At 42.4% G+C, this 57,671-nt stretch carries 35 protein-coding genes (2 of these 35 cut by a window edge); 11 read left to right on the plus strand and 24 right to left on the minus strand.

Going from position 1 to position 57,671, the window contains the following annotated elements; translation table 11 throughout:
• Both OQ279_RS09860 and OQ279_RS09865 read right to left on the minus strand, forming a co-directional pair.
• Positions 1-17, minus strand: partial view of a hypothetical protein gene (locus OQ279_RS09860; RefSeq protein WP_266069694.1) — the 5' portion only. 181 nt of this gene lie to the left of the window's left edge; only the first 17 of its 198 coding nucleotides appear in the window; its start codon is at positions 15-17; its stop codon lies off the left edge, out of view.
• Positions 14-589, minus strand: coding sequence for a MarC family protein (locus tag OQ279_RS09865; RefSeq protein ID WP_266069695.1), 576 nt, complete (start codon positions 587-589; stop codon positions 14-16). The genes OQ279_RS09860 and OQ279_RS09865 overlap by 4 nt, the downstream gene beginning before the upstream one ends.
• A 114-nt stretch (positions 590-703) precedes the next feature.
• On the opposite strand from OQ279_RS09865, the gene OQ279_RS09870 reads away from it, so the two are divergent.
• From OQ279_RS09870 to OQ279_RS09900, 7 genes are all read left to right on the plus strand, one after another.
• Positions 704-1,300 carry a DUF3109 family protein gene (locus OQ279_RS09870; RefSeq protein ID WP_266069696.1) on the plus strand — a complete coding sequence of 199 codons (597 nt, stop codon included), beginning with the start codon at positions 704-706 and terminating at the stop codon, positions 1,298-1,300.
• Positions 1,301-1,593: 293 nt separating this feature from the next.
• Complete coding sequence (locus OQ279_RS09875) at positions 1,594-2,427, plus strand: DUF4412 domain-containing protein (RefSeq protein ID WP_266069697.1); 834 nt, start codon at positions 1,594-1,596, stop codon at positions 2,425-2,427.
• Between the two features lie 210 nt (positions 2,428-2,637).
• Positions 2,638-3,717 (plus strand): Gfo/Idh/MocA family protein, encoded by a 1,080-nt coding sequence (locus OQ279_RS09880; RefSeq protein WP_266069698.1) that lies wholly within the window; start codon positions 2,638-2,640, stop codon positions 3,715-3,717.
• Positions 3,718-3,975: 258 nt separating this feature from the next.
• Positions 3,976-4,953, plus strand: coding sequence for a ribonucleotide-diphosphate reductase subunit beta (locus OQ279_RS09885; protein ID WP_266069699.1), 978 nt, complete (start codon positions 3,976-3,978; stop codon positions 4,951-4,953).
• A gap of 124 nt (positions 4,954-5,077) precedes the next feature.
• Positions 5,078-7,525 carry a ribonucleoside-diphosphate reductase subunit alpha gene (locus OQ279_RS09890; protein ID WP_266069700.1) on the plus strand — a complete coding sequence of 816 codons (2,448 nt, stop codon included), beginning with the start codon at positions 5,078-5,080 and terminating at the stop codon, positions 7,523-7,525.
• 217 nt (positions 7,526-7,742) lie between these two features.
• Entirely contained in the window at positions 7,743-9,083 is a 1,341-nt protein-coding gene (locus OQ279_RS09895) for a deoxyguanosinetriphosphate triphosphohydrolase (RefSeq protein ID WP_266069736.1), read from the plus strand.
• Positions 9,084-9,138: 55 nt separating this feature from the next.
• Positions 9,139-11,976, plus strand: a complete 2,838-nt coding sequence (locus tag OQ279_RS09900) for a T9SS type A sorting domain-containing protein (RefSeq protein ID WP_266069701.1) — start codon at positions 9,139-9,141, stop codon at positions 11,974-11,976.
• Here OQ279_RS09900 and OQ279_RS09905 read toward each other — a convergent pair.
• Entirely contained in the window at positions 11,973-12,941 is a 969-nt protein-coding gene (locus OQ279_RS09905) for a DUF3078 domain-containing protein (protein ID WP_266069702.1), read from the minus strand. The two genes, OQ279_RS09900 and OQ279_RS09905, sit on opposite strands and share 4 nt — an antisense overlap.
• Positions 12,941-14,728, minus strand: a complete 1,788-nt coding sequence (gene dxs / locus OQ279_RS09910) for a 1-deoxy-D-xylulose-5-phosphate synthase (RefSeq protein WP_266069703.1) — start codon at positions 14,726-14,728, stop codon at positions 12,941-12,943. Before dxs ends, OQ279_RS09905 begins: the two co-directional genes overlap by 1 nt.
• A gap of 38 nt (positions 14,729-14,766) precedes the next feature.
• On the opposite strand from dxs, the gene OQ279_RS09915 reads away from it, so the two are divergent.
• Together OQ279_RS09915 and OQ279_RS09920 are read left to right on the plus strand one after the other, a co-directional pair.
• Positions 14,767-15,216: a nucleoside deaminase gene (locus OQ279_RS09915; protein WP_266069704.1), complete on the plus strand. Its 450-nt coding sequence runs from the start codon at positions 14,767-14,769 to the stop codon at positions 15,214-15,216.
• 305 nt (positions 15,217-15,521) lie between these two features.
• A complete protein-coding gene (locus tag OQ279_RS09920; protein WP_266069705.1) occupies positions 15,522-15,788 on the plus strand; it encodes a hypothetical protein in 267 nt (88 codons plus the stop codon).
• Positions 15,789-16,009: 221 nt separating this feature from the next.
• Here the strand turns inward: OQ279_RS09920 and OQ279_RS09925 are convergent, their stop codons facing one another.
• From OQ279_RS09925 to OQ279_RS09955, 7 genes are all read right to left on the minus strand, one after another.
• Positions 16,010-16,885, minus strand: a complete 876-nt coding sequence (locus OQ279_RS09925) for a glycoside hydrolase family 16 protein (RefSeq protein WP_266069706.1) — start codon at positions 16,883-16,885, stop codon at positions 16,010-16,012.
• A gap of 59 nt (positions 16,886-16,944) precedes the next feature.
• Positions 16,945-19,218, minus strand: coding sequence for a beta-glucosidase BglX (gene bglX, locus OQ279_RS09930; protein WP_266069707.1), 2,274 nt, complete (start codon positions 19,216-19,218; stop codon positions 16,945-16,947).
• 85 nt (positions 19,219-19,303) lie between these two features.
• A complete protein-coding gene (locus tag OQ279_RS09935) occupies positions 19,304-20,416 on the minus strand; it encodes a glycoside hydrolase family 16 protein (protein ID WP_266069708.1) in 1,113 nt (370 codons plus the stop codon).
• Between the two features lie 154 nt (positions 20,417-20,570).
• Entirely contained in the window at positions 20,571-21,410 is an 840-nt protein-coding gene (locus OQ279_RS09940) for a hypothetical protein (protein ID WP_266069709.1), read from the minus strand.
• A 30-nt stretch (positions 21,411-21,440) separates the two neighbouring features.
• Positions 21,441-23,150 carry a RagB/SusD family nutrient uptake outer membrane protein gene (locus OQ279_RS09945; protein ID WP_266069710.1) on the minus strand — a complete coding sequence of 570 codons (1,710 nt, stop codon included), beginning with the start codon at positions 23,148-23,150 and terminating at the stop codon, positions 21,441-21,443.
• A gap of 18 nt (positions 23,151-23,168) precedes the next feature.
• Entirely contained in the window at positions 23,169-26,378 is a 3,210-nt protein-coding gene (locus tag OQ279_RS09950) for a SusC/RagA family TonB-linked outer membrane protein (RefSeq protein ID WP_266069711.1), read from the minus strand.
• A 371-nt stretch (positions 26,379-26,749) separates the two neighbouring features.
• Positions 26,750-29,482, minus strand: a complete 2,733-nt coding sequence (locus OQ279_RS09955; RefSeq protein ID WP_266069712.1) for a triple tyrosine motif-containing protein — start codon at positions 29,480-29,482, stop codon at positions 26,750-26,752.
• 461 nt (positions 29,483-29,943) lie between these two features.
• Here OQ279_RS09955 and OQ279_RS09960 point away from each other — a divergent pair, with 461 nt between their 5' ends.
• Both OQ279_RS09960 and OQ279_RS09965 read left to right on the plus strand, forming a co-directional pair.
• Positions 29,944-33,495 (plus strand): ShlB/FhaC/HecB family hemolysin secretion/activation protein, encoded by a 3,552-nt coding sequence (locus tag OQ279_RS09960; RefSeq protein ID WP_266069713.1) that lies wholly within the window; start codon positions 29,944-29,946, stop codon positions 33,493-33,495.
• A gap of 107 nt (positions 33,496-33,602) precedes the next feature.
• Positions 33,603-34,379: an SDR family NAD(P)-dependent oxidoreductase gene (locus tag OQ279_RS09965; protein ID WP_266069714.1), complete on the plus strand. Its 777-nt coding sequence runs from the start codon at positions 33,603-33,605 to the stop codon at positions 34,377-34,379.
• A gap of 187 nt (positions 34,380-34,566) precedes the next feature.
• Here OQ279_RS09965 and OQ279_RS09970 read toward each other — a convergent pair whose 3' ends face one another.
• The 13 genes from OQ279_RS09970 to OQ279_RS10030 form a co-directional block, all read right to left on the minus strand.
• Positions 34,567-35,136, minus strand: a complete 570-nt coding sequence (locus tag OQ279_RS09970) for a lipid-binding SYLF domain-containing protein (protein ID WP_266069715.1) — start codon at positions 35,134-35,136, stop codon at positions 34,567-34,569.
• Positions 35,137-35,298: 162 nt separating this feature from the next.
• A complete protein-coding gene (locus OQ279_RS09975) occupies positions 35,299-36,600 on the minus strand; it encodes a serine hydrolase domain-containing protein (protein ID WP_266069716.1) in 1,302 nt (433 codons plus the stop codon).
• Between the two features lie 87 nt (positions 36,601-36,687).
• Entirely contained in the window at positions 36,688-38,133 is a 1,446-nt protein-coding gene (locus OQ279_RS09980) for a cellulase family glycosylhydrolase (protein ID WP_266069717.1), read from the minus strand.
• 18 nt (positions 38,134-38,151) lie between these two features.
• Positions 38,152-39,663: an alpha-L-fucosidase gene (locus OQ279_RS09985; RefSeq protein ID WP_266069718.1), complete on the minus strand. Its 1,512-nt coding sequence runs from the start codon at positions 39,661-39,663 to the stop codon at positions 38,152-38,154.
• 92 nt (positions 39,664-39,755) lie between these two features.
• Positions 39,756-42,008 carry a glycoside hydrolase family 3 C-terminal domain-containing protein gene (locus tag OQ279_RS09990; RefSeq protein WP_266069719.1) on the minus strand — a complete coding sequence of 751 codons (2,253 nt, stop codon included), beginning with the start codon at positions 42,006-42,008 and terminating at the stop codon, positions 39,756-39,758.
• A 7-nt stretch (positions 42,009-42,015) separates the two neighbouring features.
• Positions 42,016-44,184: a glycoside hydrolase family 3 C-terminal domain-containing protein gene (locus OQ279_RS09995; RefSeq protein ID WP_266069720.1), complete on the minus strand. Its 2,169-nt coding sequence runs from the start codon at positions 44,182-44,184 to the stop codon at positions 42,016-42,018.
• 26 nt (positions 44,185-44,210) lie between these two features.
• Positions 44,211-46,211, minus strand: a complete 2,001-nt coding sequence (locus tag OQ279_RS10000; protein WP_266069721.1) for a glycoside hydrolase family 97 protein — start codon at positions 46,209-46,211, stop codon at positions 44,211-44,213.
• 71 nt (positions 46,212-46,282) lie between these two features.
• Positions 46,283-48,682: a glycoside hydrolase family 31 protein gene (locus OQ279_RS10005; RefSeq protein ID WP_266069722.1), complete on the minus strand. Its 2,400-nt coding sequence runs from the start codon at positions 48,680-48,682 to the stop codon at positions 46,283-46,285.
• A gap of 33 nt (positions 48,683-48,715) precedes the next feature.
• Positions 48,716-51,184, minus strand: coding sequence for a beta-galactosidase GalB (galB, locus tag OQ279_RS10010; protein WP_266069723.1), 2,469 nt, complete (start codon positions 51,182-51,184; stop codon positions 48,716-48,718).
• Positions 51,185-51,392: 208 nt separating this feature from the next.
• Positions 51,393-52,808 carry a hypothetical protein gene (locus OQ279_RS10015; protein ID WP_266069724.1) on the minus strand — a complete coding sequence of 472 codons (1,416 nt, stop codon included), beginning with the start codon at positions 52,806-52,808 and terminating at the stop codon, positions 51,393-51,395.
• Positions 52,809-52,825: 17 nt separating this feature from the next.
• Complete coding sequence (locus OQ279_RS10020) at positions 52,826-54,412, minus strand: RagB/SusD family nutrient uptake outer membrane protein (protein WP_266069725.1); 1,587 nt, start codon at positions 54,410-54,412, stop codon at positions 52,826-52,828.
• 11 nt (positions 54,413-54,423) lie between these two features.
• The gene (locus OQ279_RS10025) at positions 54,424-57,540 is read right to left on the minus strand and encodes a SusC/RagA family TonB-linked outer membrane protein (RefSeq protein ID WP_266069726.1); all 3,117 of its coding nucleotides are present in this window, start codon (positions 57,538-57,540) and stop codon (positions 54,424-54,426) included.
• Positions 57,503-57,671: the 3' portion of a hypothetical protein gene (locus OQ279_RS10030; protein ID WP_266069728.1), read on the minus strand. 86 nt of this gene lie beyond the right edge of the window; the window shows 169 of its 255 coding nt (coding positions 87-255); its start codon lies beyond the right edge, outside the window; its stop codon occupies positions 57,503-57,505. The genes OQ279_RS10025 and OQ279_RS10030 overlap by 38 nt, the downstream gene beginning before the upstream one ends.

A 57,671-nucleotide genomic window follows, 5' to 3' on the forward strand; every position in this document is an offset into this window, starting at 1 on the left:
TAGATGAGGACTTTCATAGGAAAAGGCTCTTAATATTTGTAGCGAAAAGTTTTACGGCTATTGCCAGTAGAATGACCCCAAAGATCTTCCGGATCACGCTTATACCTTGTTTTCCAAGGAAATTTTCAATTTTCCCGGAAGACTTCAGCACTATGTATACAAAAATAGTATTTATAACTATGGCGGCAATAATATTAACAGTAGCGTACTCTGCCCGCAACGATAAAATAGAGGTCATGGTACCGGCACCGGCAATAAGCGGAAATGCAAGAGGCACAACTGCCGAAGTTTCGGGCGCATCATCTTTGTACAGTTGAATTCCCAGGATCATTTCGAGGGCCAGGAAAAACAGAATAAACGCCCCTGCCACTGCAAAGGAATTCACATCTATACCAATGAGGTTCAGGATCTCCTTACCTAGAAAAAGAAAAGCGATCATAAGAACCGCTGCAACTATAGTAGCTTTTTCACTTTGTATATGCCCCGCTTTCTTCCTAAGATCAATTATTATGGGAATACTCCCAATAATATCAATAACAGCAAAGAGGATCATAGTGGCGCTGGCTATTTCCCTGAAGTTTAATTCCATATCCCAAAACTAGCTTGCAAAAGTACTTTGAATTGATAGAATACAAATTATACTTAGAAAATTTTAACAGAATTACAGCTGAAGTTAAGTGCCTGAAAAAATTATCTTTGCAGCATGTTTCAGCTTGGAAAAACTATAGTATCTGAAGAAATCCTTAAAAAGGATTTTGTGTGTAACCTTTCAGCCTGTAAAGGAGCCTGTTGTATTGCCGGAGATGCCGGCGCACCCCTTGAAGAGGTCGAAACCCACATTCTCGAAGATATCTACCCGTTGGTAAAGCCTTATCTCCGCAAAGAAGGAATTGAAGCCATCGAAAGACAGGGCACCTCAATTATTGGTGAAGACGGTGAATATGAGACCCCGTTAATAGATGGTGCCGATTGTGCTTATGTTACTTTTGACCGTAAGGGTACTGCCCTCTGCGGAATTGAGGAAGCCTATAACCAGGGAGATATAAAATGGAAAAAACCAGTTTCCTGCCACCTCTACCCGGTACGCACCCAGGATTACTCCGAGTTTTCTGCTGTTAATTATCACCACTGGTACATTTGCGACGATGCATGTACGCTGGGAAAAGAACTTCAGGTGCCTGTATATAAGTTCGTAAAAGAAGCCCTTATTAGAAAATACGGCGAAGACTGGTATGCCGAACTGGAAAAGATTGCCGAGAAACTAAAGCAAGAAGAAGCTGAAGGTTCTTCGGGTAAATAAACCTACTCCTTTTAACAGAGCTGTAAAGTCGATCTATGTGGGCATTGTCTCCCGCCAGTTTTACTTTTTACTGTCGTGAACATTCATTTATTTCCCGGGTGAAATCTTTCAACCTATCTGAGTATTGGGTTTAATTAGCTGAAAATAAACAGGTTGTATTTTGACGGTCCGGGTATTTTAATTATCTTTAGAGATCATTCTGCACTTTTTCTTCCCCTTAAGCAGGAGATTCCCCTTTTTAAATATTTGACATGCCTCTTCAAAGAGGCCTTAATTATCTAAATACTGGAACTATGAAAAAGATCTTTTATTTAGTTCTTGCCATTTTCTTTATGGCAGGGACTAGCACCGCAGAAGCTCAATTTTTTAAAAAGCTCAAAGAAAAAGTTGAAAAGAAAGTTGAAGATGCAGCAATCAAGAATGTATCTGACAAAGCCGCAAAAGAAACAGACAAATCCCTGAACAACTTATGGGCAAAACAGCTTGAGAATTCCAGTTTTTCTATGGGAATGGATATGGTTGACCCTTCAGAAATCCCCGCAGGCTATGATTTTGACTGGGAATACACCCTCAAGATGAACACTGCTCAAGGCGAAATGGATATGGTCTATCACATTAAAGAGAACGCACCATATGTAGGAATGAAAATTCCGCAGGCAGAGAATATGTTTACCGTCCTCGATAACAAGAGAAATATGACGGTGCTATACATGAATTCTGAAGGCAATAAAATGGTGATGGCCACCCGTTTCGATATTTCTGAAGAAGATATGGAAACCGACAATTCTTATGAAGAAATGAAGTTTAAAGAGATTGGAAAAAAGACCATTTTAGGCTATGAATGCCAGGGCTACCGCTCCGAAAATGCCGAAAATGTCTTTACCTTTTATGTGACAGATGAGGCAGGCGTAAGCTTCAGAAACCTTTATCAGGAAAACCAAAAGAATATTCCTGAAGGGCTTAATGCCGATTGGATCAGGGATGGAACAGGATTAATAATGGAAATGCAGATGAAGGACAAGAAAAATGCTGAAAAAAATGTTACGATGACCTGCACAGGGATCGAAAAAAAGCCATTTTCAGTCGACACTTCAGAATATCAAAGTATGAATATGGGTCAAAGATAAGGTCGCAGACATAATATTTTCACAGCTTTTAGAGCAACCCTGACTCCAGAATTTTTGCTTTCTTCAAAATTTTGGCTCAGGGTTCTTTTTTGAAACAAATAATCCCGGAATGGCCTTCCCGGCTGCTACGCAAACATTTAGCTCAATTTTTAAACAGAAGAAGCAGTTGAGTTTTCTGAAGATTTTTTATCTTCAGGAAAATTACACCGCATGGAACACAGACGAACTTTCATTAAAAAGTCGGGGCTTTTTTTGGCAGCAGGCTTTCTACCATTTCCTAACTTTTTAGGGTTTTCAAAAAAGGATAAACTGGGAGTTGCCCTCGTAGGTCTTGGCGGCTACAGCACCCATCAACTGGCTCCTGCCCTGCAGGAAACCGAATACTGCGAGCTTCGCGGAATAGTGACCGGCAGCCCCGAGAAAATCCCTCAATGGCAGGAAAAATATGGCATTCCAGATGCCAATGTGTACAATTACGAGAACATCCACCAAATTGCCAATAACAATGATATTGATGTGATTTACATTGTGCTGCCCAATTCCATGCACGCTGAATATACCATAAAAGCAGCCAATGCCGGAAAGCACGTTTGGTGTGAAAAACCTATGGCAATGAATGCTGAAGAGTGCCGCCAAATGATAGAAGCCTGCGAAAAAAACAGAGTCAAACTGGCAATAGGATATCGTCTTCAGCATGAAAAGAATAACCGCATCATGATGAAGTGGGCCGAAACAACCCCTTACGGGCCAATACAGGAAGTGAAAGCCGCCGCCGGTTTTTATAGTAACAATCCCGGCTGGCGTGCAGTAGAAAAAATGGGTGGTGGTGCCATGTACGATATGGGCGTGTACCCGCTTAACACTTCCCGATATACTGTAGGCCGCGAACCCATTGCTGTTTCGGCAAAATCTTCAACCAGCCGGCCAGATGTTTTTGGGGAAGTAGATGAAACTATGGATTTTACCCTCGAATTTCCCGAAGGAGTAGTAGCTAATTGCCGCACCAGCTTTGGCGAAGGTATGAACAACCTCGAAGTGACCTGCAGTGACGGCTCATATTATCTCCAGCCTTTCCAGACTTACAGCGGAGTAAAAGGAGGAACCAGCGACGGTAAAATTCTCGAACCTTTCGGAAAAAACCAGCAAGCCGTACAAATGGATGACGACGCCCTGTCAATTCTCAACAATAAGCCTATGATGGTTCCGGGAGAAGAAGGTTTGAAAGATATTATTGTACTCGAAAAGATCTATGAATCTGCTGCAAAAAATGGGCAAAAGCTAAAAATATAGACTTCTAAAAATGCCTTTTTTGACACCTGTTTCTGAAAAACTTCAGAAGAAAATTAAATGCTTCTTCAGGAAATTTTGCAGTTATAACAAACTAGCTCACAAACACATATACCTAAACCTTTTTCAGGCTTCAGAAACAATTTTATTGTGTTTTGTTGAAAACTTTGTTGAAAAGGTTTTTTCCCATGTAGGAAAAAACCTTACATAAATTACAATCTTTGAAAGAACCGTTTCCAACCAACTAAAACTCAATATCCTATGACCCAGTTAGAACCCATTTTACAGGAGAACAAGGACAGATTTGTGATTTTCCCCATTAAACATCACGATATCTGGGATTGGTACAAGAAAATGGAAGCAAGTTTCTGGACTGCCGAAGAGATTGACCTGCATCAGGATTTGAGTGACTGGAACAATAAATTAAATGCAGATGAAAGATATTTCATCAAGCACATTCTTGCCTTTTTTGCCGCTTCAGACGGAATTGTGAATGAAAATTTAGCCGAAAACTTCGTCAACGAAGTGCAATATTCTGAAGCTAAATTCTTTTACGGGTTCCAGATCATGATGGAGAACATCCATTCAGAAACCTACTCCCTGCTCATCGACACCTATGTTAAGGATGAAAAGGAAAAGAACAAACTTTTTAAAGCCATAGAGGTATTTCCTGCTATTCAGAAGAAAGCGCAGTGGGCCCTAAAATGGATAGAATCTGATTCTTTTGCTGAAAGGCTCATCGCTTTTGCAGCTGTAGAAGGAATTTTCTTTTCGGGCGCTTTTTGCTCTATCTTCTGGCTGAAGAAGCGCGGATTAATGCCCGGCCTCACTTTCTCTAATGAACTTATTTCAAGAGATGAAGGAGTACACTGCGACTTTGCTGTTCATCTGCACAACAACCACCTTGTGAACAAGGTGCCAAAAGAGCGAATTAGAGAGATCATTGTTGATGCACTTAATATTGAAAGAGAGTTTATTACTGAATCCCTTCCGGTAAGCCTTATCGGGATGAATTCTAACCTGATGACCCAATATCTTGAATTTGTTGCCGACCGACTGCTGGTTGAACTAGAATGTGAAAAGGAATATGGCACTGCGAATCCATTCGACTTTATGGATATGATCAACCTGCAGGGGAAAACCAACTTCTTTGAAAAGAGAGTTGGCGAATACCAGAAAGCAGGAGTGATGAACAAAGACAAAGACGCCGATAAGATTAGTTTCGACGCTGATTTTTAGGCCCCCTTGCCCCCGAAGGGGGAACTAATTCTCCTGCTTCACAAATGTGAAGCATACTTCAAAATAACCGCCTACACCTCCTCCCATCTTGTGAGGCTGAGAGAGGCATTTAAAATCTAAACTTATGTTCGTAGAAAAAAGAGGCGGCCGCAGAGAACCTATTATGTTTGACAAGATCACAGCCAGGATTAGAAAACTGTGCTATGGCTTAAATGAACTCGTTGACCCTGTAAAGGTGGCGATGCGGGTGATTGAAGGGCTTTATGACGGAGTTACCACCAGTGAACTTGACAATCTCGCAGCCGAAATTGCCGCTACAATGACCACTTCCCATCCCGATTATGCGAAACTGGCGGCAAGAATTTCAGTCTCTAACCTACACAAGAATACAAAAAAGACATTTTCGGAAGTGATGACCGATCTTTACGAGTACGTAAATCCGCGTACCAATCAAAAGTCGCCACTTATTGCCGATGATGTGTACGAGGTCATTCAGAAGAATAAAGAACTGCTTGATTCCACGATTATTTACAACAGGGATTTTCAGTATGATTACTTCGGATTTAAAACCCTGGAGCGCTCGTATCTTCTGAAGATAAACGGAAAAATTGCCGAAAGGCCTCAGCACATGCTTATGCGTGTTTCCGTAGGAATTCATCCCGATGACATGGAAGCTGCGATCGAGACCTATGAGCTCATGTCGAAGAAATATTTCACGCACGCCACTCCTACTCTTTTCAACGCCGGAACTCCGAAGCCACAGATGTCTTCCTGTTTCCTGCTCACCATGAAAGACGATAGCATTGACGGGATCTACGACACGCTGAAGCAGACTGCGAAGATCTCACAATCGGCCGGCGGAATTGGTTTGTCTATCCACAACGTAAGAGCTACGGGTTCCTATATTTCAGGCACCAATGGTACTTCCAACGGGATCGTGCCTATGCTGCGGGTTTTTAATGACACTGCACGATATGTCGACCAGGGTGGCGGAAAACGAAAGGGGTCTTTTGCCATTTATGTAGAACCCTGGCACGCTGATATTTTTGACTTCCTCGACCTGAAAAAGAACCACGGAAAAGAGGAAATGCGGGCCCGTGACCTCTTCTACGCGATGTGGGTCCCCGATCTTTTCATGAAACGTGTAGAAGAAAATGAAAGCTGGACGCTGATGTGTCCGCACGAATGCCCGGGACTTTACGACATTCACGGCGAAGAGTTCGAAGAACTTTATTTGAAATACGAAGCCGAAGGCAAAGGCCGAAAAAGCATTAAAGCCCGTGACCTGTGGGAAAAGATTTTGGAATCACAGATCGAAACCGGAACTCCGTACATGCTGTACAAAGATTCGGCTAACCGGAAATCGAATCAGCAAAACCTGGGAACGATTCGTTCTTCAAATCTTTGTACCGAGATCCTGGAATACACCAGCGAAGATGAAGTAGCCGTTTGTAACCTTGCTTCTATTGCATTGCCAATGTTTATTAAGGGTAATGAATTTGATCATAAGGAACTCTTCAGGATCACTAAGAGAGTTACGAGGAATTTAAATAAAGTGATCGACAGGAATTATTATCCGGTAAAGGAAGCCGAAAATTCTAATTTCAGGCACCGGCCTGTGGGGCTGGGAGTTCAGGGATTGGCAGATACTTTTATAAAACTCAGGCTACCTTTTACTAGCGATGAAGCTAAAAAACTAAACCAGGAGATCTTTGAAACCCTTTATTTTGCTGCCGTGACCGCCTCTATGGAAATGGCTAAGGAAGCAGGCACCTATTCTACCTATGAAGGTTCACCTATGAGCAAAGGCCAATTCCAGTTTAACCTTTGGGGGATCAATGATGAAGACCTTAGCGGCAGATGGGATTGGGCAAAGCTTAGAAAACAGGTGCTCAAAAATGGCGTTCGCAACTCACTTTTAGTTGCGCCAATGCCTACTGCTTCCACTTCCCAGATCCTTGGAAACAATGAAGCTTTTGAACCATACACTTCCAATATCTACACCCGCCGTGTGCTTTCGGGGGAATTTATCGTTGTCAATAAACACCTCCTGGAAGACCTGGTGGAAAGGAATCTGTGGACAGAAGATGTCAAAAATGCCATTTTACGATCCAATGGTTCTGTACAAAATATAGATGTCATTCCTGAAGATCTTAAGGAACTGTATAAGACAGTTTGGGAGCTCAGCATGAAGGATATTATCGATATGTCCCGTCACCGCGGTTATTTTATTGATCAGTCGCAGTCGCTCAACCTCTTCATGGAGAACGCGAACTATTCCAAGCTCACCTCCATGCATTTCTATGCCTGGAAAAGCGGCCTTAAAACAGGAATGTATTACCTGCGCACCAAAAGTGCTGTAGATGCCATTAAATTCACTTTAGCAAAAGAGGAAAAGAAGCAGGAAATACCTGCGGAAAAAATTTCTGAAATACAGGTTTCCCCCGATGCCGAACCAGCATCCAAAAATGTCATTTTAGACGATGCTTCCATGTCACCTGAAGAGCTGCGTGCATTGATTGCACAATCTAAAGAAGCTGAAGGTGACGACTGTTTGATGTGCGGGAGTTAGGTTGAGTTTTGAGAAAATGATTAAAAAAGAGTCTAGAAACTAGAATCTAGAGTCTAGACTTTAAAAAAATTTTAGATTATCTAAACGAATCAAGTCTTGGCTCTTGCTTCTAGAAGCGAAGCGATCCTGGTTCTTTTTCAAAATGATAGTTACTTTCTTGATCATTGTTTATTGCTCATTGTTTATTTTTGAAGCTTACTGAAATAAATATTAAATGATGAACTGGGAGCAGCTGCTTTCGCTTAGAAAAGCAGGAGACACGAATAAAAGATTAAGAAAAGAACAAAATGCGACCCGCTTAGGATTTGAAGTTGACTACGACCGCATCATATTTTCTTCGGCTTTTAGAAGTTTACAGGATAAAACGCAGGTAATTCCGCTTTCCAAGACAGATTTTGTACATACACGGCTTACGCACAGCCTTGAAGTTTCGGTAGTGGGGCGTTCTTTGGGCCGCCTGGCGGGGCAAAAGATCCTGGAGAAACATCCGCAGCTGGAAAAAACCCACGGCTACCAAATGAACGATTTTGGGGCTATTGTTGCCGCTGCCGCCCTGGCACACGATATTGGGAATCCGCCGTTTGGGCATTCGGGAGAAAAGGCCATTGGTGAATACTTCAGCAATGGCAACGGCAGGCGTTTTCGGGAGTTGCTTACTGCTGAAGAATTTGAAGATTTGACCAAATTTGAAGGAAACGCCAATGGCTTTAAGATCTTAACGGAAGACAAACCCGGTATACCTGGAGGCATCAGGCTTTCGTATGCTACTTTAGGAGCTTTTATAAAATATCCGAAGGAATCCCTTCCGTATAAACCCACCGCACGAATAGCCGATAAAAAGTTCGGAATATTTCAGTCTGAAAAAGCCTTTTTTGAAGAGGTAGCAAACGAGCTGGGACTTATCTCCACCGGCACCGGAAAAAATCTTAGTTATTGCAGACATCCGCTTGCATTTTTAGTAGAGGCGGCCGATGATATTTGCTACACGATCATTGATTTTGAAGACGGCATCAACCTGGGGCTTATTCAGGAGGAATATGCACTGGAATATCTTATTAACCTGGTGAAAGATTCGATCATCACCAAAAAATACCACAACCTGCAAACCCGTGCCGACAGGCTGAGTTATCTCAGGGCCCTGGCTATAAATACGCTACTCACAGAGGCTGTCGAAATCTTTATGGCCAACGAAGATGCCATTCTAAAAGGGGAATTTCACGAAGCCCTTTTTGACAGGAGTAAATACGAAGCCCAGATTAGCGATATTATCAAGATAAGTATTGATAAAATTTACCAGAGCGAAGAAGTGATAAGCAAGGAAATTGCCGGTTACCAAATGCTTTCTCACCTGCTGGACACTTACACCACTGCTCTATTGCCCGAAAACGGGAAGCAGACAAATTATAACAAACTGGTGCTGAAATTAATCCCCGAAGCACATCATTTTGAAGATCTTGAGGTGTATGATAAGCTCATCAAAATTTGCAGTTATATTTCTTCGCTTACAGACAGTAAAATTGTGTCGTTGTTCAAAAAATTCAAAGGGCTTAAAATTTAATTTTTTGTATTTTGCAGAATAGCTTTCTTCGGAAGACATTTACCTATATCCCCTTATGAATAAACGATTACTTTTTGTACTTCCGGTCGTTCTGTTTGCTGCCGTTTTTGGTCTTTACCTGAGTTGTGAGAACAATGCACCTTCTGAAATTTCAGAATTAAGACAAAGACATGAGCATTTTTTGAAGCAGAACAAGCCCACCAAGGACAAGGGGTTTTCACGCCTCGAAAAAATTAAAAAAGGCCTGCCTCCAAAGAAATATTATGAGGAAATGGAGTATCTCACCATGAATCCTGCTTTGGGATATCCTGAACCCCATAAAGTAAGGGATTTGCACGAGCAACTTCAAAAACAGCGGCAAAGCAGGAGTTACATCAAAGCCCCCGGAGATAGTGAGCAGCACCCATGGCTCTCTCGCGGCCCCAACAATGTGGGAGGCCGTACAAGAGTATTATTATTTGACCCTAATGACACCTCGGGCAACCGGGTGTTTGCCGGTGCAATAAGCGGCGGCCTGTGGGTCAATGACAATATCACCCGCGAATCTTCTCCCTGGGAACAGGTAGAAGGTTTGCCTGCAAATTTGAATATATCCTGCCTTACGGTCGATCCGCGGAATTCTAATATCTGGTATGCAGGTACAGGAGAACAATATACCGGCGGGGACGTAGTGGGAACGGGCGTTTACAAAACCACCGATGGGGGCCAGACCTGGAATAAAGTTCTGGATGTAGAAGATTTTTCAGAATCGGGAAGCAGCACAAACATTCGGGCAATTGGGGGTGTCTATTACATCAATGACATAGAAGCCTGGGATAATGGCAGCAGCACCGAAGTCTTTATTGGAGTCTCTACTCACTTGTATGCCAATGCTCAAAATCCGCAGAATTTATTAGGCTTTTTTGAAAGAGGCCTGTACCAAAGTAAAGACGAAGGCGCTTCCTGGAACAAAGTCCTTGAAGAGGAATCTTTTAATGACTTTGAAACAGATGCGGCAGGGAATGCCTGGGTTTCCACAACCTATTCGCCGGGAGTGGAGAATTCTTTTGGCGGAAAGATCTTCAGGCGTGAAAAAGGTGCAAATACGAGCTGGTCTCTGGTGACCACCATTCCCAATGTTTATCGCACCGAGATAGAAGCTTCAGCCTTAAACCCTGATAAATTTTATATTCTTGCTGAAGACCAGTTTGAAGAAGCGTCGCTTTGGGTTACGACGAACGCTTTTCAAAATATTACACGGCTGAATGAACCCAATGATGCCGATCTTGATATTCCTCCTGATGATTTTGCTAGGGGCCAGGCTTTTTATAATCTTATGATAGAATCTGATCCTACCAACGATGAAATCATCTATGTTGGCGGAATAGACCTCTTCAGGTCAACTACCGGTGGTAATTCATGGGAACAGATCTCTAAATGGTCAGATAATGATAATCTTGATGAATTACCTGTTTCCGAAGTCCATGCAGACCATCATGTGATGAGGTTTAAGCCCGGTAATACCAATCAGGCGATCTTTGGGCATGACGGCGGGGTTTCGTTTGCCAACGATCTTTCAGCAGCAAGCACTTCGAAAGTATTCATCACTCCCGAGACCGACTATATTACCACGCAATTCTATTCTGTTGCCGTGGCACCAACTTCTTTTGCAACGGGCGACTACTTTTTGGGAGGCACCCAGGATAACGGAACCCTGCTGATTGAAAGAGGGAACCCCACTTCTATAGGAATATTGGGTGGCGATGGCGCTCATTCCTTTTTTGACCAGGTAGACACCGAATACCTCATAGCCAATTTGGTATACAACGACCTTATTATTCTTTACAATTACGACAAAGATGGTTTTGCGCTTATTGCCAATAATGAGAACAGGGACGGATTTTTCATAAACCCTCAAGCCCTTGATTCCAATTTGGATATCCTGTTCTCAAACGGACCTGAAGGCGTGCTTTACAGGTATGATAACCTCACTCAACTTCCACTTTTAGGTGATGATGGCATTCAGCAAAATTCACCCATTGCGCCAAAAGTTTCTCTCAAAAATGCCCTTTTAGACAGTTCTATAAGTGCCCTCACCGTTTCCCCTTTTTCAACCCAAAGCAGCACGGTACTTCTGGGGCTTACCAATTCCAAACTCCTTAAAGTTGAAAATGCGCATGGCGCTCCTGAAAATGCTACGTGGAAGAAGATCACCGGTCCAGAATTCTTAGGAAGTATTTCGGATGTGGAATACGGTGAAACCCCAGACGAAATCTATGTTACCTTTTACAATTACGGCGTAAAAAGTATATGGTACACTTCAAATGCCAATGCCACAAATCCTACCTGGACAAGTAAAGAAGGAAACCTGCCTGACCTGCCCGTACTTTCTATTCTTCACAACCCGCTTAACAAAGACGAGGTAATTGTGGGAACAGAACTCGGAGTTTGGGCAACCGAAAATTTCACCAGCAGCCAGCCTGTATGGGTGCAATCATACAACGGGATGAGTGATGTAAAGGTCACCGACTTAGATCTCAAAAAAGGCAATAATGTAGTCTATGCTGCTTCTTACGGGCGCGGCATCTTCTCTGGTCAATTTAAAACAGCTAAAGAAGAAGCAGAAGAACGCGGGGAAATGGTAGTTGAAGAGAACGTGATTATGGTCTATCCAACTATTTCTGGAGGAAATTATCAGATTGTATCGGGTGAGGATATAGAGGACATGCAGGCATTTGTTTACAACATCCAGGGAAAACTGATACAGGTTGTGAAGACCCCGCTTGAAGCAAATGAACCCATTGATGTGTATATTGTCACTGAAGCTCCCGGAGTTTACCTATTCAAGATCACGGGTGCCGGAAAAACCGAAGTTCAGAAAGTGATCAAACTAAAAGACCTGGATCAATCTTAAAAAGAATACACTATTCCCACGCCCAATAGCTGCTTAAACTGAACCTTGGGACCGCCGGTTTCCAACGTACCATCTCCATCAAGATCCTGCTTAAACTTCACATCATCATCATACTTGAGATGTGAACCTACGTTGGCTTTAACGTAATCATTCACCTGCAGGTCAAGATTGAGCTCCCAGTCAACATCAATATTTCCAAATTGGTTGAGATAATCTGAGTACAGCCGCAAACTATTACTGAGATCAATATTGTCAAAAATCTTTTTTGAAAAGGCGCTGCTCACCAGGAATCCCAGCTGGGTTCTCACCTTTTCCCCTTCGTCAATAATATTTCCCTCTTCGTCCTTAACAGCCGGCGAAACCCCGAACATACCTTCATTTGCCAATCGCTGGTCCAACACAAAAGTCGACTTTTGGGTCACCGGGGAGATATACACTGTGAGGTCTTCTTTTGGAGAGGAATATTCACTTCCTACCCCTACAAAGGCATAACCCGGGGCCATAAATTTGGAAATTGGGGTCTCGGTGTTGGGATATCTATACCCGAAAGAGAGCTGGGTGTTAAACGTAAATTTAGCCGAATAATACCAATTGGAAACCGAATCGCGCCGGTACCCGAAATTGGAGTTGATCTCGAGGTTATCTTCTGTCTTTCGAAGCTCCCTGCCTTCCTGTGCGTTAAACCCATATTTTACTGCAAGGGTCGAATTCCAGTTTAAAAGTTCTTTCTGGTATTTTCTTCCGAAGAGACCGTGGAGTAAGGCAGAAAAAGAATTATTCCCCCCCGAATTCCAGTTAATAAAGGCTACTTCATTCAGGTTGACCCCTACTTTGTTGGTCTTTTTCCAGTAATTGATCTTTTCATTTACCACGGTGGTTGTATCAACAGCTGTGGTATCTCTTTCGGTACCATAGCCAAGGGCGGCAAATAATAAAAACGTGAGGCAAATGAGGGACTTGTGCATTATTTTAATTTTCTAAGCATTGAGTTAAGACACGCCTTAATACTTTCAACGTCAATTTTTGATTTTTCTTGTAATTCTTCCACTTTTCCGTGGTCTGTAAATTTATCGGGCAATCCCAGGGCGGTAATTGGGAGGTGATAATTGTGCTGCTGGGCAAACTCCATCACAGCCGATCCTGCCCCGCCGTTTATTACCCCGTCTTCTACAGTAACCAGCATTTTATAGCCAGTCATGATCTCATGCAGCAGCCCTTCATCCAAAGGTTTAATAAACCGCATATCGAAGTGGCCAATTGCTTCAGGTTGTCCCAGTTCTTCCAGCGCCTTTTCGGCCTTCTTCCCTATAGTGCCAAAAGTAAGCACCGCAATAGCACTTCCCTCCTTCAGTTTTCTACCTTTTCCAAAGCTAATCTCCTCAAACGGCAACTGCCAGTCTTCAACAAAACCTCTGCCTCTGGGATAACGTATGGCCAGAGGGTGTTTTAGTTTTCCGGTTTGGGCAGTGTACAACATGTTTCTAAGGTCCACTTCATCAAGAGGCGCAAAGATGATCATATTAGGAATACAGCGCAAATAAGCAATATCAAAACTTCCATGATGAGTAGCGCCATCTTCCCCCACGAGTCCGGCCCTGTCGAGACAAAAGATCACCGGCAAATCCTGAAGTGCCACATCATGAATCACCTGATCGTAAGCCCGCTGAAGGAAAGTAGAATAGATAGCACAAAAAACCACAAAGCCCTGTGTTGCCATCCCGGCTGCAAGAGTCACGGCATGTTGCTCGGCAATGCCCACGTCAAAAGCGCGATCGGGGAAAGCCTGCATCATGTACTTAAGCGAACTACCTGTTGGCATGGCAGGTGTGATCCCAATGATCTTCTCGTTCTTTTCGGCCAGTTCAACCAGGCTCAGCCCAAAAACATCCTGGAACTTTAACGGTAAATTTTCGGTATCATAGGGAAGTAACTCCCCTGTATCGGGAAGAAATTTTCCCGGGGCGTGGTATTTCACCTGGTCTTCTTCGGCTTTTTTAAGACCTTTCCCTTTTGTGGTGATCACATGTAGAAACTTGGGGCCTTTTATCTTCTTAAGTGCTTCAAGGGTTTCTAAAAGACTCTCCAGGTCATGCCCGTCTACCGGGCCAAAATATTTAAAGTTCAGCGCCTCGACCATATTATCCTGCTTCGGCTTGTAACCCACCCGCGCTTTTGTAAGATAATTCTTTAAAGCACCTACACTGGGATCAATTCCAATGGCGTTGTCATTGAGAATGATCAAAAGATTGGCATTGGTTACCCCGGCGTGGTTCAATCCTTCAAAAGCCATCCCGCTGGCGATAGAGGCATCTCCTATTACGGCAATATGTTGTTTTTCACTGTCTCCCTTTAAGCCCGAAGCCAGCGCCATGCCCAATGCAGCCGAGATCGAGGTAGATGAATGCCCTACCCCAAAAGAGTCATATTCGCTCTCGCTTCTTTTGGGAAAACCACTGATTCCGTCTAGCTGCCGGTTTGTATGAAAAATCTCTCTCCTGCCGGTAATGATCTTATGCCCGTAAGCCTGGTGCCCCACATCCCATACCAGCAGGTCTTTTGGTGTATCAAATATGTAATGTAAGGCGATAGTAAGCTCTACCACTCCAAGACTGGCACCTAAATGCCCTTCTTTGGAAGCAACGATCTCAATAATGAATTTCCGCAATTCTGCTGCCAGCTGCGGAAGCTTTTCAGGAGCAATTTTCCGAAGATCTACAGGAGAATTAACAGTATCGAGAATAGTTTTTGCCATAAAAAACAAAGGTACATTTTGAAATTGTATTTTTGAATATGCAATTAATTTTTGACGACGTTTATTTTATGCGGAAGGCCCTTGAAGAGGCACAGCAGGCTTACGAAAAAGGGGAGATCCCGGTAGGGGTTGTGATTGTGGCTCAACAAAGGATCATTGCCCGCGGACACAATCTCACCGAACTGCTGAATGATGTCACAGCCCATGCCGAAATGCAGGCTATCACCTCGGCTGCGAACTTCCTTGGCGGAAAATACCTCCTGGATTGTACCATGTACGTGACTTTGGAGCCGTGCCAAATGTGTGCCGGAGCCCTTTACTGGAGCCAGATCTCCAATTTGGTGTTTGCTGCCTCAGATCCTGAAAGGGGCTACAGAAGAATGGGAGGAAAACTTCACCCAAAAACGAAGGTCAAAAATGGCATTTTAGAAGAGGAAGCTTCGCAACTCCTGAAGCGGTTTTTTATTGAAAGAAGGAATTTGAATTAAAAAATTCATGTTCTCTTCTGTTGCGAACTATGGAATTGGATTTTTTTTATATAGAATTCCTGTAAATGCAACTTCTGAAATATTCCCTACGGAATTTAATATTCCTGGTTACATTCGACCCCTTCGGGGTCGTGAATGCAATCATTTATTCTATAAATGTTGGACCCCTTCGGGATCCTTTGGAAGCTGAAGCTTCCTGGGAAAGACACGCTTATGCTCGCCCGTACAAAATTAGCAGTGCTAAGCATAATTAAAATTCAATTTTTTGAACCATACATGGGGTTGAAGAAAATCCTGAAGGATTTTTGACATTTTTTCAATCAAAAGAATCCCGAAGGGATTCCATATTTATTGATGATGAGCATAGACCTTTCGACCCCGACGGGGGTCGTACCAACATCACAGTAGGGCCGGTATACAGTGAAATAATAAATTCAAGAAAATTTGCAATCGTATTTCAGAATTTTGGATGTCCATATACCTTAATAAATAATGGGTCTATCTCTCCTGAATCTGAAGTTCAGTTTCTCCTGGGCAAGATCACGGAGAATTTTCAGGGAAACACATTTTGAGATTTTACATTATGACTTATGCGGCGTTCGCTTATTTATTTATTTACGCCCGAAAGTAAATTTCTCCGGGGCAAGCCCACGGAGCATTTTAGTGGAACACGTTTTCAAACTTTACAACATTTACTAACGAGGCAAGCCTCGGGGTATTTACCCTCCTATGAATAAAAAATCCTCTTCAAAAATGACATTTTTGAAGAGGATTTCCGGCTAATTCAACCTGCTTACTTCGTAATCAAAACCCAGTCGACCAGCACTTCTGCTTCACCGGATTTTATTAATTCTACGGTTGATGCGGGCAGACCGTTGTAAGGTTCTTCCACTCCGTTGGTCTTGTAGGGATATGCACCACCCAGAGCTAAATTCAGAATAAGGTATTTTGGGTTGTCAAAAGCCCATTTTCCGTAATGTTCTACCATGGGTTTTGTCACCCTATAGATCAACCTGCCATCCACCCTAAAATCAAAACCTTCAGGCGTCCAGTCTACAGAATAAACATGCCAATCGGTGACATCTTCTCCTTCAGGAAAAAAATACTTATTCACCAAGGGTGTTTCCCCCGAATAACCGGGACCATGAAGGGCAACTCCAATCCAATCTGTTTCGCCCACGTATTCCATGATGTCAATCTCCCCGGTTTCGGGCCAATCGCCACCACCTAAAGCCCAAAAAGCCGGCCAGTAGCCCGCGCCTTTGGGTAACTTCATTCTCGCAGCGGCAGTACCGTAGGTGAACATAACCTTATCCTGGGTATTGATCCTTCCGGAGATAAAATCGAAATCATTACCCTTATAATTGATGTAATTGGGACTGTAATGCGCCTTAAGCACCAGTGCATCTTCCACTTCCACTCCCCCTGCCTTTTCGCCTTTTACGGTGAAAACAGTGGCCGAAGAATCAATATAGATCTGCTGCTCATTGTTCACCCAAAAATCGGTTCCCTGCACATTCCATTTTTGGCGATCGAGCGTGTTTTCAGAAAAAGTATCAAAGAACAGCGTGTCTTTTTGAACTTTCACCTCTACATGCTGTGCAAAAAGGTTTCCGCCAGCAGAGATCATTATCCCCAGCAGAATATTTTTAAAATTTTTCCTGTACATATCTTATAACGTATTTAAAAAAGGGGTCTCAAAAATGTCATTTTAGAGACCCCTTTTTGTTAATTCAATCGGAAGCTTTCGGTTTTAAGATCTATGGAATTTCCTCCTATCATCACCTGGAATTCTCCAGGTTCTGAAGCCCATTCTTTATTGGCGTTGTAAAACTTCAGAAGTTCATTGGAAATTGTAAAGCTCACCTGCTTTGTTTCTCCTGGTTGCAGTTCAACAAGCTCAAATCCTTTTAATTCTTTAACCGGTCTGGTGGTACTGGCCACCATATCTCTCAAATACAGCTGCACTACCTCTTTCCCGGCTTTTTTGCCCGTGTTGGTAACAGAAACAGTGACCGTTAATGACTCCTGCGGATTCATTTCTTCTGAAGAAAGCGTCAAATCACCATATTCAAAAGTGGTGTAACTAAGGCCGTAACCAAAGGGATATAGTGCCGTCTTTTCTTCATCTGTATAAGCTGAATAAGTAACATCGGAAGGATTACTGGGTCTACCTGTATTCTTCTGGTTGTAATAAAGCGGCTCCTGGCCCACAGCTCTCGGGAAGGACACCGGTAGTTTTGCTGAAGGATTGTATCTTCCGAAGAGCACATCGGCAATAGCATTTCCACTTTCGGTACCAAGCTGCCATGCAACTACAATTGCAGGAATATTCTCTGCAGCCCATGAAATTTCTAAAGGCCTGCCGTTTTGAAGTACCAGCACCACATTTTTATTCACCTTGTAAATTTCGTGCATAAGTTCCTGCTGAAGACCTGCCAGGCCAATATTCACCTGACTTCTACCTTCGCCGCTTTGAAACGCATCTTCACCAAGGGCAAGGATCACCAAATCTGCCTTTTTTGCGGCATCAATAGCAGCTTTAAATCCGGATTTGTCGGTAGTATTGATCTTTAAAGGCTTAAGGAAGGTGCGTTCTCCCATACCGAGATCGGCTCCCTTAGCGTAGGTGATCTTCACATTATTACCCACAGCACTTTTTAAACCTTCTAGGATAGAAACTGCGGAATTTGCTTCTCCCTGAGCTCTCCAGTTACCAATTGGCGTGTCTTTATCATCTGCCAATGGACCTATAACAGCGATATTCTTTACTGAAGAAGCTATAGGCAACAGGTTTTTGTCATTTTTGAGGAGTACAATTGACTTTTTTGCCACGTCCCTTGCCACAGCTCTATGCTCTTTCAGGTTGAGCTGTTCGGCCATTTGAGAGTTAGAATAGCGGTAAGGATCTTCGAAAAGCCCCAGTTTGAATTTCACCCAAAGAATTCTTTTAACAGCATCATCAATTAGTGCTTCATCAACTTTTCCGGAGTTAACCAGTTGGACAAGTCCGGTTTCATAGGCACCGCCTTCCATGTCCATATCACTTCCGGCTTTTACAGCGATTTCGGCGGCATGAGTAAGATCTTCAGCAAAGCCGTGGTTTATCATTTCGGCAATAGAACCCCAGTCTGAAACTATAAACCCGTCCCAATCCCAATCTTCCTTAAGAATGTCTCTTTGAAGCATTTTACTTCCGGTTGCGGGGGTACCATCAAGATCGTTAAAAGAATTCATGAAAGTAGCAACCCCTGCAGCTGCAGCAGCTTTAAACGGAGGTAAAATGGTATTGTGTAGCTCGTTTTCACCCACGTGAACCGTGTTGTAATCACGACCTGCTTCAGCAAAACCATATCCGGCAAAATGTTTGGCAGTGGCCGCTATGGTTGCGGGATTTGAAAGATCATCCCCCTGGTAACCCCTAATCTTTGCTTCGGCCACACGGGAAGTTAGAAAGGGATCTTCTCCGGAACCTTCCATAATGCGCCCCCAGCGGGCATCGCGGGAAATGTCTATCATTGGTGCAAAAGTCCAATTGACGCCATCGGCCGCTGCTTCGAGAGCAGAGATGCGTGCGGTTTCTTTCATCGCCTCGAGGTCCCAGCTTGCAGTTTCTCCAAGCGGTACGGGGAAAATGGTCTTGTATCCGTGAATGACATCATAGCCAAACATAAGCGGAATTTTGATCCTGGAATTCTCCATGACCAGCTTTTGGGCTTCCCTTGTGGCTTCTACAGAAAGTACGTTGAGCATGGAACCTACAAGGCCCTTTTTTAGCTGTTCTTCCCGGTACTGGTTTTGATTTCCACTTGCAGGCCCGGTAAGATCCCAGGTGCCGCTGTATTGTACCATTTGCCCAACTTTTTCTTCAAGGGTCATAATAGAAACAATAGAATCAACTTTCTTTTCTACATTTTCTATAGAACTTTTGATAGTTGTATTTTGAGATGTGGCTGTTAATATTGGAAACAAACAGGCCAGAAGTAGTAATTGCTTTTTCATTTTAGTAATCTTAATTATAAACATTCTTAGATGGGGACTTATCTGTGATATAATGTTTTGTTATTTGTAAAACTTATTTGTTCTTTTAGTTTTGATATACCCTCACGTAATCAACTTCCATAGTTGATGACTCAAAGTCGGGGTCGATTGAGAACCAACTTCCACCCATCGCAACATTTAATATCAAAAACTGACTGGCATTAAAGGGCCAGGTATCACTATTTTTGTTTGCCGGTTTATAGGTATAATGAATATTCCCATCAACTGAAAAGACAATTTCATAGTTATCCCATTCCACCGCATAAACGTGAAATGCCGTGGAAACATCATCAATTTTTTGACTTCCATGGTTAACTGTGTTTCCAGAACTAGAAGGGGTGTGTAGGGCGCTTTGAACGGTCGCATGATTATGCCCCCAATGTTCCATAATGTCTATCTCACCACAAGCAGGCCATCCCACTGTTGAAATATTTGAACCCAACATCCATATTGCTGGCCAGGTACCTTCCCCTTTTGGCAGTTTTGCCTTAACTTCAACTCTGCCATAAGTAAAATCAAATTTACCCTTTGTTAACAGGCGAGCCGAAGTATATTTTGATCCCAGATATTCTTCTTTTTTGGCAGTGATTTTTAGGACACCTCCTTCTATTTTTACATTTTCTGATCTTTTGGTGTAGTATTGTTTCTCTCCGTTTCCCCAGCCATTACTTCCGGTACCTATTTCATAGCCCCACTTTGTTTCGTCTGGATTTCCATCTGTATCAAATTCATCAGAGAAAACAAGCTTATCAAACGCTGGACGCTGAACGAGAATTTCTATTTTCTTTGAGAGGGAAGCAAAATCGTTTGTCTTGGAGTAAGCATAGACATAGACTGTGTAACTGTTCGTCTCCCGTTTTGTATAAGTGTATTCTACAGTCCCGGTTGTATTTGTGACAACATCTCCATTTCCAAACTTAAATTCATATCTAATCGCATCTGTAGCTTTTGCTACACACTTGATTACACCCGATCCATCTCCAAGCGGATTATCTTCATTAGCTCCAACTATTGTGACATCAAGCGTAAGATTGGAAGGAATAATTTCTACTACCTCAGGAGTTGGTGAATCAACATCATCATTACCCTCAGAACAAGATAATAGTAGTCCTAACCCTATAAATATTATAGGATTACAGTATTTAAAAAAAATTCTCATAATAGACTGGAATAGATCCTTTTGATTAAAAAGAGGGCAAGTTTGCCCTCTTTTTAATCATGACCTTTATAAAGGAAAAGGACATTATTTAAAACAGGCAGCAGTTTTGTTTTAATAGACTCCATTTATTATAAACTGCTAACATTTTATTTCATCATTCGCCTGCAGCATCTGAATCACCAGAGTCTTCAGATCCCTCAGGTTTAAACACCCAGGTCCAACCAGAATCACCTGCGGCGGTGAGTGGCTGATACAGAACCAACTCGTCTTCGGTTAAAGAGACTATCTCATAAACACCTGCAGGATTACCCCTACCTTGTTCATCACCTAAAATTTTACTATCATTAATAATCAATTTTTGGTTCGCAACATCAAGAATAAAGCTACCTAATTGCCCTTCGGCGGTTTCATCTGCATAGTAAGTGAAATTAGCTGCCCCATCTAAATCAAATTTCATTTTCCCAGCAGCATCAACGGGAGGGCAGCAGGTTCCTGCAGCATTCCACCAAGCAGTCCAGGCACCACCTTTACTATTAGGAGGAGACATAAACCACCAAAGTCCACCATCGGGTTCCGGACCTCCATCAAAAACCCAGGTTTTACCGGCTGCTGTTTCCTCACTAACAAGATCATACCAATCCTGGTCTAATCTGTGATCAAGAGTGTCTATCTGAATATCAATTGTTTTTGTAAAAAATTCTTTTCCCAAAGTTCCTACATAAGTAAAGGTAGATGTTCCGGGAATAGGATAGATAACTGTCGTCTCATGGGTAAGAGCTTTCCCCAGGTTATAGTTCCAATATCCGGTAACACCGGGTGTCACCATTTCTAATGTAATTTTATTACCTCCCGTAGTACTTTGAGAAGCTACTAATTCTACACCTTCAACACTGGCCGTGTTATGCAACTCTTGTTCATCTACTTCTGGTTCGCACCCCGAGAATAACAGAACAAAAGCAGCAATAAACAGAATGCCTATTTTATTAATTTTCATCTCTTTATATTTTAATATTTATAATGTATTCTACCAACCTGGGTTTTGTTCATAAACACCATTAGATAATCTAATTTCAGTTTCTGGTATTGGAACCAAACCTTTGGTTTCAGGTCTATAGTTAACCTGATAAGTAGCAGGTGTTCCCGAATTGTTTACGTTGAGGGTATAATTAAATGCTGACTCAACATCTCCCCATCGTACTAGATCAAACCAACGAAGACCTTCAAAGGCAAATTCGTGCAAACGTTCTTGTTTTAAAGCTTCTAAAGAGTAACCTACTGGGTCCAAGCCTGCTCTGGCACGCACCGCATTCATTCCTTCCGCAGTACCTGTGATTTCGGAATGCATCAATAACACATCAGCATAACGCATGAAGATAAAATCCTGCGCATGCATTAATTGATAATCTGCGTTACCCCAATTATACAATTGTACAAACATCCCCTGTACAGTACCTTCCTCATTTGGATACTGTAAAGCTGTATATTTCTTATTGTACAATCCAGTTCCATGCTCTTGATTACCAGGAGCAGACCAACCTTCGGTTCCCTGATCAGGATTTCCTACTTCCAAAATAGAACCTACTTTTCTTGGGTCATCATCATCCCAATTGCTCCACAACTGTGGGTTTACAGTCATCCAGCCCCAACCTTCTCCAAAAGGAACTAAAGACTGGCCACGTATAGAACCATATAGGGTTAACCTGTTTGTATATATATTTCCATTATCCCAATCCCAGTCACCAAAGGAAAATCTTTGTGCAAACATAGTCTCATAATTTCCTGTACCAAAAGTTGGGTTAGCTCCATCCTGACCTACCCACTCCAAATTCTCTTCTGCAGCCCAGGGCAAAACAGGTGCTCCTGCAGCTATATTTACATAGGAGTATGGCCAAAGGTTTCTGAAATCTGAAGCCAATGCATAGCCACTGTTATTGATGACATCCTCTAAATAAGCAGCGACCTCTGAAGCACCTAAAGATCCTCCATCAACTAAAGGCAATTCATTAGTTGAGGTTTCGTTCATGTGGGTCATATATCCTGTATAAAATAAATATACACGGCCCATATAAGCTTCTGCAACCCATTTATTTGCATGTCCATAACTGGCTGTGGGAATAGTTGGGAAAGGAGTATCAGGTAAAGTTTCAATAGCCATCTTCAGATCAGAAGCTATTTGTGCAAAAGTTTCTGTATACCCCGCTCTCGGCAGATCTTTAGGGCCTACAATAGTAGTTATTAGAGGTACACCACCAAAGAATTTTGCCAATCTAAAATAGTAGAATGCCCTCATAAAATAGGCTTCCCCTATTGCTTGATTTTTGAATTGCTGCGCTTCCTCGGGGCTACTAAAAAATGAAGAAAAATCGGCATCAACTGTTTTTTCAATAATAGCATTGGTTCTTGCAATACCATTGTAAGATTGAACCCAGGTATCTCGATAAGTGTCTTCTGCAGGGTCAATAAAATTATCAATCCTTTTAGCCGCTGCATCATCTGGACCACCCCCGCCTAACATCATATCAGACATTAGGTTTGCTGCAATTGGTTCACTACCCTCTGGGGTAACAACATATAATGCATTGTAAACACCGGCCATAGCCTCCTCAATATCGGTAGGAGTGCTATAATAAGTCTCCAAACTTTTTCCGTAGATATTATCTGTATCCAAATAATCCTCACACCCCACAGCCATAAGTAGCGTTGAGAGAACAATAAAATATTTTATTTTTTTCATAATTCTATTTTTTTAAAATTAAAAGTCAACACCCAAACCAAACATTACTGTTCTTGCCTGTGGATACAATCCAAGATCTATACCTGAAGCCCAACTGGCATCATGCCCAAACCGTACCTCTGGATCCATTCCGTCATAACTTGTGAACGTGTATAAGTTATTTACTGAAACATATGCATTAAGGTTTTTTATCGCCATAGATTCAAACATATTCCCGAAATCATATCCTACAGTTAAGTTATTAATTCTTAAATAATCTGCATCATGCATGAAGATATCAGAAATAAACTGAGTATTTCTGTTTGAAGTATAACTTAGTCGTGGAAGTGTATTCGAAGTACCTTCACCATGCCAACGGTCGAAAATAGAGGTTGTATAGTTCTGAGTAAATTGATCGGAAAAAGAACGATATGATTGCATTACCTGCATTCCAAATTTTCCTGAAAGAGTGGCATTGGCGTAAATTCCTTTATACTCTACATTTAATTGAATACCTGCTTCAAAATCTGGATTAGGATCTCCCAGGAAGGTCTTATCCTGCTCATCAATTACACCGTCTTGGTTTTGATCTACAAAACGGACATCACCCGGGCGCTGATCATTAAAATAAGGATCCCCATTGGGGCCAACATAGGCATCAACTTCATCCTGGTTTTGTAAAATTCCATCGGCCTGGTATCCATAGAATACACCTATTGGTTGCCCCACCTGAACTCTCGAAATAGATGAAGTTCCCTGTGATAGAACATGGCTTGGACCGTGAATTATACCTTCTGCATTGGCTATTCTTGTAACCTCATTTTTATTATGTGTACCAGTCAAAGTAACACCATAATTGAAATCACCAAAACTATCATTCCAGTTTATAACGAGTTCAATACCTGAGTTTTGAATATCACCTCCATTAATAAATGGTGCAGCTGCTCCAGAAGTTCCTTGAATAGGTGCTTCTAAGAGCCAGTCTTTGGTAGTTTTTTTATACCAATCAAAAGTTAAACCAAGTCTCGAATTGAACATACGGGCATCTAAACCAAAGTTTAACTGTTCTGAAGTTTCCCAGGTAACATCAGGATTTGTAACTCTTTCTGGATAAGCTGTTACACCTGAAACTGGTTTTGTGTCCCCAAAGAAATATCCCGGGAAGACATATGCAATTTGTGAGGAGTAAATGAAATTAGGGATTGACTGGTTTCCGTTTTGTCCCCAGCTCGCTCTTAGTTTTGCAAAATTAATAACGTCTGAAGTATCTGTCATAAAATCTTCTTCTGTCAATACCCAACCTGCAGATACTGAAGGGAAAGTTCCCCACCTGTTACCTTCTGCAAAGTTTGAAGATCCATCAACACGTACTGTTGCATTAAAAAGATACTTTTCTCTATAATTGTATTGGGCTCTAGCCATGTAAGACATTAAACCACCTCCACCGGCAGCCCAGTCTGCACCCCAGGCATTTATATCGCTGATACTTTCAGGGTTCTTAGTGTTGTTTACATAAGCGTATTTAGGATTTCCGGGAAATAAGAGATTGTTCCTTGACCCGCCTACTTCATTATTGATTTGGTTTTGAAGTAATTCTGTACCAACTAAAGCATTTATTTCATGATCACCTATACGAAAATCGTATGACAGAGTATTTGACCATGTCCAGTCATTCCCAAAGTACTGACTTTGTTGAGCCCCATCCACCTCAGCCTGATAAAGCACACCTAAATGATAAGTAGGATTCATTGATCTATTATGTCCAAACCAGGCGTTAGTACCATAAGAAGACCTAAATTTCAAATCAATTATTGGTTCTATCTCTAAAAATACATTCCCGGTAATGTTATTTCCCTTACCGTAGTTATAATTATGACGATAATACATGACAGCTAAAGGATTGGTTTGATTAGTACTTATACCGTCTAAGGTTGGTGTAAAACCAAATTCATTGATATTATTATCAATTGCCGGCTGCCAGTATGCAGGCATTAAGGGATTTTGAACCAGTGCATTGTGCAAATCGTTATAATAAATATTCCCGGCTGCGACACTTCTGTTTTCTGTGTTGGTATAAGTGAAGTTTTCACCTATTGTAATAATAGCGTGATCAGCATTCTTTTTTAACACCATTTCAGTATTCAATCTTGCTGTAAATCTTTTGAATCCTGCATCGGTAATATTACCACCTATCATACCTTCCTGGTTTAAATATGAAGCTCCTATAGAATAGATGATATCTTCGCTACCTCCGGTTATGTTTATTGCGTGGCTCCTAACAGGTGCATCTTCCTGTGTCATTTCATCTATCCAGTTGGTTCCTTCCCAACCGTTTTGAAGGTTATCCCAAATTTCCTGACCTAACTGTGTTCCCAGCCCAGGGTAGTTTTTCTCTAACCAACTATTATTTTGAAGAAGGGCTTGCCAGTTAGTTGGTGCCAGTCCATCATTAACCCGTCCTTCATCCATAATATACATATACTCCTGCGCATTTAAAGGATCTAAATTTTTGTATATGTTCTGAATACCATAATAGGTGTCGTAACTAATTTGGGCAGCTCTGTTTCTGCGTCCTTTTACAGTAGTTACCAAAACAACACCGTTTGCTGCCCGAGATCCATAAATGGCCGCTGATGCCGCATCTTTTAACACATTTATAGATCCGATATCTGAGGGGTTCAAATAATCTATATTACCTACAGCAACACCATCAACTATGTACAAAGGATCTGAATTTCCTATAGTTCCCAAACCACGAATCGTGATCCTTGTTCCGGCTCCTGGAGCCCCACTATTCCTTGTTACACTAACCCCTGCAACGACACCCTGAAGTGCTTCCATGGCCGTACCGGGATTAAGAGCAGCAATATCTTCTCCTTCAACATTACTGGTGGCCCCTGTGACTAATGCACTCTTTTGGGTACCATAACCTACCACCACAACTTCATCCAAAGCTGCAGCATCTTGCATTAAAGTAATTAGAACTTCGTTCGCATCTCCTACAATTACTTCTTGTGTCTCATAACCAACATAAGAAATAAGCAGAACGTCACCCCGGGCTGCTTCAATAGAAAAGTTTCCGTCAAAATCGGTGAGTGTGCCAGTGGAGGTCCCCTCAATAATAACATTGGCCCCAGGTAAAGGGATCCCCGACTCATCAACCACAGTACCGGTTATTACCTCCGTTTGGGCCCAGACAGAACCTACCACGAAAAGAAATAACATCATTAAGTAATTTTTGATTTTCATTGATTGTTAATTTTAGTTGTTAGTGCATTTTAAAAATCTGGAGGAAAATGTAATTCCAAATCGAAATCGATTTCGGATTATGATAATCTGAATCTCCATAGCTCTCAATTATGAAATCTGACAGCATCGAAAAAAAAGACTTGTTAAAGTTATGTTACTAATTTATTAAGAAAAGAGTAATAAAAACATAAAGTGCCTTTACAAAAAACCTACAACCTTAAAAAGATCAGTGTATAGATGCGAAAACAATAGAGAAAATCACGGTTGAAACAGAAAAACCTTAAATTACGGATAGGCACAAAAGAAAAGAAAATCAGGATTTTGTCAAAAATGTAGAGGTGTTGTAGAGGTAATTAATGGTCATGTTAAGGCTATAAATTCATAATATAGTCTGTTAAATTCGCCTCGCGCGGCAAATCCATCTTCTTCCTCAAACGATATCGCTTAATCTCTACACTCTTTACTGAAATATTTACCAGGGGAGCAATTTCTTTAGAAGAAAGATTTAATCGCAAATAAGCACAAAGGCGAAGGTCATTGGAAGTTAGCTCGGGGTGTTTGCTTTTAATCTTATCAAAAAATTCTTTATCTGCATTTTTAAAGGCTTCCTTGAACATCTTCCAGTTATCTTCTTCCCTCAACTCCCGATCAATTGTTCTTATCACCTTTTTCACTTGTGGATTGTCGGCTTCCTTAAGATCGGCTTTTAGGGAGGAAAGAAGTTCATTCTTCTTTATAATAGACATAGTAGAAGCTGCCAGCTGACTGTTCTTTTCCTGCATGTCCTTTTCTAAATGCTCTTTTTGAAGCCTGATGATTTCCTGTTCTGCCTCAAGGTTCTTCAACTTAAGGTTCCTCTCCCTTTCTTCTATGATCTTTTTATGTCTCCGGTTATAAGTGTAATGAATCACCACCAGCCCAAGAATAAAAAGCAACAGGTAAACAACAACGGCTAAATTGCTGTAAAACCAGGGTTTCGCAATAGTGAATTTATAGCTAAGGGTTTGAGTATCCCGGTCATTTATCCTTCCTTTTACCTCAAAGGTGTAGCTCCCTGCCGGGAGATTTTCAAAACTGGCAATACCACTTTGGTCCCACTGCGACCAGGCAGAGGAATAATTGAGAAGGCGATAACTGTATTCGGCCCTGGATAAGCTCTGGTACGCCGGAATGCTATAGACAAACCGAATGTTATTTACCTCGCTTTCCAGTTCCAGTTTACTATCCCCCAACTGCTGATAAGTGAAATTCTCTCTTTTGGAAGACGTGCTAACCGCATTGAGCATGAGCTCTCCCGATGGTATGTTGTCTACAGGCAGGGAAAACTCAATGTAACCTCCGTTAGATCCTACCAGGTAGCGGTTTTTACCTATCAATGAAATATTTTCAAACCCCTTGGTAATAATCCTGTTTTCTAATGGCAGGGGAACTTTTTGGGCAACAAGTTTTTGTTCAAAGGGATCCCTGTTTACGTAATACAGGTTGTCTTCTCCAAAAGTCCACCAGCTACCGTCGTCCAGTACCCGGGAAGCTCCACTTATTCTGTTGGTTGTACTACTAATTCTATTAAGATCGTTTTCTGCAGTAAATTCATTCAAATCGTTTTTGTACTTGTAAACCGAATCTTCTGTAGAAAAGTAAATTTGGTTTTCAAACCTGAAAATTTGAGGTCCGAGACCTGATTTTCCCGAAATCCCAAAATTTACCATAGCCTCAACTTCCGAATAAGCCTTATTGAGTTTCACACGAAAGATACCTCTGTGAAAATGGCTCATCCACAAGGTTGAGTCGTTCTCTATTATCATGTGCTGTACAGAAAGGTCAAAGTCATCTAAATAATCAGCTTCTTCATTTAGAGCATTATCTTCAAAGTAACTTAAGCCGTTGTAGTGCCCCTGAATAATTCCTGCGCCAATTTCTCCCATGGTCCAGGTTCCAAGCCCGTCCCATATGTGTATTGCCCTTGTTCCTTCAATTCTGAAAGTTCCCCGGTCATGGCCGGCATAAAGCTGACTATTCAGATAATTTAAGCTCCATACCTGCCCTGTAGTACCCGGGATTAGCTGATATGCTTCATTAGAGTTAGCATTTTTATAGTACAGCCCCTGATTGGTTCCCAGGTACATGATACCATCAACTTCCACGCTGCAATAGACAGTGCCGATCTTTCCAAAAGTATCCACGAAAATCCGGAAAGGGCTCTGTTTATTAATTACTGCAATCCCGTTATCCAATCCGCCCCAAACATTGCCTTCTTCATCCTCCATAACAGCCAGCATGGTATTATTAAGAAGAGAAGGTTGAGACAAGTGATATTCCAACTTTCCTTCAAGATTGAGAATGTACAGTCCATCGCCAATACTACCCAAAGCTAAAGAGCCATCCTGGAGGTAGAGCGCTGAAAAGAAACTTTCGGAAATGGGATAACCTTCTACCGGAAAGGATTCCCAGGAATTATCAGAAATAGTAAATAGACCATCATCACGCGTTACTGCAAGAATTTTGTCGCCAGCGTATGGAAACAGTGCAATAATGGGTTTGTTCCTGATGGTTTCATTGTCTACCAAATTCCTACCAACTCCATCTTCAACAACAAAAAGACCTTTTTCGGCAACCTGGTAATATATTTTATCCTGCACCTTAAACAGGTTCGAAATATTATCTTCGGTAACTATGCTCATTACCTTTCCAGTTTCCTTGTTGAAGCTGTACAGGCGTTGATGGCTTTGAAAAATCACATGACTCCCAACTTCTTTTATATCCCAAAACTGTTCACCATCAATCAATTCCCCGCCAACAGCGTCTTTAAGAGAGTAGTACTTAAGCCTTCCATTTTCCTGTTGTTGCCAGTACCCAAACTCCATGTAAGACCCGGTATAAATGTGGCTAGACGAGGCCAGCACCGAGCGCACAGCTGTTTCTCCGGGAACTTTATATAAGTTCCAGTGCTCTCCGTCAAACTGAAGCAAACCGGCATTATTGGCTACATATATCTTTTTATCTTGCCCCTGGGAGATCATCCAGTTTTGGTTCCCGCCACCATATTCTCCTGGCGAATAATTGGTGACAGGTGGTAATTCCTGCCCCTTTACTATCAGGCTCAAAAAAAGGAGGATAAGGAGATATAAATTAGTTTTCACAAGAAGTCGCGGGTTCATTCAAACAAATATAACCTCATTTTGAGTCTAAGGAAATTTTTAGAGAGCATTTTGTAAAGCTCTACATCGCCCTCTACAGTTTTAGTCGGGAAGGGGTTGTTATGTCTCTTCCACACATTAATTAAGTTCTTACTGTTCCTGTACATCAACTTTTCCTATAGAAAAAGTGAGTTTTAAAAAATGTGTGGTGAATTTGTCATTTTTGAGACCTGAAGGTTAAGAATTCTTTTTGTAAAAGCCTCTCCATCTGTTATAAAGGGGTTAAATATCAACAGAGTGGGCAGATTTTTTTCGAAATTGAAGCTTTAGGTGAACTACTGCCCTTATTTTAAAACAGAATTCGTAAACCCATAATTTTCATGATCCATAAAATGGCATCTCCTCATCTCTTTTTGAGATTGCTTTGCATGTATACTTTCCTTTTGGTTTTTTGTTCATTTTCTGCTCTTGCACAGGAACAAAAACCCGATACCGAGGCTGTAAGCCGGGTTTTTTATATATTATCTAACACAGGGCCCGGTGCAAAAATGGCAACGCTACCACTATTTGAAAATGTGGTAAAGGCCTCTCAAAATGATGTTTCTGCGTCAATTCTTCTTCCCGGAAATATCACCCCGTCACATGGATTCCCAAAAGCAGAGCAAAAAAGACAGGAGACCAAAGAATTTCTTCGGAAGAACCTCCTGGAACCGCTCGATAATTTCAACGGAAATATCATTTTTACACCGGGAATAAATGAGTGGGCACCAGGATCACCACAAAGCCTTGATGACCTGGAAAGTTTCTTGCAGGACAATAGCAACGGGAAGTTTCTGCCCAATGATGGTTGCCCTGTGGAAGACATAGAAATTAATGATGAAATAGCCTTAATAATAGTAGATTCACAATGGTACCTGCAAGACTGGGACCACAGTAGTGATTACAATGTAGAGTGTGACATACGCACCAAAGAACGGTTCTTCACAGAGGTAAAAGATGCCTTAAAAGACAATTTTGAAAAGGTAAAGATCGTTGCAGTCCATCATCCCGTACTCACCGCCTCAACACCCGGTGCTTTCAACAGGATTTTCCCTTTTTTCCGGCAGGATTTTCAAAATCCGCTTTACCGTGAATTCAGGAAAAGCCTGGAAACCCTTGCCAGCCAATTTGACGATGTCATTTTTGTTTCGGGAAACGATGCCAACCTTCAGTATTTGCACAACGGCAGGAATCCGCAAATCATTAGTGCCACTGCTGCTGCTACAACACCTGCAAAAACTACCGGAGATGCTCTTTTTACTTCAGAAGAACCCGGATACGCCAAACTCACAGTATTCAAAAATGGCAGTTCTAGAATAGATTTTTTCAGCGTGAAACCTTCAGGGGAAGAATTGCTTTTCAGTAAAAAAATTCCGCAGGAAAGAAATACAAAGATAGAATTGGAAGGAGCAGCGTGGAAAAACCTGGGAGACACGTATTCGGCTTCCATTTATACTTCCGAAGAAACTCAGAAAAGCAGCTTTTACAGGTTTCTTTGGGGAGATCGTTACCGCAATGTTTACAATACCAAAATTGAAGTCCCGGTCTTACTGCTGGACACAATTTATGGCGGACTCACCCCCATAAAAGAAGGTGGCGGGCAGCAGTCACGCTCTATCAGGTTTATCAATGAAAATGATCATGAATACACATTACGGGCGCTTAGAAAGAGTGCGTCCCGCTACATACAGGCCGATTTAGCGCCCACTACTTTTATTGGCGACCGGGTAGATAATACCTATCCGCATCGCCTGGTTCTGGACTATTTCACCACTTCGCACCCATACGCAAAATTTGCGCTTGATAATTTTGCTGAAGCTCTTGACCTGCCGCACATAAAACCCCAGATTTACTACGTGCCCCGCCAACCTGCCCTGGAGATTCACAACGATGAATACGGCAATGAGCTTTACGAGTTACAGGCGCATGCGGGTAGTGAGAACAAATCTTTTGCGCAATTTGAGAAGCCGCAGGATATTTTAAGCAGCTTTGATCTCCTGGAAGAACTTCGGGAAGACCCGCAGGCCCGTGTTGATGAAAACGAATACCTCAAGGCCCGGCTTTTTGATATGTTGATTGGCGATTGGGACCGCCACCAGGACAACTGGCGCTGGGCTGAATATGAAGACGAAACCGGAAAAATTTACACGCCCATTCCACGGGACCGCGACCAGGCTTTTTCGAAATACGACGGGCCACTCATTAGGCTGATAAAACTGGCGGAACCAAGGCTTAGAAAAATGCAGACCTATGATGAAGATATTGACAGTATTAAATGGTTCAACTGGTCTGGCTACCCCTTAGATCTCCAGATACTTTACCAAACTAACTGGAAAAAATGGGAAGAGCAGGTTAGGCTGATTCAAAATGCTATAACCGATGAAGAAATTAAAAATGCTTTTGCTGAATTACCTGTGGAAGCACAAGACCAAACTATTGAAGAAATTAAACATAACCTGAAGGGTCGCAGGGAAAACCTGATGCGCATTGCCCGCGACTATTACGAGCACATCCAGGAGTTTAAGATCATTACAGGTACAGACGAAGATGAAGCCTTTGAGATTATAAGGAAAAGCAACGGCGAGACAGAAATTATCCAGAAGAGCGAAGGTGAAGAGATCTTTAGACACACCTATACTTCAGGCGAAACTGAAGACATCTGGATCTACGGAATGGCGGGTGACGACAGCTTTACCACTTCAGGAACTGGAGATGACCTCATAAATATCAAGGTGCTGGGTGGCCCGGGCAAAGACACTTTCAACTTTCAGAATAAGAAAAAAATAAAGCTCTACGACTTTAAAAGTTCCAAAAATGACATTTTACAACCCGGCTCCCGAAAGCTTCTGGTCGATTCTTACAAGATCAACAACTTCAACTATAAAAAATTTAAGTACAGCATTTTTAAAGCTGTACCCTATGTGAATTTTGAATCTGATGCAGGATTTACCCTCGGCGCCAAAACCATCTGGACAAAATATGGGCTGGTAAATAATCCTTTTCAGGCCCGGCACGAACTCCTCGCCAACTACTATTTTGCTAGCAATGGCTTTGCCGTAAGCTATAATGGTGAGTTTGCGCACCTGTTTTACAACTGGAATTTTGGTCTTACCGCCCGTTATACCAGCCCCAACTACGAAATGAATTATTTTGGCTCCGGGAGTGAGACTTTCTACGATAAAGATGAAGTTGACAGGGACTACAACCGGCTGAAGATCCAAAAATGGCATTTTTCACCTGCACTTATTTGGCGTAATGACACAGGCAGCGTATTTGATGTGAGAACCATACTCGAATCTTACAAAGTAGAATATGAAGCTTCGTCTTACCTCGGAGAAATATTAGCTCCCAAAAATGACATTTTTGACCAGCAATTTTACGCAGGTGCCGAAGCCAATTACCGGTTCTACAGCAAAAACACCAGGGCCTTTCCAAGTATGGGGTCCGATTTACGTCTTACTACTGGCTATAAAAAAAGCTTAGATGAGGCGAAAAATGAGTTTGGTTATGTGAAACCTTCGGTTTCCTTTAATTATCCCATTAGTGCAAATGGCTATATGGTATTTGCCACAAAACTGGGAGGGCAGGTGAATTTCGGGGAAGATTACGAAATCTATCACGCTGCCACAATAGGTGGTAATCATAGCTTACGCGGATATCGCAATCACCGTTTTAATGGAAAAGAGGCTTTTTATCACAGTACCGACGTGCGATCTGCTTTGGGCGTATGGGAAAATAAATTTATTCCCTTTGTTTATGGAGTGACGGCAGGTTTTGATTATGGAAGGGTGTGGATTCCCGGGGAAGATTCCCAACAATGGCATAGCAACTACGGAGGCTCTGTGTGGATAAGTGCCGGCCTTGCAGTGACGGGAAATATTGGCCTTTACCACGGTGGCGACGGCAATCGCTTGAGCGTGATGCTCAACTTTAAATATTAGCTCCAAAGCCGGTATAACAATTATCTTTTTGTTAACTGCGGCTTATAAATTTCCTTATTAGCTTGATAAGCTTGATAAGTTATTAAAAATCAACTAAAACTGAAGATATGGGAAAACTAGAAGGAAGAGTTGCACTTATTACCGGCTCCGATTCAGGAATTGGTAAGGCTACGGCTATTGAATTTGCAAAAGAGGGAGCAGATGTGGTGATCACCTATCATTCTGATGAAAAGGGAGCTAAAGATACCCTTCAAAAAGTTGAGGAAACAGGGAGAAAAGGGTTGCTGCTACAGGTAGATATTTCTGAAGAAAAAAATGTGGAAGAAATGTTTGACCGGGCCATAGAAAAATTCGGAAAGCTGCATATTCTTATGAACAATGCCGCGATTGACGGACAGGGGTTTAAAGTAGCTGAAATGCCTACCGAAAATTTCGATAAGGCTATTAAAACCAACCTTTATGGCACCTTTTTTTGCACCCGAAGGTTTATAAAAGAACTTCGGAAGCAGGGAACAAAAGGAAAAATTATCAATGTGAGCTCGGTTCACGAGGAAATTCCGGCTCCCGGAACCGCCGAATACTGTGCTTCTAAAGGAGCTGTACGCAACTTTAGCCGCGTGCTGGCACTGGAACTGGCCGAAGAAGGCATCAATGTTAACAACATAGCTCCCGGAATGATCCTTACTCCAATGAACCAGGAAGCCATAGACGACGAAGAGACGCGCAAGGAACAAGTAGCGCATGTTCCCATGAAACGTGCAGGAAAACCTTCAGAAATAGCGAAACTGGCAGTCTTCCTGGCCTCTTCAGACTCAGATTATGTTACCGGCTCTACTTATGTTATGGACGGCGGACTCATGCAAAACGTAGGGCAGGGAGCGTGATTTTAGTAGGCAGTGTTCAGTCTTCAGGCAGTCTTCAGGCACTTCAGTTTTTAAATAGATATAATCTTGTGTTTCTGCTTCAGAAGAATAAAATTAAATACGCTACATCTCTTTTAACAATCACAATTCAGCATAAAAAAACCGGATCATAAAAGATCCGGTTTTTAAAATATCATTTTAGGTACTTTTATTGGGCGGCGCGGTAATCAAATTCCTGACCACCTACAGAGATACCTGCCATGGCTCCGGCTTTAGGCATAATTGCTACTCCGGCACCATTTTCGAAAGTAATGGCTCCACCAGCTCCTTCATCCCAGATCACTGCAGATGCACTACCTCCAAATTCGAAATCTCCTTCTTTAAATTTATTTAGAGCTTCCTGGGTTTCAAAAACTATAAGCTCTCTAAAGGCTTTTCCTCCAAATTGGAATCCTACGTCAATTTGTCTAAGCTCTGTATATCCGGCAACCTGTCCGTTTTCATACACAATACCGTTTCCTGCTGCCCCACCAAGGATCCATGCTCCTTTCCCTACATTGGGAAAAATGGCATATCCGGCTGCATCATTGAGCATAGTCTCAAGTCTTGGATTTGCTCTCATAAATGCCATTTTAGCATCCATGGCATCAGATTTTATTACTTCGCGCTTCTCCATGTCCATGATTCTCTCCTGGTCCTGGGCAGTCACCTGTCCAGAGGCAAGAAGTAACATCAGAACTACTAGTCCGCTGTACAATTTGTAAGAAATTCTTTTCATAACTATATAATTTTTTATGGTTATGATCTTAAATTACAGAAATATACTCCCACAGACTGTTAACTGCACGTTATTTCACGAAATCTTAAGGAAAAAATCGCTGGTTGAAATCACCATTAAACATGAATTAAACCCTTAAACACCAGGTATTTAATACATTTACTAATCAGCAATACTGGATATAGCCATTTGCCTTAACTTCCAGGCGGTTTCATCCTGGGTGGCACCCTGGGTTTGCTTCATAATGATACCGATGAGATTTTCTTTGGGATCGGCAAAGTACTGGGTATTGAAGTAACCTCCCCAGTCAAAAGTACCCTCACTTCCTAACCCGCCGGTGCGCACTCCTTCTTTGTTGAGAACAGAAAATGCCAGCCCGTAATCCTTATTTTGATCTTTATAGAGTTCTTGTGCCTGGTCTTGCATAATAAGATCTACAGTGGTTCTGCTTAAGATCCTGTTTCCGTCAAGTTCACCTCCATTGATATACATTTGGAGGAAACGGGCATAATCTTCTGCTGTACTGGTGAGCCCTGCCCCGCCCGAAAAGAAGCTTTTTGCACCCTTTACAGGATATTCGGGATCGTAAAATGTTACAGGAAAATTCTGCCATTCTCCATTTACTTTGTGCTGCACACTAACCAGGCGATCGTTCTTATCATCATCATTGATATAAAACTGGGTATCCTGCATTCCTAGCGGATCAAAAATCCTTTCCTCTAAAAACTTGTCGAAAGGTTGACCTGAAACCTTTTCTATAAAATATCCCAGCACATCAAGGCTTTCACCGTAATGCCATTCTTCACCGGGAATCGCATATAGCGGCAAACCTGCAAGCTTTTTCACATTTTGGGCAATGCTTATCTCCTTTGTTGTATATAAATCTACCACTCCGGCCTTTGTGTATATCTTTTGTATTCTTTCATCAGAATCTATTCTTCCATATCCCAGGCCTGAGGTATGGGTGAGCAGTTGGCGGATGGTGATTTCCTTACCTGCAGGTTTGGTTGTGTAGGTAGTATCTTCCGCATTAAATGTAGCTATGATCTGAGGGTCTTTGAATTCAGGAATATATTTTGAAATGGGGTCGTCTAACCTGAATTTTCCTTCTTCCCATAACATCATTACCGCAGTTGAAGTTATTGCTTTAGTTTGTGATGCAATTCTAAAAATGTCATTTTTCTTCAACACTTTGCCCCCGGCATCGGCTTTTCCGAAGCTTTTATGATAAACGATATTCCCGTTTTTTGCTATTAGAACAACAGCTCCCGGAATTTCTTTTTCTGAAATTGCTTCAGTAATCATCTTATCAATCTTTTCCAGCCGTTCTTCACTAATCTCTATTTCTTCTTCGGAAGTTTGCTGAACAAGCGGGGAGTTCGAGTGATTTTGAGCTGATACCAAGTTGGCAACCAGAAGAAGCGCCAGAATAATCTTAGCCTGAAGTGTAGTCTTTAATAACATTTGGTCAAAATATATGAGAGAAGTAATTTAGTTAAAATTAACAATATTATCTTTTTAAAAAGCAGATTAGACAGTTTAAATTTATGGTTATTCTGTGCTCATTAAGGTCTTTAGCAGATCGGGATAAAGCACTGCTCCGGTCTCCCTGTCAAAAATGGCAAAACCAAGATCGTCTTCATCCCCATTGTCCCAGTAAATGGGTACCATCCCATGCTCCAGAGCTGCCTGGGTAACGTATTCAATGTAGTACTCGCGATATGCCTCATGCCCTTCAACTCCTTCTCTTTTCATAGCCCCATATTCGCCCATTATAACACCTACGCCTTTATCTATAAAGTTGTTCTTCATTTTCTGAAACTGGGAATTTACATAAGATTCATTGCCCCAGTCTTCAGATTTGGGTGCGTCTTCTCCCCACTGGTAAACAGTAGTTTCTTCATTTATCGTAAAGTTGTATGGATCATAGTAATGTACTTCCATAAACAATCGGTTTTCTACAACGTCTTCAGGGATCACTGCAAAATTTACGGTATGGTCAATATTCGTATTAAAACCCTGCACCACCAGGTGGCGATAGTGATTTCTTCCACCGGTTTCCCTAACCGCATCAACGAAAGTTTGATTAAAGCTGTTTTGTACTGTGTAATATTCTTCGGTTGGAGTGCCATAATCGTTTCCAAACATCACTTCATTAGTCCCGGCAAAAAGCAATTTGTCACCATAGTCTCTAAAATTAATCGCTATTTGTTGCCACATAGCGTCCAGGCGTGCATTGACATAATCCTGCTCCTCATATGTTGGCTGCATCCACCCACCATCCCAGTGAATGTTGATAATGGCATACATGTCATTGTCCAGCACATAATTTACCACTTCTTCAACGCGATTCATCCAGTTTTCCTGAATTATGAAATTTTCTGCATCCGAAAATTTACTCCATGCAACGGGAATTCGAACTGCGTTGAAGCCGGCAGCTTTTACCGAATCAATCAGCTTTTGGGTTACTACAGGATTTTGCCATGCAGTCTCCCCCCCAATGGCTTCAAGCGAGTTCCCAAGGTTCCAGCCAATCCCCATTTCATCTGAAAGCTGCACGCTACCTATCTCCCTCATCCCGGCATTATCTGGTGGAATAGACGCTTCCACCTGCTCATCGGGCGCTTCGGCTGCTTCCTGTGTTACCTGCACCTCATCAACAAGGTCTGAATCATTAGCCGTGATCGTTAAAGTTGCAGCCCTGGATTCTGTCAGCTCATTTGGCTTTGCAGTAACCTGTATATTCATATTTCCTTCAGAAGCAGTTTTAGACAGATTCAACCAATCTGGAGCTCCTGTTACTATCCAGCCAATGTTGCTGGTAATTTGCATGCCTTTTGTACCTCCTTCAGCATCAAATTCCATCAAAGCCGGGCTAACCTTCAAAGATGGCTCAACAATAACGGGATCGTTATTATCGTCCTGTGAACAGGAAGCAAATCCTGCCATGACAATAAACAGCAGGAATGTCCAGGTTGTAAATTTTGTTCTAAACATGGTTGAAATTTTTGGTTGTTATTTTCCCTTTGAAATCTTCACTACAAATGCTTTTTCATTAATCATATTTGCCAGAGTAGTAAGATGCAGCCCCTGTCCATCCAGTTTATATACTATTTCCCCGCCACCTAATACTGTAACAGCCTCAATTTGAGGTACATTTTCTCCCAGCACTTCTTCTGAAAAGGATTGTAGGGTAACATTTGCATTATTTCCCGGCCAGCCAAGAAAAATTGCATAGATATTATCTCCTTTTTGCGTGTAGCGCACATCCTGGGCAGTGTAATGCAATTTGTCAAGGAACATCCCCGATTTTTCCTGCTTTGTAGGCCCTTCTCCATATACTTCCCAGGTGCGTGTACCGTAAATTGCTTCGCCATTGGTTTCCAGCCACTGTCCTATTTCCAACAAGATTTCCTGCTGATTCTGCGGAATAATTCCGTTGGCTTTGGGCGAAACGTTCAACATCAAGGCTCCGTTCTTGCTCACGATATCTGCTAACAGATCGATAATTTCATTTGAAGTTTTCAAGCCAAGATCATTCGTGTAGCTCCAGCTACCCACAGATACGGTTTCATCGGTAAGCCAGAATTCCTCCGTTTTATCTTTCATTCTCCCTTTTTCCAGGTCTTCAAGACTCACAGATTTTGGCAGTTCTCCTTCCTTGTGTGTAATAACCACCTGCTTGCCCTCTGCTTCAGAATGGTTAAAATAGTAGGCTACAAATTGCCTTTTTAGGGAGTCTGGTAATTTATTCAGTTTACTGTCAAAATAGATGAGATCGGGGCTGTAGTTGTCAATGACTTCTTTTAACTCTCCTAGCCAGTTCCTGTAAAACTGTTCCTTCGGAATGTTGCCATACATGATAGACAGCAAAGAATCTTCGGAAGCAGTAGGTAATTCAGGATTATATGGGAAATAAGAAGTGTCATCAAGCCATTTAGTAGAATCCTGCTGAAAGATCTGAAGGCTCCTTGCCTTATGAAACGTAGCTACAAACTTCATATCGCGTTTCTTCAGTGCCTTTTCCATAGCTCCCACGATATCTTTTTTAGGACCCATATCTACAGAGTTCCAGGGATTAATCTCACTGTCCCAGTTAGACCAGCCGTCGTGATGAATGGCTACAATCCCGCCGAACTTCGCACCGGCTTTCTTCCAGAGTTCTGCCCACGCATCCGCATCAAATTCTTCAGCTTTGAACATGGGTACGTAATCGTGATAACCGAATTCTGAATGTGGCCCATAGGTTTCCACATGATGCTTATACTCATTGGTGCCTTCTATGTGCATATTCCGCGGGTACCAGTCATTAGCATAAGCCGGAACCGATAGCACACCCCAATGCGCATAGATCCCGAATTTGGCATCCTTAAACCATTCTGCAGTCTCATCATATTTCGCCAGCGAATCCCAGTCTGCAGTATATTTCTCCTGCTGAAGCTCTTCCCGCTTTTCCTGCTGATTGTTTTCGCCACAAGCCCATAACAGTAGCAGAGAAATAATAGCCGTTACTTTTAAGTATTTCATAATTTTATATTTCTTCCTGAAATGTTCCGTCATAACTTTCAGAAGTAGGGGCCCAAAAATGGCATTTTTGGACCCCCTTCCTGAAGTCATTCTTATTTAACCTCAACAACTACTTCCTGAAGAATATTTCTTGAAGAATTACCCAGCTTTAGTGTATAAGTTCCCGGTTCTACAGTCCATTTTCCAGAATTCATGTCGTAATAAGCCAGTTCCTTCACAGGAACATCAATGGTTACCATTTCGGTTTCACCTTTAGGTATCTTTGTTTTCTGAAAACCCTTAAGTTCCTGGGCCGCACGCTCTACTTTAGAATCTGATTTTGAAACATAAAGCTGCACTACTTCCTTTCCATCAAATTCTCCGATGTTCTTAACATCTACTGAAACCTTAATGGTTTCATCTCCTGCATAAGCTTCTTTCTTATCAACTTTGGCATTAGAAAATTCAAAATTTGTATAGGAAAGTCCGTACCCAAAAGGATAAAGCGGCTCAATGTTTTTGGTATCAAACCAACGGTAACCCACTAAAATTCCTTCATCGTAGGTAGCCACATCGCCTCCAGGAAAGCTGTTATTGGCATGAGCAGGAGAATCCTTAAGATCTTTAGGCATGGTCCAGGGAAGTTTTCCAGAAGGATTTACCTTTCCAAGAAGCACATCGGCCAGGGCATTCCCGCCTTCAGAACCATTGAACCAGCTCCACACGAGCGTAGAAGTTTGTTGTTCGATATTTTCAATATCAAAAGGAGCACCGGCAATCATCACCACGATAGTATTAGGATTGGCCTCCATTACCTTCGCAATCAATTCTTCCTGTCCAAAAGGCAGGTCAAGGCTTGCACGGTCTGAAGCTTCAGTTTCATAATCACGGTTAGATCCCGCAAAGATGATGGTAAGATCAGAATTCTTTGCAGCATTGACGGCTTCTTCCAACAGCTTTGGATCCAGCTCGTCGATGGTTACAGGTCCACTCAGGGTAATATCTCCAAATTTAGCTTTGTCTGTTTTTGAATACCGCTCCAGGTAACCCTGGGCATGGGTGATTTTTACAGATTCTGGCAATCTATTTTGAAGTCCTTCCAGAGGAGTCACCTCCCGTTTTGTCTTTACTCCGGCTCCAAATCCTCCCAGCGCATTTTTCTTTGTAGCGTTGTCCCCAATTACCGCAATGCTTTTTACGCCTTCAAGATTTAAAGGCAGCATATTTTTGTCATTTTTGAGTAGTATTACAGATTCTGAAGCAATATTATAAGCATCTTTAAAGTGTTGCTCAAAATCTCTGTTACCCTTAGCACGACCTGTAGTATCAATGCTTTTGATGTTATACATTAATCTTAGAACCCTTCTCACGTGTTTGTCTACTTCTTCTTCAGCAAGTTCTCCAGATTTTACAGCTGCGATAAGCGGATCGGCAAAATAGAATTCATTAAAAGGACCAGGGGTTCCCATCTCCACATCGGCTCCGGCCTTTAAAGCTTTTACTGTGCTGTGAATAGCGGCCCAGTCTGAGATCACAATTCCCTTAAAGCCCCATTCATCTCTTAGTACATCCTGAAGCATATATTCGCTTTCGTTTAAATAATCTCCACGAAATTTATTATAAGCTCCCATTACAGTGTAGGCGTGGGCATCTTTAATTGCGGCTTCAAATGCGGGAAGGTAGATCTCTCTTAGAGTACGTTCATCCATTTGAACATCTACAGTCCCACGATTGGTTTCCTGGTTGTTGGCTGCATAGTGTTTGATACTTACTGCTACATCATTCTCCTGAACCCCCACAATGTAAGGAACAGTGATTTGAGTGTTTAAAAATGGATCTTCAGAGAAATATTCATAAGTACGTCCACCCAGCGGAGTCCTAATAATGTTAAAAGCAGGAGCTAATAAAACATCTTTATTCCTGTCACGCGCCTCTGCGCCTATAACATCTCCAAAAGTGTGCGCCAGCTGTGGATTCCAGGTAGCCGAAAGACCTGCACCGGCCGGTAAATAAGTTGCAAAATCGTTATCCCATCCTGCAGGAGCCCAGGAGTCGCGGGAAATCTCCTCACGTATACCCAGCGGCCCATCGGCCATGGTTAGTTCGGGGATTCCCAGACGGGGAACGCCAGATGTGGCGAACATACTCGTCCCGTGCAGCATTCCTGCTTTTTCTTCAAGAGTCATTTGTGAGATCAATTTGGTGATCTCCTCTTCGTGGTCCATACTCATAGGTTTGCCCTCAAAAATGTCCTTTTCCTGAGAAGTTTCTGCAACAGCAATATCTCCTGCCTCCTTGCTATCATTACAAGCCGTGAAGCTTAAAATGCTGAAAATGCCCACTAATGGTAAAAATCTGTTTTTCATATGTATCTTATTTTTGTACAGGTAATTTTTTAGTTTGATAAATTTTATCTGAAGCGCCACCCACCTCAATTTCTATGTTTCCGTTTTCAAGTTGAAATTGTTGTGTTGCGACATTCCAGTATTTAAGATCTTCAGCCTTCAGCAGAACTTCAACTGTTTTAGTTTTTCCCGCCGGAACCAGCACACGCTTAAAACCCTTTAATTCTTTTACAGGTCTTTCTACGGAAGAATTTAAGTGCTTTACATAAAGCTGCACCACTTCCTCGCCATCCATTTTTCCGGTATTCCTAATCTTCACTTTTACGCTTGCAGTTTCACCATCCCGAAGGATGGTTTTATCTACCGCAAGATTTTCGTATGAGAAACTGGTATAACTTAATCCATGGCCAAAGGCATAGAGTGGGTCACCCTTAAAGTACATATACGTCCTTCCATTCCTGATGTTGTAATCCATCAAGGGCGGAAGATCTGTAATGCTTTTCACCCATGTTTGCGTAAGCCTCCCTGCCGGATTGTAATCTCCGAAAAGTACATCTGCCAAACCATTTCCAAGCTCCTGACTGTTCTGTGCCATATGCACAATTGCCGGAACATTTTCCTGTGTCCAGTTAATGGCATAAGGGAAACTACTTATGAGTACTGCTACAGTTCTTGGATTCGCCTGATGCACAACTTTTATGAGATCTTCGTATTCAAGGTTCATGGATTGACGATCTACAGATTCTTTGCCTTCACTCGGCACAGGACAATCTGCCCAACCGGCATCACAAACGGGGTGATTTCCAACAAGGACAATGGCCACATCTGCCTTCCTGGCTATTTCGGCAGCCTTGCCATCTGCATTATTTTTGGCAGTCAAAATCTCCACATTACTTCCTACTTTATTTCTAATGCCCTCCAGTGGAGTCACCCGGTACGGCGGAGTACCGCTATACCAGTCCAGTAAAACTTCATCTGCTCTATTACCAATTATCGCGATAGATTTGATCTTGTTTTTATTTAGTGGCAAAAGCCCCTCTTTTGGATCATTTTTCAGCAATACGATTGATTTTTGTGTAGCTTCGAGTGCCAGCTGCTTATGAGCTTCGGTAGTCCAGGGATCTATAGTGTCTTTTCCGGAGCCAATTTTCGCGTACGGATTTCCTTCCGAAGGATCCAGCATGCCCAGCCTCAGCATCACGCGGTAATTTCCGCGAAGGACTTCATCGATGTCGGCTTCGGTTAAGTAACCAAGGGCGATTGCGCCGTAAACTGCTTCTGTAAATTCATCCAGGAACTGATTAATGCCGGCTTTGATCACGGCAGCGGCTCCTAGGTACTTATCTTCGTAATATTTGTGGTCTGAAAGCAATAGCTTGAAAGCGCCACCGTCTGTGCAAATGATCCCATTCTGTCCCCATTCCTCTATAGTAATCTTTTTGAGCATGGGATGCACGGTAGCGGGAATACCATTTACCTTATTGTAAGCGGCCATATACGCGCGGGAACCTCCTTCTAAAATGCCCTTTTTGAAGGGTAAGGCGTAATATTCTCTCCACAATCGCTCATCAAAGTCTGAAGAAGTGTAGGTACGGCCATCTTCATTGGAGTTTGCGAGGAAGTGCTTCATCAAAGAAGCGGTTTGCCAGTAATTGGGATCGTTTCCCTGCAGTCCATTTACAAAAGCGACCGTAAGCTCACCTGCCAAAAATGCGTCTTCGCCATAACTTTCTTCGGTGCGGCCCCAGCGGGGATCACGTGCGAGATCTGCATTTGGTGCCCGCACTACAAGTCCGCCGTGGTTGTATTTCTGAAAGGCGTAGCGGGTCTCAAGACCTTCAGCTGCCGCTACTTTTTGGATCAATTCACGATCCCAGGTTTCCCCGAGTCCGTACGCCTGCGGAAAAGTTGTAGTGACCTGAACTTCCCGGTTTTTGCCTTCCCAACCGCCGGGACCTCCAAGTGCAAGCCCGTGAAGGCCTTCAACATGACCTGTTCCTTTGACTCCAAGCCGCGGCACTGCCGGATTCGTACTTAGAGCACTTACCTTTTCATCAAGCGTCATGAGAGACAGGAGGTTATCTATTCGCTCCTCTACACCCAACTCCGGATTCTGGAACGGGTATTCAAACGCCTGTTGTGCCCACAGCGGAAGTGCCGAAAAGAATGTAAGAATGTAAAACAGGTGCTTTCTCATGTTTTGTAATTTTCAAGAAGCAGCAATTACAACTTCCTAAACCTTATCGCTGTGCCTCCACTTTCACCAAGTTTCAGTGTAAGTTTATCGGCTGCATTTACTTCTTTTTTGCTTATTTCAACTTCCATCGGGCTTTTCTGATATCCGGTTCCTTCGGCATCGGCATAGATCTGGGCTTCATAAGTTGCCCCTTCATCTAAAAATGAGAGATCGATCTCCAGATCCCGACTTTCTTCATTGGTGATACTTCCCAAATACCAGTCGTCGCTGTCGATATCTTTTCTCACTGTGGTAATATATTCTCCAATTTCTCCATTGAGAATTTTTGTGTCCTCCCAGTTTACAGGCACGTCAAGCAGGAACTGAAAAGCCGGTTTATCAACGTAATTCTCGGGCAGGTCGGCGAACATCTGGACAGGAGAGAAGACCGTTACCAAAAGCGCGAGTTGTTTGGCTGTGGTGGAATGGACGTTCCTGCCGGGATAACCCTGGCTGATCTCCACATCAAAAATTCCGGCGGTGAAATCCATTGGCCCAGACAAGAAGCGGGTAAACGGAAGGATCACCGTATGCCCTGGAGGATTGCCTTCGCTCCAGGCGTTGTATTCAATTCCGCGGGCGCCTTCCCGGGCCATCATATTAGGATAAGTTCGGCGTTCGCCTGTGTCCTTTATAGGTTCATGGAAATAGACCGTCAGGTTATGCTCCGCGGCCTTTTTAAGAATGTACCTGAAATAGTTGACACCAAACTGACCGTGATGCCACTCCTTCATGTTGAGTTTAGAACCAACGTGACCTATTTTCACACTTTTGACTCCTACTTTGTTATAAAGAGCAAAAGCGCTGTCCACTTGTTTCAGGTAATTGTCAATATTGGAACCAGTTTCATGATAACCCACAATTCGCACCCCGTTTTCGGCAGCATAGTCGGTTACTTCTTTAAGATCAAAATCATCTGTGGAAGTGGTAAAATCGAACTCATGCATGTGACTCTCATACCATTGTGGAGTCCAACCTTTATTCCAGCCTTCAATCAGCAAATTGTCTACTCCCAATTGCTTTGCATAATCAATATGTTCTTTGGCATTTTTGGTGGATGCTCCGTGATCTGGCCCTTCCCAAAAAGTGTATTTTCCAATATGCATTCCCCACCAGATCCCGATATATTTATATGGTTCAATCCAGCTTGAATCCTCTATTTTATTAGGTTCATTTAAGTTTAGAATCAGATAAGAAGTTATAAGATCTTTAGGCTCTTTAGCTATTTGCAAAGTTCTCCATGGTGTGGTGAAAGAACCTGTGGTACGTACTTTCACGCCGTCTGACCATGGAACAAGGTCGGCCTTTAGTTCTGTACCCGATGTTGGGAAAAGGGTCATGCTGGCAAAATCGGTGAGGTTTGCTTCATGGAAACTTAAGGCAAGTCCGCTGTCACTCTCAATAGTAAGCGGAGTATGTACTGTATCAAGAGTACTTACCGGGGAAGCTTCATAAAGGTTTTCATAACGTTGCTCATGGTAAGCAGGAATCCACCAGGCTTTACCATCGTCCTTCAAATTAAAGGTGGTAAGCTCATCCATTATAAAAATGCTATCCTTAATTCCCTGCTCCGGAAAAACATATCTAAAGGCTATCCCATCATCAAAAGCTCTAAACTGCACCTGCAATTTTCTTTGCTTGCCCGATTTCTCCTGAAGGTTCACGAGCAGTTCATTATAGTGGTTCCTTATGTTCGACTTTTCACCCCAAACCTGTTCCCAGGTGTTGTCAAAAGTGGAACGCTCTACATCTGTTATTTTGAAATTTTTACTTAGCGAATCATTATCTCTGAAGACAAAACCCATTTCTGAAGCGCTTATTACCTCTGTATCTTCATGAGAAACCGAATATGTAGGTCTTTCATTTTCCAGGTCAAAAGTGATCTTATTTTGTCCTCCCGGGGAGCTTAGTTCGTAATTGGTTTCCTGTTGTGCACAACTTACAAAAGTGAAAAGCAGGGCAGGAATTATACTTAATTTCCTTATCATGATATTCTATTCATTACCGCCGATTTCTGAATAAAGATTTACTTAAAAATCAGCGGGGTTTTAATTATTGATTATTTCTTCCATTCAATTTTAAAGGTGGTCTGGCCCTTCAGCGGATTTTCCAAAACTTCAAAGGAATTTCCCCTTTTTGACACCTTTATGCTCTCAGCTTTAGTTGCTTCAGGTAAAAAAACCTTTCCGGAAGCAGCATTAGTATTATCGCTCGCGAAAACCTTCAGCTGTATATTTTTCCAGTCCATATCCTGGGTTGATTGTGCCAGTTTGATATGAGGGATCACTGAGCCGTCTTTTACAAGAGCGATAATAGGAATTTCACCAGCCTTTATTGTATGCCACCCACTCTCGTAAACTTTTCCAGATTGGTAGTCTATCCATTTGCCCGAAGGAAGATAAACTTCCCGCTCTGTAGTTTCTTCAAATAGCGGCGCCACCAGCATATCAGATCCAAACAGGTATTGATCATCGATCAACCAGGAGCCTGGATCATCGGGGAATTCAACAAACAGCGCACGCATCATTGGGAGCCCTTGTTCTGAACTTTCTTTTGCCTGGGCATAGATATAAGGCATTAATTCATACCGCATATTATCAGCTTTTCTGAAGGCTTTCAGGAAGCTTTCATTGTAAAGCCATGGCTCTGTTGGTGGTTCCCCGTGACTTCTCACGTGAGAAGAAAGCATCCCAAAGGGAGTCCATCTTCTGTAAAGATCTTCGGGGGCGGCTGTTACAAAGCCGCCGACATCATGACTCCAGAAGCTGAATCCGCTGAGGCCTAAGGAAAGTCCGCCGCGAAGGGTGGCCGACATTGCGGTATTGGTTGTGGCGGCATCACCACCCCAATGAAGCGGGTAACGCTGGCTACCAGCCCAGGTGCTTCTTGCCCAAATAAGGGAATAACCTTTTTCTTTTTTAGTAAGTTCAGCGACGACTTTGTTATAACGTAACGGGTACAGGTTGTGTTCGTAGAAGCCAGTGCGACCAGAATGATACAATCCTGTTGCGGGTGCAGCTTCTCCAAAATCTACTTTAAACACACCCACTCCCTGATCGAATAAATGCTTCAGTTTACCCTGGTACCAATCAACAGTTTCAGGATTTGAGAAATCGAGCACTGCATCTTCATAAGGAATATTGCCTTTCCTGTCTTTTACCACAAGACCTTGTTCAACTATCTCGTCAAAAAGGGTATTTTCAGGAGTAAAATATGGCAGCTGCCATAGCGAAACATGAAAACCATCTTCTTTCATGTCTTTCATCATATCTACGGGGTCTTCAAAACGATCGGCTGCAAACTCATAGTTGTTTCTCCAGTCTACATCAAACCATCCGGTATCAAAATGTATCACGTCACTTGGAATCTTATACTTTCGAAGATTTGATGCAATTTCCCGTCCTTCCTTTTCAGAAAAATAGGTGATGCGGCTCATCCAGAAACCAAAGGACCACAGCGGTGGCATTTCTGCTTTACCGGTGAGGTTGGTATATTCATCAAGAATGTCTTTTGGTTCGCCAAGGAAGAAGAAAAGATCGGCAACATCATCACCCAGCATCATGTTATTGGCTGCATTGAAATATTTTCCAAAGTCAACCGTAATGGGAGAAGAGGTGTGCATAAAAACCCCATACCCCCGACTGCTCATGTAGAACGGAATGGGCTTGTACATAGTTTCATTCTGAACCCCGTTGGCATCATCAACCCACAGCACCACTTTTTGACCCCGCTTGTTAAACTGGGTAAAAGACTCGCCAAGACCGAAGATCTTTTCTCCCGGCTCAAGGCTGAAGGCAGCCGCCATACTTCTTGAATAGTCGCTGTTTCTACGTACGTAAGAGAAAGGCAGCACCGGAGTGTAAGTGTTTTCAACATCTGTGAGATGTAAAGTACTGGTGAGCAATTTCCCGGTTTCATCATACAATTTTACGTGCCACGGCTTAGTGAGAATCTCTACTCTCCCGTTCTGGTTGGAATAGCTATGACCTCCTTCGATCTTTGAATACTTCCAAAGTTCGGGGTGGTTTGGCGCAACACCATCAATAAGCATGAGGGACTCTTTTTTCTTGTGGAATTGTCGTCCCGAAGCCATTTTTATGCGCACAGTCCTGTCCGATACAAATTGAACTTCAAAAGGTAATTCGGGAGAAATTTCATATTCGGTTGCAGGGAATTCATTAGCTTCAACAGGAACAGGCTTCATAAGCATGTTGTTAAAAGCCTGCCGGGTCTGGTAATCGTGCCGCAGATATTTTACGGTGCCTTTTCCGGTTTTGGAATCAAAATCTACCAGCTCATCTGCAAAATAAAAGGTGTTATTATAGTCGACGAAGTCTTTACTAACGTCTACCGGAGCGTTGAGAATGTCAACTTCCTGAAGTTGTGCCTTAGCACCAAAACTTCCAAAAAGTACCAGAAGTAAGGAAAGTCCCAACTTATTTAACCAGCCGTTCTTCATTTTTATAGTTTTATGGTTTAGGGGATTCATTTTCTATTCTAAATTTATGGTGGTGGTAGCTATTTGAAGACTATTTGCAGTGGCAGTCACTTCTACCGGCCCGGCTTCTTTTCCGGCACGGATGATCACCAGAACTTTTCCGCTTAAAGCTGAATGGGAGCTACCCTTAAAAGATTCGTGACTCGTAGGGTCGCCGCTGGCAACTCCGGCTATCTCTGCATTGCCTGTCACTTCAAAATGAATAACATTATTAGCCCGGGGTGCTATAGTTCCGTCTTCATCTGTGATATTTACAGTAATAAATGACAGGTCCTGTCCATCTGCTTTAATTGTTTGCCTGTCGGGCTGCATTTTTAACATTGCAGGTTCTCCGGCGGTTTTTACTTCTCTCTCAAGAACTACCTGTCCGTCCTTTCTGGAAACAGCCTTCAAAATGCCCTTTTTGAAAGGAAAGCGCCACATCACGTGCAGGTCATCTCCCTGCTTTTTCTTAGTGCCCATAGATTCTCCGTTCAGGAATAGCTCAACCTCGTCGGCATTATTATAATAGGCCCAAACATCTACAGTCTGTCCTTCCTCCCAGTTCCAATGCGGCAAAAGATGCAGGACAGGTTCATTGGTCCATTCACTTTTGTACATGTAATAAGAATCCTTCGGAAATCCTGCGAGATCAACTATTCCGAAGTAAGAACTTCTTGAGGGCCAGCCGTATGGTGTTGGCTCCCCAAGATAATCAAAACCTGTCCAGATGTAAAATCCTGAAAGGAAATCGTGTTTTTTGATGATCTTCCAGGTAGTTTCATGAGTAGAGCCCCATGGCGTTCTCACCTGGTCAAATGCTGAAACAGTATTGTCTGCATTACCACCGTCAAAAGGCAGGTCCCAGCGCACCGGCCAGATCTTTGTAGTATCTGAAGGAAATTCATAATATCCTCTTGTAGCCAGCGCCGAAGTAGTTTCGGTGGCTATAAAAGGCGTATTGGGGAAGTTCACCTGATGTTTTGGGTAAGTTTGATGGGCATAATTGTACCCGATAAGATCTAAAGCTCCCGATCCTGCAAGAGCATTGGGCTGCTGCGGCTCATCAAACTGTAAGGTCACGTCGTCTTCATTGGTGTGCACTGGCGGATTCATTCCGGCGGTGACAGGGCGGGTAGGATCAACTTCTTTGGTGATTCTCGCCAGCTCCCTTCCTATTTCGGCACCTCGCTCACTCCACTGCTCTGGGACCTCATTGCCAATACTCCATATAAAAATACTTGGGTGATTGCGGTCGCGAAGGAGCATATCTTTCATATCCCGCTCGTGCCATTCATCCCAAAAATTGCTGTAAGCGTTTTCTGTTTTGGCTCTTTCCCACATGTCAAAAGATTCGGCCATCACAATAAAACCCATTTTATCTGTTAGTTCCAGAAGTTCGGGAGCCGGTGGGTTATGAGCAGTTCTAATTCCGTTGACGCCCATTTCCTTCATGATCTCCAGTTGTCGTTCAATGGCTCTTTTGTTTACGGCGGCACCTAAAGGCCCCAGGTCATGATGGTTGTTTACACCTTTGATCTTCACCTGTTCACCATTCAGAATAAAACCTTTTTCAAGATCGAATTTAAAATCCCTGATCCCAAATTGCGTGGTGTATTGATCAATGACCTCTCCTTCAACCTTAATTCTTGTTACTGCGGAATAGAGCTGCGGATCTTCTGTGGACCATAACTGAGGTTGTGAAACCGTAATTTGCTGAGTTACTTCTGAAGTATCCTGCGCCTGAATCTCAAATTCTGCAGTAACTGAAGCAACCTCCTGATCTTTGTAATACAAAGAGGTCTCTAAAATGCCATTTTTGACACCGCTGTATTTGTTGGCAAGCCTTACCTCAACCTGAACCAAAGCACTGTCTCTGGATACTTTTGGAGTAGTAACAAATGTTCCCCATTGAGGTACATGTAACTTATCTGTTTGTTCCAGCCATACATTTCTATAAATCCCAGAACCTGAATACCAGCGGGAATTTGGTTGATCTGCATTGTTGACCTTTACCAGAATTTCATTTTGCTCATCCCCGTAATTGAGGTACGGAGTAAGATCATATTGAAACCCGATGTAACCGTTGGGCCTGTTGCCCAAATAACTTCCGTTGATCCAGATTTCACTGTCCTGGTAAACGCCATCAAAAGTTACTGCAGTTAGTTTGGTACTGTCTTTTGCTGCAAGGGTAAAACTTTTTTTGTACCAGCCAAGGCCGCCGGGAAGTGCCCCGCCGCCAACTCCTGCAGGGTGTTCAGGGCTAAAATCTCCTTCAATACTCCAGTCGTGCGGCACATTGAGGGTTCTCCATTGAGCTTCAGAAGAAGCCATTTTTGAAGAGTCGCCAAGAAAGAACTGCCAGTCTTCATTGAAGGAAATTTTTCTTTCTACCTGCCGGGCTTCAGAAGAAGAGTTTTCACAGGAATAAAGAAAGCTGAAAAATAAAATTAGTGCAGGAAAAATATACCTTTTTTGAAGCATGAGAATTCAGTTAAAAAAGCCTTTTTAATTACCAGGCCAGGGGTTAATAAGTTGAAACAAAAGGAAAGAAGCTTCAAATAGTTAAACCTCTTTCCTTTTAATTTCAGCAACTCAAACAACAAATTTGTTGTACCTTATTGTTAGTACATTAGGATTTCATCAATGGTAGCGGCAGGTTTGGTTGTTAGGTTTTCCTCCCGTTACCCTTTTAATCGTTATTACCTAAAACGTAATGGAATGACAACCACTCATCCTTACCTTCGTCATAGCTTGTTCCAAACCAGATTCCCTTTGTGGCGAAATCATCGTAGGCTTTGACCACTTTTAAGGTACTGGTAGTAGGACTCAAGGAATTTCCAATACCAAGGAGACTCATTCCATCTTTAAGAATGACTTCATTGGTTTCTTCATTTATGGTGAAGGTTCCGGAAGTTTCTACTCCATTCTGGTATTTGGTGTACGTTTGCCCGCCCCATTGATCAAACCTGATCCAGGAGTTTTTGGCCATTGCATCCCAATCTGCATTCCATCCCCAATCCCTGGTGCTGTCGGCATTTTCTGTCCAGCCAATTCCTCCAGCTATCCAGTCAATTGGATTTCCGGTAGCATCAAGTTCCCAAATCCTTCCGGAGGAAGGTCCACCGGTTAGCATTTGTAGTAATTCTCCCGGCGCGAATTCAGGATCAAATCCTTCATCTATTGTGGGTTCTTCTACAACAGGTACGTAGTTGTCTTTGTATTCTTTAGAAACGAAGTTATACACCAACATTGCAGCACCTTCATTGTTACAACCGTCGGGCCTCAAAACCCCAAGTTGCATGGCATCTTCTGTGAGGGAGAAAATTCTAATATCTCCAAAGTCAATAGCACAGGCATCCACCCCTTCATTGTGAAGAATTCCCGCATCATTAAGAGATAAGGTATGTGCGTCTTTATCTAGATAAAAAGTTCCGGATTGTTCTCCCAGCCCAGCTAACATTTTATGGTCTACGGTCACGTAGGGCCCACCTTTAAGGCTGAAGGTCATAGAACCGTAATCTCCCGCCGGCATTAACCATTGGTTACCGGCCCAATTTGGCTGCCAGTTCCAGCAATCGCCATCTTCTTCATAACAACCGTCCTTACCTCCTTCGAGCCATCCGTTATCTGTTCCATAGAAATAAAGAGGGCCGCTAAAAAAGGTCGATGCCCCGTTTTCATCAAGGTCAAGATACCAGGTTTTGGATTCTCCATTCCCACCGGTTAGTTTAGACCACAATGGATCATTTACATAACTCAAGTTATCTTCGGTGACATTAATGGTTACGGGATCCATATTGACCACACCTCCTTGTGTTATAACTTTAAGGTCAATAGTGTAATCTCCCTGGAAAGCATAGCGTATAGTATCAACTACCTTACTGGATCTACCTGTACCATAGTTCCATACGGGACTTGCTCCAGGTGTGTCGAACTTGAGTATAACAGTGTTTCCACCCGGATCAATGTCATAATCCTGAATTACTTCAAAATTGATCTGTGAGGGGGCTAATTTATTTCCAAGGTTGTAATCCTCCGGCTGGCAGGCTGTAAAGATCAGCATAGACACCAACAGGAAACCTAGAATTGCTTTATATTTTTTCATAATTTTTCCTTTTAATTTTACCATCCTGGGTTCTGAACAAGTACACCATCTGAGAGTGTAATTTGATTACTCGGAATTTGCTGAAGACCTTCGGTAGTTTGGATATTAGAAGCTGATATAGTTTTTTGTGCTTCAACTCCGCCATTGAGCAGGGTAGTACTCACCGCTATTTCCTGAGCTGCTTCACTTACACCTCGTCTAAGCAGATCCCAATACCTTAAACCTTCAAGGGCAAATTCAAGCCTTCTCTCTTCCTGAAGACGTTCTGTTGTGATCGCCAAAGGAGTGAAATCATTCTGGTAGGCCCGCTGGCGTACCTCATCAAAATAGGCCTGAGCATTAGGGCTGCCTAATTCGGCCGCCATTAGTAGTACGTCGGCATATCGTATTGCAAAATAGTCCTGGAACTGCCCAATCATAAAGTTAGTTCCTCCCAACTCTACGGCAAGGCTACTACCATCTTCTGTCGCCATAGGCGCATATTTTTTACTGTAGTATCCTGTGTATTCCCGTTGACCCTTAACATTATCAAAAGGCACCTCTTCTTCTTCAATGGCTATTATAGATGCGTTTTGTCTTGTATCGGTTTCATCATAGGCATCATATAAGTCTTCTGTTACTGTTACTCCCCAGCCATTAGCATAAGGATAACTTGTAAACTCCCGCATTCCAAGCATTACCATCCAGTGGTTTCCATCTGTATTCCCATCATAGTCACTGGTGAATGTAAACTTCACGCCAAATACAATCTCCTGGTTATTTTCACCTGCAAAATCTTCAAGGGAGGCTGCCGGCCATAGGTTAGCATAATCAGGGACGAGGGCATGGCCACTATTAGCAATCACATCTTCGAGGTGCGCAAGGGCATCTGACTGACTTACCAGGCCTACAAGATCTGATTCACCATAATACCCTGTATAATACAAATAAACCCGGGCCAGCATAGATTTGGCAGCCCATTTGGTAATTCTACCTGCCTGTACAGTATTATAAGCAACTGCAGGAAGGTTCTCTGCCGCAAAAAGTAAATCTTCTGCAACTACAGCATATACTTCTTCTGGAGTCGCCGGGGGAATGTTATCTGAGCTGGGCTCGGTTAATAATGGAATATTGCCCCATAATTGAACCATTTGAAAATAGAGATAACCTCTTATAAATCTGGTTTCAGATTCGATTTGATTCCTCCTGGCCATGTCTTCACTCCAGTCAATCTGGTCTAACTTGATTAGAAGGGTATTTGCTCTAAATATGGCTCTGTAGTAAGCAATCCATTGTGGTTCATAAAGGTTGGCATCTGTTGGAGAACGATTGACATCAAACTCGTCTACAGCCTGGTAAGTAAAGCTATCGGCATTTCCGGTACCTCCATAGGCATTATCAGAGAGAATCATACTTGCCAGTGGATAGCTTAAACCATCTACACCAACCACCGCCTGCATACCATCATATACTCCTACTAATGCAGCTTCGGCATCTTTGGGAGTTTTATAGAAGTTTTCATCTGTTATTTCTGTGATGAGTTCGGCATCAAGAAAATCTTTTGTGCAGGAGGTTGTCGCCAACATTCCTAACATCAATAAGAAAGTGATTTTAAATCTTTTCATGCTGTTTTTTATTAAAATGTTACGTTTAATCCTACCAATAATGTTCGAGGTCTTGGATAGTACCCAAGGTCAACTCCCGATGAAAAGTTAAAGGTGCCATTAGAGATACCATATCCAACTTCGGGATCCATTCCGTTATATTCGGTAAAAGTATACAGGTTCAAAGCCGAGAAATAAACACGTAGTTTATCTACTTTAAATGCATCTGTAATATTAGTAAGGTCATATCCCAGCGTTACATTGCTGATCCTTAAGAAGTCTCCATCCTGTACATAAAGGTCAGAAAATCTTGAATAGTTCCTATTGTCAAGTGTAACTCTTGGAGTGCTGTTGGTTGAACCCGGACCTGTCCAGCGCTCAAAAACAGCGGTTGTATAATTGGCAAACTGACTGGCCTGATTACGGTAAGATTGCACGATTTGATTTCCTGCAACTCCATTTGCAAGAAGTGTGAAGTCTAAGCCTTTGTACTCAAAGTTTACATTGAAGCCATACGTAAGATCGGGATTGGGATCTCCAATGTTTGTCTTATCACTGTCATTGATTAAACCATCACCGTTCTGATCTACAAAAATGACGTCTCCAGGACTTGCAGCGGGTTGAATAAGTTTACCATTGGCTCTGTAATTGTTCACTTCTTCTTCTGTCTGGAAAATTCCTGCAGTCTCAAGTCCCCAAAAATATCCAAGAGGATACCCACTTTGGGCACGATAGAACTCGGGAGCGTTATCAAATAATTGATTTGTTTCACCGTGAATTATGCCATCATTTGAAGGGATATTCCCAACTTCATTCTGGTTATAGGATCCATTAACCCCAACATTAAAATTGAAGTCTCCAATGTGATTGTTATAAGAAAGGGCGAGTTCAACACCTGAGTTGGTTACGTCACCTCCATTGATAAAAGGCGCACCCGCACCCGAAGTGGCACTATTGGGAGCCAAAATAAGCCAGTCTTTACTTGTCTTCTCATATATATCCAGAGTAACGCTAAGAGTGCTCTGGAATAATCTGGCATCAATACCAAAGTTTACCTCTTCTGATGTTTCCCACTGTAGATTTGGGTTTGGTAATCTACTGGGATAAGCTCCAGGGGTAAGTACTCCTTCTTCATTTCCGAAATTGTAATTTGTATTGGCAAAGGTTATAGGAGCCAGATACTGAAAGGCCGATGAATTTTGGTTACCTACCTGCCCCCAGCTTGCACGAAGTTTTAGGTAGTTGACCACATTGGAGTCAATAAGAAAATCTTCGGCTGAAGCGACCCATCCTACGGAAACTGAAGGGAAATATCCCCACCTGTTTCCTTCAGCAAAATTTGAGGAACCATCGGCTCTAAAAGTAGTATTTAAGAGATACTTATCCTGATAGTTATAATTAAATCTTCCGAAGTAAGACATTCTCATATTCTCAGGGTTTGGACCACCATTTTGTTCTATTTGGCTACCATCTGTGTTCAAAGCATTGTCCAGCCAGGCGTGTTCAAGATCATTAAAATTTAAATCTACATTACTGGCATTTATGTACGTTCCCTGAAACTTATATGCCGAGGTTCCCCCCATCACTTCAAAAAGGTGATCATCGTTTATGTCAAAATTGTACGTGATAAGATTGTCCCACAATAGAGAATATCCCTTACTTTGGTTTTGGTAAACCCTGTCTCTGTCTCTAAAGGCATAACTGGAGAGCTGATAGATGGGCAAATAAGAATGCCCTTCAGAAGCGTAATAATCCAATCCTAAACTGGTCCTGAATTTGAGGTTGTCAAGTAACTGCATTTCGGCATAAACATTACCTAACAGCTTCTGAGTATTGTTCTCATTTTGGTTATTGTATACCATAGAGGCGTAAGGGTTATTGTAGCCCGTTAACCATTCCTCATCATCATTGGAAGTATCATAATAATTTCCAGCTTCATCAAACATAGGAAGTAAGGGAGGCGTACCAAAGGCGCCACGTAAGGTGTTATTGAATTGATTTCCTACCCCAACACCATTACTGTTGATATATGCAAAAGTGAAATTCTCACCAAAAGTGAGGAATCCATCATATAACTCATGTTCAGAATTAAACCTGAAGTTCACTCGCTCATAATTTGAAAAATCTTCACCTCCAACAATTCCCTCTTCCTGAGTATAGGCAAGAGAAGAAGAGAAAGTAGAAGTCTCACTACCTCCAGTAAAACCAAGGATATAATTTTGAGTGACGGCATCATCGACAAACATTTCGTCAATCCAGTCTACACCTTCGCCAAGTTCAGCAATTTGTTCGGGACTGAATATTGCTGATCTCCCTGAATTTAAAGCTGCTTCATTGGTGATGATCGCATATTCATGTGAGTTTAGCATGTCTATTTTATTGGACACATTCTGAACCCCATAGTATGAGTCAAAAGTGATCCTTGAAGTATTCTTTCTACCCCCACGAGTAGTAACCAGTACTACCCCATTTGAAGCTTGGGAACCATATATGGCCGCCGATGCTGCATCTTTAAGAATAGAGATGGATTCAATATCGGCGTTATTAAGATATGAAATATCGCCTGTTAAAACTCCGTCTACTACATAAAGGGGGTTATTGCCACTTGTAGATCCTAATCCTCTAATATTGACGTTCAAACCAGATCCTGGCTGTCCTGAAGTTGAAGTGATCTGGACCCCGGGAGTTTGCCCCTGCATTGCCTGTAGGGCACTGGTCGTACTCCTTTTTTGAAGGTCATCTCCATCTACCTGTACACTGGCGCCGGTTACCAAAGCTTTTCTCTGAGTACCGTAACCAATTAGCACGATCTCATCAAGCTCTGAAGTAGCTATCTCCAATACCACATCGATTTGATTAAGATTATTTACAGGAATTTCCTGAGTAATAAACCCCACATAGCTAAAGACCAGAGCTGCATTTGGATCAATATCGATTTCGTAATAACCATCAAAATCGGTTGTAGTTCCCGTTGTAGTTCCCTGTACCATGACGTTGACTCCTGGTATTGGCAAACCGTCTGAACCAGATACTACCGTACCAGTAACGGTGTTCTGTTGTGCCCAAACCGGAGAAACTGAAAGGATCCCGATGAGGAAGGCCAGGCAGCTTCTAAATAATCCCAATTTGGTGAAAGTATTTTTCTTCATTGTGCATAAGATTTAATAAAGCAGTTAATAGTTTTAAAATTTTTAATTTGGTTGGTTTGGTTGATTTTTCATTCAACGTAAACGATTTCGCTTTATCTATTAAAGTAGCTGCAATGTCCTCAATAAGCTCG

This window comes from Salinimicrobium profundisediminis, from assembly GCF_026241755.1.
GTDB classification, from domain to species: Bacteria; Bacteroidota; Bacteroidia; order Flavobacteriales; family Flavobacteriaceae; genus Salinimicrobium; species Salinimicrobium profundisediminis.

Coding starts and splice junctions, on each gene's coding strand:
- OQ279_RS10025 (WP_266069726.1), bottom strand. CDS start 57,540: ATGAAGAAAAATACTTTCACCAAATTGGGATTATTTAGAAGCTGCCTG.
- OQ279_RS09980 (WP_266069717.1), bottom strand. CDS start 38,133: ATGTTTAGAACAAAATTTACAACCTGGACATTCCTGCTGTTTATTGTC.
- OQ279_RS09940 (WP_266069709.1), bottom strand. CDS start 21,410: ATGAAAATTAATAAAATAGGCATTCTGTTTATTGCTGCTTTTGTTCTG.
- OQ279_RS09965 (WP_266069714.1), top strand. CDS start 33,603: ATGGGAAAACTAGAAGGAAGAGTTGCACTTATTACCGGCTCCGATTCA.
- OQ279_RS09875 (WP_266069697.1), top strand. CDS start 1,594: ATGAAAAAGATCTTTTATTTAGTTCTTGCCATTTTCTTTATGGCAGGG.
- OQ279_RS09880 (WP_266069698.1), top strand. CDS start 2,638: ATGGAACACAGACGAACTTTCATTAAAAAGTCGGGGCTTTTTTTGGCA.
- OQ279_RS09960 (WP_266069713.1), top strand. CDS start 29,944: ATGTATACTTTCCTTTTGGTTTTTTGTTCATTTTCTGCTCTTGCACAG.
- OQ279_RS10000 (WP_266069721.1), bottom strand. CDS start 46,211: ATGATAAGGAAATTAAGTATAATTCCTGCCCTGCTTTTCACTTTTGTA.
- OQ279_RS09900 (WP_266069701.1), top strand. CDS start 9,139: ATGAATAAACGATTACTTTTTGTACTTCCGGTCGTTCTGTTTGCTGCC.
- OQ279_RS10005 (WP_266069722.1), bottom strand. CDS start 48,682: ATGAAGAACGGCTGGTTAAATAAGTTGGGACTTTCCTTACTTCTGGTA.
- OQ279_RS09945 (WP_266069710.1), bottom strand. CDS start 23,150: ATGAAAAAAATAAAATATTTTATTGTTCTCTCAACGCTACTTATGGCT.
- OQ279_RS09865 (WP_266069695.1), bottom strand. CDS start 589: ATGGAATTAAACTTCAGGGAAATAGCCAGCGCCACTATGATCCTCTTT.
- OQ279_RS09905 (WP_266069702.1), bottom strand. CDS start 12,941: ATGCACAAGTCCCTCATTTGCCTCACGTTTTTATTATTTGCCGCCCTT.
- OQ279_RS09975 (WP_266069716.1), bottom strand. CDS start 36,600: ATGTTATTAAAGACTACACTTCAGGCTAAGATTATTCTGGCGCTTCTT.
- OQ279_RS09935 (WP_266069708.1), bottom strand. CDS start 20,416: ATGAGAATTTTTTTTAAATACTGTAATCCTATAATATTTATAGGGTTA.
- OQ279_RS09890 (WP_266069700.1), top strand. CDS start 5,078: ATGTTCGTAGAAAAAAGAGGCGGCCGCAGAGAACCTATTATGTTTGAC.
- OQ279_RS09870 (WP_266069696.1), top strand. CDS start 704: ATGTTTCAGCTTGGAAAAACTATAGTATCTGAAGAAATCCTTAAAAAG.
- OQ279_RS09915 (WP_266069704.1), top strand. CDS start 14,767: ATGCAATTAATTTTTGACGACGTTTATTTTATGCGGAAGGCCCTTGAA.
- OQ279_RS10015 (WP_266069724.1), bottom strand. CDS start 52,808: ATGAAAAAATATAAAGCAATTCTAGGTTTCCTGTTGGTGTCTATGCTG.
- dxs (WP_266069703.1), bottom strand. CDS start 14,728: ATGGCAAAAACTATTCTCGATACTGTTAATTCTCCTGTAGATCTTCGG.
- galB (WP_266069723.1), bottom strand. CDS start 51,184: ATGCTTCAAAAAAGGTATATTTTTCCTGCACTAATTTTATTTTTCAGC.
- OQ279_RS09950 (WP_266069711.1), bottom strand. CDS start 26,378: ATGAAAATCAAAAATTACTTAATGATGTTATTTCTTTTCGTGGTAGGT.
- OQ279_RS09885 (WP_266069699.1), top strand. CDS start 3,976: ATGACCCAGTTAGAACCCATTTTACAGGAGAACAAGGACAGATTTGTG.
- OQ279_RS09985 (WP_266069718.1), bottom strand. CDS start 39,663: ATGAAATACTTAAAAGTAACGGCTATTATTTCTCTGCTACTGTTATGG.
- OQ279_RS09995 (WP_266069720.1), bottom strand. CDS start 44,184: ATGAGAAAGCACCTGTTTTACATTCTTACATTCTTTTCGGCACTTCCG.
- OQ279_RS09925 (WP_266069706.1), bottom strand. CDS start 16,885: ATGTACAGGAAAAATTTTAAAAATATTCTGCTGGGGATAATGATCTCT.
- OQ279_RS10020 (WP_266069725.1), bottom strand. CDS start 54,412: ATGAAAAGATTTAAAATCACTTTCTTATTGATGTTAGGAATGTTGGCG.
- OQ279_RS09895 (WP_266069736.1), top strand. CDS start 7,743: ATGAACTGGGAGCAGCTGCTTTCGCTTAGAAAAGCAGGAGACACGAAT.
- OQ279_RS09970 (WP_266069715.1), bottom strand. CDS start 35,136: ATGAAAAGAATTTCTTACAAATTGTACAGCGGACTAGTAGTTCTGATG.
- OQ279_RS09990 (WP_266069719.1), bottom strand. CDS start 42,008: ATGAAAAACAGATTTTTACCATTAGTGGGCATTTTCAGCATTTTAAGC.
- bglX (WP_266069707.1), bottom strand. CDS start 19,218: ATGAAAAAGCAATTACTACTTCTGGCCTGTTTGTTTCCAATATTAACA.